A 56,315-nucleotide genomic window follows, 5' to 3' on the forward strand; every position below is an offset into this window, starting at 1 on the left:
ATATAGAAGTGATGCTTAAATGCAGATAAAAATCAGGATAATTTTTAAAAACCCATAAAGAAATTTTGAAGTCCAACTTTTCCATTAAATATAATATCTTTTTTGCTTGGATCATATTTAAATTCGCTTATTACTTTTTTATCCTCTTCCTTAAAATATCCAGCAGATATCAAAGTAGGCTCAACAAAAGCTACTTCTGGTACTAATGTATCAAAAAAATTCGTCAGACTTTCATCGACGCTTATTTTTCCACTAAGAGATAATTTATCAAAAATTTCTGACTGGTTTGTTCCCTTTTTAAAGCCATTTACTGCTGCATCCAAATTTAGCTTTAAAGTCTTATCTCCTTTTTTAAAGCTTAATGTATCTATTTTTATACTTGGATTTTTTTCTAATATTTGATCTATTGTCTCATCAAAATTTAATCCAGCTAAAACATTATAATTTTCTTCATTATTTAAATTATTAAGCTTGTCCAATACATTATTTAACGCAGGCACATTGATGTTTGAGATTTTGCTATCAAAGATAAAATCTGTATATTTTATTTTATCAACTGCCACTATACCTATTTTTATAACATCGTCTGATCTTCCAAGATCATTTGAGATTTCAAATTTTGAGTCATACTTAAAGTCATCTATCAAAATATTACTTATATCGTTAGACGCGAAAGACACCTTTTTAAATTTAACTTTTGCTAAATAAGGTACAAGCTGACTCTCTAAAATTTTTGAAATCTTAACTGGCTCTTTATAACTTGAGTCAATATAAAATCCTTCGATATTTAGATCAACTTTGTTGTACTCACTAAAATCTTTCAAAACAATCTTATCTGCTTCAACTTTTAAGCTGTTTATACTATCTTTTGAATCAAGCGTCATACCAATCTTTATATCTTTTGTATTAACGGCAGTTTTTTGCTTATCATTAAATTCAATATTGCTAAATTTAATATCCACATTTTTATCGCCAGTTAGGCTAACTTTTGTTTTAGTTGTTGCAATAACATTTGATCCCATAAATGTTGCGATAATGTTTTTAATCATATCGTTTTGGATAGAAATTTTTGAGTCTATTTCAAAGCCATCTATAAAAGCAAGCACTGTATGAGAAATTTCATTTTCTACTTTAAAAACCAAATCCTCATTTACATTTTTACCAAATATATTTTCCAAAAGATCTTTTGAAACACTAAAATCAAATGATCCTTTTGAGCCAAAAAAACCTTTTTTGTAATTGTTATTAGAAATTTTAAAGCCCTTAATATTGTTTAGATCATTCACTATCCTTTGATAGTTTTTCTCCACCTCATTTGAAGCAAAATAAACCGCTCCAATGGCCACCACGATAACTACGATTAAAGCAGATATAACCTTTTTCATGCTTTTCTCCTTTTTGTAATATGTTGTAAAAAAAACCAAATTCCAAGCAACAAACAAACCATAGCAAGAGGCATAATATATCCATGCTCGCCAAGATAGTCGCTTGCACCTACAAAATAATCACCCGCTTTAAAGCTGGCAAATCCGATAATGATCGCCCAAAGTACTGACGAGATCAAATTTATAATGCTAAATTTATAAAATGAATACTTCGTAAGTCCAAGCGCGATAGGAACCAAAGTTTTAACTCCGTAAATAAATTTTTTGATAAATATTATCTTATCACCGTGTTTTTTGGCCAAAATTCCTGCATAAGCAAGCTTTCTTTTATGGTTTTTGATATAAGGCATAAGTGAGTTTTTATTAAATCTTGCGACATAAAAAATTAGCGTGTCGCCGATTGTATTTGCCACAGCAGCGACAATTATACTAAGAGTAATATCCATCTTGCCAGCAAAACTTAAAATTCCAGCAGCGATTAATGCAACCATACCGCCACCAAGGCTATAAAAAAACAATACAATATAGCCGTATGTTGAAACTGAGTTTATGATATCTTGCATTAATCTCCTAAAAGTTTAGATGCAGAGGCTATTAGCTGTTCGTATGCATAGCCACTTTGCTTTAAAATTTCTTCTCTTGCGCTGATGACTGCTCCACCAAAGCTAGCTCCCGCAAAGAAACCATCATTTGCAGCATAAGCATAGATATCACTTGAAAATTTAAAATCGCTTACTTTACTGTAATTGCGTCCAATGTCACCAAAAGCTACTGATAGCTTTGCATCAAGCGTGATCTTGGCATCTTTAATATCGTGGATAATACTATCTTTAAATATAAAAAGTACAAGTGAACTATCTTCATAACCAAGCTGTATACCGATGCTACCGCCACTTATGCTAACTGGTAAAATTTCACTTGGCGAGTTAATGTTACCAACAACCATGATGCCATCTCCGCCCATGCCACCAACGACAAAACCAACCTTTTTAACACTTGGAAAGATGATCGTCGCTTTTGACTGCTCGATTAGCTCTTTTATAGGAGCGTTTCTAGCGCCTCTCATAGTTGTTATAAACGAGTTTGCCGAGTCCAGCACAAGCTCCTCGCTGGCAAAGCCAATTGAGAAAAATAATAAAATTGAAAAAAGAAATTTCATATTTTGCCGTTATTTTGCAAAATCAACAGCACGAGTCTCTCTGATGACGCTTACTTTTATCTCACCAGGATACTGCACCTTGCTCTCGATCTCTTGAGCTATCTCTTTTGCTACAAGCACTGCCTCGTCGTCATTTATGAGCTTAGCGTTTGCTATGACGCGAATCTCACGGCCAGCGTTGATTGCATAAGCTTGTTTGATACCGTCTTTACTTTTTGCGATATTTTCGATCTCTTCGACACGCTTTAAGAAGCTCTCAAGCACCTCACGCCTTGCACCTGGACGAGCTGCACTTAGTGCGTCAGCTGCGCAAACAGCCGCACTTTCTATGCTTGTTGCCTCTTCGTGGCCGTGGTGAGCGTAGATGGCATTAATGACAACTGGATGCTCTTTGTAGCGTTTGCAAATTTCAGCTCCAAGATCAACGTGGCTGCCCTCATACTCGTGAGTTAGCGCTTTACCAATATCGTGAAGTATACCAGCTCTTTTTGCAAGCTTCTCATCTCCGCCACACTCAGCTGCGATGATACCAGCAAGGTGAGCTACTTCAAGGCTGTGAGCCAAGGCATTTTGACCGTAGCTTGCTCTAAATTTAAGCTTGCCTATTAGTTTTACTATCTCTGGATGAATTTTATTTAGACCAAGATCCATGACGATGTTTTCGCCCTCTTCTTGTATACTTTGCTCAAATTCTTCAGTCACTTTTTTGTGAAGGTCTTCTATCCTCGCAGGTTGGATTCTTCCATCCTCCACCAAAAGCTCGATCACTCTTGTTGCGATCGCACGTCTGTAAAGGTTGAAGCTGCTTAAGATGATCGCATGCGGTGTATCGTCGATAATGATATCAACGCCAAGCACCATTTCAAGGGTCTTGATGTTACGTCCCTCTTTGCCAATGATCCTACCTTTTAGCTCATCATTTTTAATATTTACGACATTTATCAGACGCTCAGCCGCAAATTCTCCAGCAAATCTTGACGTAGCCTGCGCCAAGATGTAATTAACTCTCTTTTTAGCCTCTCTTTTAGCCTCTTCTTCATATTTTCTGACGATGTGAGCGATATCCGCACGTGACTTCTCTTCGACCTTTTTAAGCACGACCTCTTTTGCCTCTTCTTCTGTTAAGCCAGCAGCGTGCTCAAGTACTCTTATCGCTTCTTCTACCTTGTTTTGATAAGTCGCTTTTAAATTTAAACCCTCTTCGTAAGTTATCTTTGCGTCTTGCTTTTCTTTTTCAAAAAGCTCTTTACTTTCGTTTAAAAGCTCTTGCTCATTTAGCAAAATTTTCTCTTTTTTGGCTAGTTCATCAAATTTACTTGCATACTCTTTTTGAAGCTTTGTCGTCTTGTCATCGTATCTTTTTTTAGCCTCAAATTCAGCCTCTTGTACTGAAATTTTAGAATTTTTAAGCGTTAGCTCAGCTTCGTACTCGATAGCTTTTGCCTTTGCTTTTGCTTGTTCTAAGAAGATGTTGTAGTTTGCATCATTTATCTTTTTGGCGTATAGATACCCTGCTCCAACGCCAGCCACACCGGCTCCTAAGCCTATTAAAACCTCTATCATTTATTCCTCTTTTTATATAATTTTTATTTGGGGTTATATAAAAGTCTGCTACCGCGTCTTGTGTATTTGAAAGCACATCTTTGGTATAAAAGTCTTTTATCTCAAGAAAAACTATCCGTTTTGGCTTAATGGGCAAAGAGTCAAAAAATCTATCATAAAATCCTTTTCCGTGCCCTATCCTAGCCATAGCTCCATCAACCCCAATCGCTGGAACTACTGCCATATCAAGTCTAACATTATCCATTTTTTTGCCAGATGGCTGTCTGACGTTAAATTTATAAGTTATAAATGGCAGTCGCAATCTTACCATCTTTAAGCTAAGACCTACCATAAAAGGGGCAAAAATTTCACATTTATGTGATAAATTTCGCCTTATTTTAAGCACATCAACTTCGTAGCTAAGTGGCAAATAAAACAATACTTTCTTGGAATTTGTAAAATTTATCAAATTTAAAAGAGTTTTCGTAGCTTTATAGTGCGAGCATTTGGCCTTAAATTTAGTAAGTTTCATTAAATTTGCTCTTGCATTTTTTCTAAATTCATTTTTTTCTAAATTAACGCTCATTTTATGCTCTTTCTTGTATAATCCTGAAATCTTATTCAAAAGGAATTTTATGACATTAAAACGAGCAATTATAACATCACTTTGCATTTTTGCATTTTTTGGATGCGGCGACGAGAACAAGCAAAAAAAAGAGCAAAATACAAGCGAACAAACGCAGGGCAAAATTTTAGATAAAAATACTAGCAAAGACGAAAATTTAAGCAAAGATTCACTCACTCCAAAAATGAGTGAAAGTGCCCAAGAAAACGAGATAAAAGAGATAAATCTAAAGCTGCTAAGTGGCACAACCATGCAGATTACAAAAAGAAGCAATGGCTTTGATGTAAAAGATGGTAAAAAAGCAACGCTTTACGTATTTTTCGCCACTTGGTGCCCACCTTGCAAGGCCGAGATCCCACACTTAAATAACCTAAGCGAGAAATTTAAAAACGAACTAGATATCGTTGGTGTGCTACTTGAAGACAAAAGTGAAGATGAAGTAAAAGATTTTGCTCAAAAATATAAAATAAAATACGAAGTCGCGGTTGGCGAGGGAAATTTTTTATTTGAAAAAGCGATGGGCGGCATAAAAGGTTTGCCTGCGTCAGCACTTTTTAAAGCGAATGGTGACTACGTTCAAGGCTACATCGGTCTTGTGCCTGAAGAGATGCTTGAAAATGACATAAATAGGGCAACAAAATAATGCTTGATTTTCTAAAAAAAGGCTTTGAGAAGACTTTTGGAGCGATAAGCTCAGCTAAGAAGTCGAAAAAGATAGACAAAGAGAGCTTAGAAGAAATTTTACTTGAAGCTGACGTAGCCTATGAGATCGTGGAAGAAATTTTATACTACTTGCCGCCACAAGATGAAGTGAGCAGAGCTGATCTTAGGCGCGTTATGAGTAGCTATTTTATCTACGAAAATGAGCGTGTGATCGAGCCTGATAAGCCATTTGTCGATCTTATCCTCGGCGTAAATGGTGCTGGTAAGACGACAACCATCGCAAAGCTTGCAAATTTATATAAAAATAATGGTAAAAGCGTCATTTTAGGCGCTTGTGATACATTTAGAGCTGGAGCGATCGAGCAGCTACGCCAATGGTCAATCAGACTAAATGTGCCAATAGTCGCCACACAGCAAGGGCATGATCCTTCGGCTGTTGCTTACGATACGATTAGCTCAGCTCTTGCAAAAGGTATTGACCGAGTCATCCTTGACACAGCCGGCAGGCTTCAAAACCAGACAAATTTAGCAAATGAGCTAGAAAAGATCGTTCGTATTAGCAAAAAAGCTTACGAAAAAGCACCTCACCGAAAAATTTTGATTCTTGATGGAACGCAAGGTAACGCCGGAGTTGCGCAAGCAAAGGCATTTAACGATATCGTCTCGCTTGATGGCGTCATCATCACAAAGCTTGATGGCACTGCAAAGGGCGGAGCACTATTTGGCGTGGCAAGAGAGCTTGAGCTACCTATATTTTATATAGGCGTTGGCGAGAGCATGGATGATATCATCAAATTTAATCCAGACGAGTTTTTAGACGAGCTAATGGACGCCATTTTTGAGTAGCGTAAAATTTCTTAGTAAAATTTGCTTTTTCGCTGCTCTTTTGGCAATTGATTTTCTTGCATTTACTCCAAAATCTCCTACTATCATCGAAAATTCGTGGGACAAAGCAAATCATTTTTTAGCTTTTTGCGTCCTATACATCCTGCTTTATCTTGGCTATGAGTTTAAAATTTTTAAAAATTTAGCCCTACTTTTAGCCTTTGGCGTGCAAATAGAGCTCGTTCAAGCGTTTTTACCAAACAGGAGCTTTAGCCTGCTTGACATCGTGGCTGATATGATCGGAGCGACTTTTGGAGTGATAGTAGTTGAAATTTTAAAAAGGATAATTTATGGCAAAAGCAAAGCCAGTTTTTGAGTGTCAAGCCTGCGGAAACCAGCAGAGCAAATGGCTAGGTAAATGCCCGCAATGTGGAGCTTGGGATAGCTTTGTCGAGCTTAGCCAGCAAGAGATAAAGATAAGCAAAGAGATAGCAAAAAGTAGCGGCGCACCTAGCAAGGCCGTAAGCATCGACGAGGTAGAAATTCAAAATTTCACGAGATTTAGCACCAAAGATAGCGAACTCGACCTTGTTCTTGGTGGCGGTGTTGTGGAGGGGTCGCTAGTTTTAATAGGTGGTAGTCCGGGCATCGGCAAATCAACATTGCTTTTAAAAATAGGCTCGAATTTAGCAAAAGACGGTAAAAAAACGCTCTATGTAAGCGGTGAAGAGAGTCAAAGCCAGATAAAAATGAGAGCTGACAGGCTAAATGCGGTGGATAAAAATTTATACCTGCTAACTGAAATTTGCCTAGAAGATATCCTGCTAGAGGTGCAAAAGAGCGACTACAAGGTGCTAGTCATTGACTCCATTCAAACGCTTTATAGTCAAAATATAAGCTCTGCTCCAGGTTCGATCACACAGGTTCGCGAGATCACATTTGAGCTGATGAGACTTGCAAAGAGTCAAAATATCTGCGTTTTCATCATCGGCCATATCACAAAAGAAGGCTCGATTGCAGGGCCTAGAGTACTTGAGCACATGGTAGATGTGGTGCTTTATTTCGAGGGCGATGCGAGCAGAGAGTTAAGAATTTTGCGTGGATTTAAAAACCGCTTTGGCTCGACAAGTGAGGTTGGCATCTTTGAGATGAGCCAGCACGGACTAGTGAGCGCAAATGAAGTTTCAAGTAAATTTTTCACACGTGGTGGGGCAATGAGTGGCAGTGCGATAACTATCATAATGGAAGGCTCAAGGGCGCTTAGCATCGAAATTCAGGCACTTGTTTGCGAAAGTGCCTATCCAAAACGAAGCTCGACTGGCTTTGAGAGAAACCGCCTAGATATGCTGCTAGCACTTCTTGAGCGCAAGCTTGAAATTCCACTTGGGCACTACGACGTCTTCATAAACGTTTCAGGTGGCGTTAAGATAAGCGAGACTGCGGCCGATCTAGCCGTCATAGCAGCGATAATCAGTAGCTTCAAAAACCGCCCTATTAGCAAGGATAGCGTATTAATCGGTGAGCTAAGTCTAAACGGCGAGATAAGAGAAATTTTTAACCTCGATCAGCGACTAAAAGAGGCGAAAACGCAGAAATTTAAAAATGCTATCATCCCAAACAAACCGCTTGACACGCAAGGATTAAAGTGCTTTTACGCAAAAGATATCATGCAAGTGCTTGAGTGGATGTAAATTTATCTTGCTAGCGACTTAATATCAATACTTTGCTGGCTAAGCCATATTTTTTATCTTTTGCATAAGTCTTAGGATATCTATGCTTTTTTCTTTGAAATTTAAATTATAAAAATTCCATTCTTTGCTTATAAAATACCTATGCCTTCTTATCCACTTTAAGCTTTGCCACTTTTTCTAAAATTTCAAACATACTCTTGCCACTATCAAATTCACTCTTTATAAATTTATAAAGCTCTTTAAATCTCTCATCAGCTTCAAGCTTATAGGTTTGAGACTTTTTAGTAACTTGTATAGGTGTAAATTTCTTATCTTTAGCGTTGTCTTCTTTTTCAAGATTATCTATATTCTGAATACCTTTTTCGTTTAGCTCTTTTAATATATTAACAGCATTTTTAGCATCTTCACTGGATAAAGTTAAATTAAAACGCTCTTTTAACGCATATTTAGCCCACTCCTCTTTAAACTCATCGATGCTCATATCGCTATCAAGCAGATCAACAGTCCTTGAGTTTTTAGTAAATAGCAAATCGCTATTGCCGCGATATTCATTTAAAAATTCATTTACAGTGTATGGGGTATCTCTTAAAATTTTTGGCTTATCATTGTCTGGTTTTGCTTGCTGACCTTGTATATACTCTACAAACAAGCCCTTGCTTTCATTTATGAAATTTTTAAGATCTGATAACTGCTCACTTGTAAAATCAGGATCATAACCTCTAAGCTTTCCTATGATAGTGACTTTTGCTTCATCGCCCTTTGTAAAGCCAGATAGTGGATATATATGTCTATCATAAGACACAGCTTGAGCTTTTCTATCAAGCCTTGCGTATTTAGGAAAGCTCATACCATATCCCATATCGTTACTAAGTATCTCATTTATATCGTTAAATTTAAATCCCATCTCTCTTGCTATGTTTTCTCTTGAGAGATAGTTAGTAGTTGGGAGGTTATTAGAAATTTGCATTTTACTATCCTTAGTTTCTTTAGCTCCATTAAATCTTAATTAAAGATATCGTCTTTTCTTTAAAAAATTTTATAAAAATACGTTTTTTAAATTTATCAGAAGTAGCTAAAAGATATTAAAAAGCTTTGTAAAAATGTATAAATTTTAGACAATCATCACTGCAGCTACGGCAAATCCGCCATCGTGAGTTATGCTAAGGCTTGCTTCTTTGATATTAAAATTTGTATAAATTTTTGGGCTAAATTTTATCTTTGGTGCGTTTTTTGCGTCTTTGCTAAGCTCAATGTCCAAAAAGCCACACTCTTTGCTGATGCCCACACCAAGAGCTTTGCTAGCTGCTTCTTTGGCCGCCCAAAATCCAGCCAAAGTCGCATCATTTTTTACTAGCGCGATCTCGTCATCACTAAGAATTTTTTTTAAAAAAAGCTCGCCATAACGAGCTTTAAGTCTAGAAATCCTATCTATCTTAACGATATCAATGCCTATCATTGCACCACAAAATCAGTAAAAAATATGTTTTTAATGTAGCCATCATTTAGCACTTCATTTAGCTTGCCGACGATCTCGTCTTTTAGCCTATCTTTGCCTTTTGCAGTGCTTACTTCTTCGTAGGTTTTTGATGAAAGTGTTCTTATAATAATATCTCTTAAAAGTGCTTTTTTCTTATCAAGCTCAGGAGTTAGTAACTCATCGCTTTGCTCCATATCGATCTTAGTTTTAAGAAATCTTGAGCCATTTTCGCTAAGTAAATTTACAATGAACTGATCAAGCGGATATATCGGTCCCATATTTGAATAGTCGTTGCTACCGTGCTTTGCTTTATTTTGAGCTGGCATGGACTGCGTTTGAGTCTGAGCTGGTGCTTGCATCATGTTTGCCTCTTTTGGCTCGTCAGAACTAAGCATCAAAAACGCGACTAGCCCTCCAATAACTAGCAGCAAAACAAATATCGCAATGATAATTATCATTAATGCACCATTGCCACCTTTTTTTGCCTTTTTCTCTTCAACTTCTTCAGCCATCTTTCCTCCTTTAAGTTTTGGCTATAATTATACAAAAAATTCGCAAAAATGAGAAAAAATGATACATAAGACAAATGCTGCCAGAGCTTTAGATAAGCTAAAAATTAATTATGAAATTTTAGAGTATGAGGTCGATTTAAACGATCTTTCAGCCATTCACGTAGCAGCTAGCACCAAACAAAATATAAAGCAAATTTATAAGACTATCGTTTGCGAGTGTGAGCCTAAAAATTTCGTTGTTGCTTGCTTGCAGGGCGATTTGGAGCTTGATCTAAAAGCACTTGCTCACGCGTGTGGCGCCAAACGCTGCGAACTTATAAATTTAAAAGACTTAGAAAAGATCACTGGCTACATCAGGGGTGGCTGCTCACCGCTTGCTATGAAAAAGTACTTTGCCACATTCATCGATGAGCGAGCAAAAGAGCAAGAATACGTGTTAGTAAGCGCTGGAGTAAGAGGCAAACAGATAAAAATAGCTCCAAATGATCTTTTAAAGGCTTGCGAGGCAAGTTTTGTCAATATCGCTAGGCTAGCTCTTTAAAAACTCTATAAATTTAAACTTCTCGCCTAAAAACTCGGGTGAGAGTAGAATTTTTGCCTGTTTAGCTGCATTTTCATAGGCTTGCTTGCTACCATTTTCAAGCACTAAAGATAAAATTTCATCCACTCCAAGATCGCAAACTAAAGCTTCGTTTTGTTTTTTAAATTTAAGCATCTCAAAGCCAGCCTCGCAAAAAGCCTCTTTTACTTGCTTAAAGCAAAGGCTATATGTTAGATCTGAGCTTTTAAAGTATAACGCTAGGTTTGAAATTTCAAACAAAGAAAAAACTTGATGATCTTTAAAGACTCTTAAACTAAACTCATTTTTTGGCTCAAATTCGCCGTAGTCAAAGCTTAAAAATCTAACCTTTTTTGCTGCATTTGCAAGCTGGAGCACAAATTTAGCGTAGCTAGTTGATATCTCGCCCTTTTTTATATCAAATTTCTTTGCAAGTGCTAGTAAATTTTGATCTGCTTTTTGCCAGTGAAATTTTAGATCATCATCCACAAAAAGCATATTTTGTCCGTCTATAACTTCGCAACTAAATGCGTCAAATAGCTCATTTGAGATGGCAAAAATTTCATCAAACGAGCACTCGCCCAAATTTTCATAGTGCTTTATTTTTACTTCGCCACCAAAGCGTTTTGCAAAAGTCTCAAGCTGTTTTTTACGTAAAATTTCATGAGGTTCGATGATGATAAGCTCTAAATTTGACAAAATTTCTGGCTCAAGCGTAAAAATTCCTTGCACAAAGTCAGCTAGCATATCGCCTGAGTTTGTGCCGATCTCTACGACCTTACAAGAGCTAGAAATTTCGCCGTTTTTAAGCAGCTTTAAAAAGTAGTTTGCAAGGCAGGCGCCAAAGAGATAGCCAACGCTTACATTTGTGTAAAAATCGCCCTTTTTGCCGATATCTACGCCAAATTTATAGTAGTTTTCATTGACCCAGATATCAAAAAACTCGCTAAATTTCATAGATCAGGTAGCTTCCAGCCTCTGTAAAACGCAAACATCCTAACTGTAATGCCAGCAGCAAGCAAGAGCATAGTAAAAAATATGTTGGTAAGACCTAGATGATATAGCACAAAGTAAGCAAGCCCCACACCAAGGCTTATCGTGCCGTAAAGTCCGGTGCGTAAAAACCATGGAATTTCATTTAGCAATATATCTCTTAAGATACCGCCACCAACGCCGTTAAAAAAGGCGATCATCATGACGCCAAAGACGTTGTAACTATACTCGATGGCAACCATTGCTCCAACGATCGAAAAACAAATAACATCGATCGCATCGGCGAAGATAAATACAAATTTTCGCTCCAAACCTTCCCTTTTTATATGTAAATTTGCCACTCTTGAAACAATCAACATAAAAATAACAACGCTTACTGGCATATAGTGCGTAAATGAATAAACCGCCCTACCAACGAGCATATCACGCATGATACCGCCACCAAGTGCGGTCAAAAATGCAGACAAAAAGACTCCAAGCCAGTCGCACTCCTTTTTTACTGCAAATAAAAACCCGCTAAGTGCAGCTGATGCGATACCGACGTATTCGACAAAAAGTATTAAACTCATATTTTTCCCTTAAAAGGTCGCATTTTATAATGAACTCTCATAAAAAATCATTAATAATATTTTTACCATTAGTTTATTTTAGGCTATAATAACGAAAAATTTAAGGAAGGAATTTTAATGAAAAGACTATTAATCATATTTCTTGCTGGTTTATTTTTCACGCCATACTTAAATGCTGATGTGATCCAAAATCAAAAGCTAAAAAATGCAATAAATATTTTAAACGCTTTTGGTACAAGAAATTTAAAGCCAAACACTAAATTTGAAGGCATAAAAGCGATTGCCATAATCCCTGATGTGACAAAAGCTGGCACTATCGTTACTGGCTCAACAGGTAAAGGCGTATTTATCGCTAAAAACGATGACGGTGAATGGTCAAGCCCATTTTTTGTAAATTACACATCTGGTAGCATAGGCTTACAGCTTGGTTACAGCTCAGCTGATATGATCATTTTATTTAAAAATTCAGAAGCTTATGCAAATTTATTTAATGCAAAAGATACGATCAGTCTAAAAGCAGAAGCAACTGGCGGCGTTGGTAATGAAGTAGCGATCACAAGTGATTTGCCTGAAATTTCAGCATTTGCTGAGGAGCGTGGCAAGACAAGTGGTGCTTTTGTAGGCGTTAGCCTAGATGTGGCAAGGCTTAAAATAAATATACAAGATACAAATGATTACTATGAGCGAATGTATGATTTTGAAAATATCTACAACAATAGCCCAAAAGCTAGTAAATACACTCTAAAATTTAAAGAAATAATCTCAAAATACTTCTTATAGCTCAAATTTCTTGGCTCATTAAGTGAGTCAAGAGCTCTTTTTATTTTTAATTTTATAGAAGTTATGGCTTAGCTTTTTGCTAAACCATAAATAGTGAAACAAAGCGTTTTTTAGGGATTGGAGAAAATTGAGTCATATACTCAAACGCTTCTTCGTAATCGCCATCTGTATATTGTGCAACTTGTTCGATGAGCTCATAAAGCTCCTCATCGTCCATAGAATCAAAACTGCCTCTATTTTCTAAAACCTCTAACAAAACGGCGTCTAATTCAAGCTCGTCGTAAGTCATTTTATTCCTTAATTTTGATTTAAAAAATGCGACACTATACCAAAACAATCTTATAAAATACTTTACTTGAAATTCGTAAGAAATTTTATGCTTTTTTTATAAGTAAAGTTGTAAAATCCTTATATTCATTATCATTTTAGTTAGGTTTTTGTGGATAATTTTGAACTATTTTATAAGCATTTTAAAGAGTTTTTGGAAGCCTTTGGGCAAAAAAGCTCAGAGTTAAAAGAACAAATTTTGCATGTACTTTTCATTAGCAACTCTCATCTAAGTGCTCAAGAAATTTCTTCAGAAATTTACAAAATACACAAGAATGAAATTTCAATGACATCAATTTATTCTTTTTTAAATTTTCTCGAAATGCATCATCTTGCAAACTGCTTTGAAGAAAATGGAGTAAAGAAATTTGAGCTAAATTTAAAATCCTCGCACGATCATTTGATATGTGAAATTTGTGAAAAGATAGTTGATTTTGAAGATGAGATGATAGAGCAAAGGCAAGAGCAAATTTGCAAAGAAAAAAATTTTAGCGAGCAGTCGCATACGATGATACTTTATGGTATTTGCAGTGATTGCCAAGAGAAAAATGGAAATTAAATTTTATCATTTCATTTTACTTTTTGATAATGAAAAACAAAAAAATTTCAGATTTATTTAAGCTGTGAAATAGATAATACGCAATTAAAAAAGGATGAAAATGGATATAAAAACACAAACTTTAGCACAAGTTGCAAGCTATTTTTCAATGATTGCTCACACAAACGGTAGACTAAGAGTAAGAGTTAGCCCAAAGATAAAAGAGCTAAGTAGTAGCGTAAATTTAGCTAGCCTAGATGATGTGATAGCTCAGATAAATGGTATAAAAAATGTAAAATTTAACAAGCTAATCGGCTCTGTAACGATCGAATATGATCATGAAATTTTTCCAAAAAACCTTTGGGAAGATCTTTTAAAAGGGCAAAATTTAGAAGAGATCTCAACTAGGGTAAATGAAGTTGCAAAAGAAGTGAAATATGCTTAATGAACTTTTAAATGCATCATATACCAGCGAAAAAAACGCACTTAGCTTATATGAAAATTTAGCTTCATTTGGTGATGTTTTTAACGAGATCGCAAATATCAGAAAAAATGCGATCATCTTGATAGAAAAATTTGCGAGTACACATGATTACGAGCTTGCTTGCGAAAATGAAGCTATATTTTTGCCAGCAAAAAATAAAGAAGATGCGCTGATACAAGCTTTAAACTATGAGTTAGAGCTAAATAAAATGTATGAAAAATTTTGTGAAAGCTTAGATGATGAAGAGCTGAAAGATCTATTTTTTAGACTTTGGGCTACTTCAAATAATGAATATGTCACCTCTTTAAAACAACGCTTAAAAGAAATTTATAGTGGCTGCGAAATAAAAAATGAGCTAAATTTAAATGAAATTTCACAAAATTTTGAGCAAAATGGCATAACAAATATTTTAGAAAACTATCAAAACGACTTTAATGAGATAACTAAAAGCTTGCAAAATATCGCAAGTGGCAAAACTGATAAAAGCGAGTTAGCAAAGATAACTAATAATCCAAATTTCTCGTTTTTTAGCGGACTTGCACTTGGGGCATTAGGCATTTCAGTAGTTAGCAAAAATTTTAATAAGGATGAAGAAAATGAATAATTTACAAAATCAAACAAAGAAAGGATTTAAAATGGCATTACCATTTTTAGCAGGTTTAGCAGTAGGCGGTTTAGCAATAGCTGCTTGGAATAAAAGAGATAAGATCAAAGAGTACGCCCAAGAAGGCTTAGATAAAGGCAAAGAGGCTGCAAAAGATCTTTACAAAAAAGGTAAAAGTGTTGCAAAAGATGCAAAAGACTTTATAGTAAAAGAAGAGAAAAAGGCAAAACGCGGTGCTAAAAAAGTAGAAAAAGAGGCTGAAAAAGTGGTAAAGAAAACAAGAAAACCACGCGCTAAAAAGCCAGCTGCTCCAAAAGCTATCACACCAAACGATATAGCTTAAGGATAGAGAATGCAAGAAAATAGTCTTTTTACACTTTCAAGCACAAGACTTCCATTTGATCACTTCATCAGCGGAGCTTTAATCGCTGGCATGGGTGCAGCTGCACTTGGCTTTAGCGACTATCTAAATAATAGAGCAACTAAAAAAGATATCGCTAAAAAGATAGCGAAATACGCTGTAACAGGTGGTTTTGTAGGTGCTGTTGGCATTCATGCTTCAAATTTAATAGCACAAAAAAAATATCTAAATGCAGCAGCTTTTACAGCAGCTGGTATCGGCGGTCTTTTGATAGCAGAAAAACTAATAAAATTGGAGAGTAAATAATGAATAACCCTTACATCAACGAAGAAAACGTAGCAAGTGAAACTGCGGCTAACAATGCAGCAGCTACTCAGCCAAGCGCAATTGATAACGCAATAAATAATGCAGCTCAAAATTTACCATTTGTACCTGAAAATTTTAATGCTGCTGGCTTTGTAAAAGGTCTAGTTCTAGGTGGTATCGCAGCTTATGTACTGACTAATCCAAAAGCACAAGAGTGCGTATTTAAAGCGATTATCAAAGGTGGCGAGCTTATAAATGCTGGCATAGAAGAACTAAAAGAGCGTTTTGAAGATGTCAAAGCAGAACTTGACTCACAAAAATAAGATCACTCTAGCTCATAAGAGTAAAAATAGAGCCAGGTTTATTTGCGAGAGCTTAAACGCTAGAAGCGACGTCAGCGCTATCGAGGCTGCGATCTCAGAGCGAACTGATGCACTAAGTGTTCGTGTAAATAAATACGCAAAAAGTATTATCGTTGAATACAATAAAAACTACGATAAAATTTTAAACTTTATAAAGAGCTATGAATTTCCAACAAAGGCAAAAGATCCAAATTTGCCAAGCAAGGCAAATATCTATAAGGCTGCTGCCGCACTTGGTATAACGCCATTTATGAGCAATAAAACTCTAAAATCAGCCGTGACTCTTTACGCCACAGCACCAAATTTAATAGAAGGTGCAAAAGAGCTAAGGCATGAGGGCGTTACTTCAAAAGTGCTTGAAGCAACAGCTATTGGCACTAGCCTAGCAATGGGCGATCATTTAGCAGCAAATAGCACAAATTTGATGATAAATATCGGCGAATATATGGAAGAAAGTGCTAGTCACAAAAGCGATGATCTCATCAAAGAGCTAGCCAAACCAAATATCGAAGAAGTCTGGGTCGAGAGAAATTTAAATGGTGAAAAGACGCTTGAAAAAGTAAAAACCGAAAATTTAAAAAAGGGCGACATCGTAGTAGTCGGAGCTGGTGAGACGATAGGCGTTGATGGTTATATCGTTGAAGGTAACGCCGATGTAAATCAAGTCTCAATGACCGGAGAGGCTGAGCCTATACCAAAAGCTAGAGGCGACCGTGTTATAAGCGGTACCGTGGTTGATGAGGGTAGGATAAAAATTTGGGCTGAAAATGTAGGTAGCGACACAGCGACAGCTAGGATCAAAGAGTACATACAAACTTCACTCAATGAAAAATCAGCTATTGGTGTAAAAGCGTTAAAACTAGCTGATAAACTTGTGCCTGTTACACTCTCGCTTGCTGGACTTTCATACATTATAAATAAAAATATGAATAGTGTTGCTAGCGTACTTCAAGCGGACTATTCTTGCGCATTAAAGCTTGCTACACCAGTTGCTTTTAAATCGAGTATCTCAAAAGCAGGCAGAAACGGCATTCTTGTAAAAGGTGCAAAGGCGATCGAAGCTTTAAGCTCAGTTGATACTTTTGTATTTGATAAGACTGGCACTCTGACACATGGACGCCTAAGCGTAGTTGAAATTTATTCATTTAAAGAGGGCTTTTCTCAAAATGATATATTAAATTTAACTGCAAGTGCCGAGGAGCACTACTTTCATCCAGTGGCCGAAGCAATAGTTGAAGCTGCTAACAAGCGTGGTTTCCACCATATTCATCACGATGAAGTTGAATTTATCGTAGCTCATGGCGTAAAAACTGCGATGCACGGTAAAGAGGTGGTTATAGGCAGTAGACACTTCTTAGAAGATGACGAGATGATAAGTTTTAAAGCTCATGAAGCTTTAATAAGCAAAGCATTAAATAGCGGACTAACCTTACTCTATGTAGGATATGATAAAGAGCTAGTCGGCGTCATCGCTATGAAAGATGATATGAGAGAAAACGCAAAAGATATGGTTAAAAAGCTAAGAAGCCTTGGCGTAAAAGAGGTCGTCATGCTAAGTGGTGACATCAAAAGCAAGGCTGAAGAGGTAGCACGCGAGCTTGGACTTGATAGAGTCTATGCGGAGTGCTTACCAACAGATAAAGCAGCTATCATCGAAGAGCTAAAGAGTGAGGGCAAAAAAGTAGCCTTTGTGGGAGATGGTATAAATGATGCTCCAAGCCTAACTAAGGCAAATGTGGGCATAAGTATGCACAAAGGTGCTGATATAGCTAAAGCGACGGCTGATATAAGTCTTTTAAAAGACGATATCATGAGCGTAGCTCTTGTAAAAGAGCTAGCAAATAAAACAATGGATTTAATTAGCTCAAATTTCCGCTCAACCGTTGGCGTAAACACAGCTATACTAAGTGCTGCGACACTTGGCATGTTAAATCCAATAGCAACTGCCATGCTTCATAATGGCACAACGATTTGGCTTTTATTAAATTCAATGAAGGGCGTAAAATTCAAATCAAAATAAATTTGAAAGGGTAGATGGTGCTTGATAGTTTTTTAAATTTTTTAAACGGCAAAATGGACGTAGCCAACGACTTTTTATATGGATATTTTTTAGTCATTATTCTTGTGGCTACGGGAATTTATTTTAGTTATTTGACTCGTTTTGTGCAGTTTAGGATGTTTTTTGAGGCTTGCAGAGTCTTAGTGGAAAAAAAAGACAAGTACAATAAGCACCATTTAACGCCGTTTCAAGCACTTATGATCTCGACTGCTTCGCGCGTTGGCATAGGCAATATCGCTGGAATTTCAGCTGCCATCGTCGCGGGTGGTCCTGGTGCTCTTTTTTGGATGTGTTTGATGGCATTTTTAGGATCAGCTTCAGCTTTTATAGAGAGTACGTTAGCGCAAATTTATAAGACAAAAGACGTTTTTGGATTTAAAGGCGGTCCAGCTTATTACATCAAAAATGGCCTTGGCATAAAGTGGCTAGCTTCGCTTTTTGCGGTTATTCTCATCATCACCTACGCATACGGCTTTAACGGACTTCAAAGCTATACCATGACATCAGCCTTTGAAATTTACTATGACAAAGCTGGTAGCAACGTTAGCTTTGCACAAAGCGGCCTACCTGTTGGCATCGGCCTTATTCTTACGGCATTTGCGGCGGTTATGTTTTTTAGCAAAAGCCACATCATCGGTAAAGTAAGCTCATACATCGTGCCTTTCATGGCACTTGCCTACATCTCGCTAGCACTTATTGCTATCGTTTTAAATTTCAAAGAAATTCCTGATGTTGTTAAGATGATTTTAGAAAATGCCTTTGATTTTAAAGCGATATTTGGCGGATTTGCCGGCAGCGTGATCGTAATAGGCATCAAAAGAGGCCTTTTCTCAAACGAAGCTGGTATGGGTTCAGCTCCAAACGCAGCAGCCGCAGCACATACTAGCCACCCAGTAAAACAAGGCCTAGTTCAAGCGATGGCAGTCTTTATAGACATGACAATATGTATCGCCTCTGGTATGATCGTGCTATTTTCGCAGGCATATCTTACGAAGCAAACTGGCTCAAGTGGCGAGGTGCTAACCGCCCTTCCTCTAGTTCAAGCTGCAATGAAAGAGTATTTTGGTGAATTTGGAGTTCATTTTACCACTCTTGCGGTCGTACTTTTTGCCATCACTTCGCTTATTGGCAACTACTACTACGCTCAGGCAAATATGAAATTTTTAACCAAAAACCACAAGCTTACATTGCTATTTAAGATAACGGCCGTCGTTATGATATTTATTGGTGCTCAAATGAATTTAAAGCTCGCTTGGAATATCGCGGATATCACAATGGCTGCAATGGCAACTATTAACATCATCGCTATATTCTTACTTTCAAAAGTAGTGATAATAGCAGTCAAAGACTACGAAGCTCAAAGAAAGGCTGGGCTAAATCCAGAATTTGAGCCAGAAAGCCTTGGCATCAAAAATACAAGTTGCTGGAACAAAAACTAAATGGAGAAGAATTTGAAAAACGATACAAAAATAAGTGGCAAACTACTTGATATACACACTCATAGACAAGTATCAAAAGTTGGTATGGGCATCACTTTAGCCTCAGTTTGCTTAAGCGCCCTTTTTATGAAAAGAAATAAAAGCGTTAAGAAATTTCACGTTGCTTCAGGCATTGCATTTACTTGCTTTGCTCTTTATCATGCTGGACTTTATGACAATGGAATCTTTAAAAAAATGATAATAAAAGCAAAAAATGAGGTAAAAAAGGCATAAAATGATACTTAGCGACGCAGAAATTCTAAGCTATATAAATGAAGATATACCTTACTTTGATCTTACTACGTCGCTTCAAAATATCGATAAAAATGCCTCACTTGAAATTTATTCACGTGATGAAATTTGCGTTAGCTGCGTTGATGTGGCCGCAAGTGTTGCGAGGCTACTTGGGTGTGAGAGTAAAATTTTTGCAAAAAATTCTCAAATTTGCAAGGCTGGCGATGTAATCATAAAAATTTATGGCAGCTACGAAGATGTGCATAAAGCTTGGAAACTAGCTCAAGTCGCACTAGAATATGCCAGTGCCATCGCAACTTATACAAACAAAATGGCAAATACTGCAAAGAGTGTCAATAAAAAATGTGAAATTTTAGCAACTAGAAAGAGCTTCCCATTTGCTAAGAAATTTTGCGTAAAAGCCGTACTTGAAGGCGGTGGTGGCATCCATAGGCTTGGGCTTAGCGATAGCATTTTATTTTTTAAAAACCACATGAAAGCCTACGGTAGCTTTGATAAATTTTTATTGCATTTGCCAGAGTTTAAAGCAAAAATGGCTGAGCGAAAGATCTGCGTAGAGGCTGAAAATTTAGACGAAGCAAGCAAGCTTTTAAAAGCAAATTGCGACGTTGTGCAGTGTGATAAATTTAGCCCTGAGCTTATCAAAAACGTACTCTCTTTAAGAGATGAAATTTCGCCAAATACAATGATCATAGCAGCTGGCGGCATAAATTTAGCAAATGTAAAAGATTACGCAAATGCCGATGCGATAGTAACATCAGCGATGTATTCAAAAGGCGTTGCTGATATCAGCACCAGACTTGAGATTTTATAAATTTTTACAATGACCGATACAGCAAAACATCTATCAAAGTTAAAATTTACAAAAAATGCATTTTGGCTCTGGAATTTGAACGATACGCAACAAAGAAAATTTAGCATTTTTTATTTCAAATTTATCTCATAGCTACAAGCAAAAATATAAACTAATAAAGTTAAATTTTCTAATTTGTTTTCTCTAAAAAATAAGGACACTTATATCTTGCTTTACACCACGTGTATAAAACACAATTAAATTTTAAAATTTATAAACAAGCATATTATGCTTTCAAATTCAGTAACAAACGATAACGAGTGAGTAAGATTTACAATTTGCCTAGAAATTTTCAAATTCCAGGCAAATTTCAGTCAAGTCTACCTTCTAACGACATGCAAGAACTGCATGTGTTTGCGGTATTGCTCGATGACGTCGTTTATCAGCGTAGCCTCGCTCCAACCAAGCACGTCGTAGTCTTGACCGCCCTCTTTTAGGTATACCTCGGCTCTGTAATAAAGATCGTCGCCCTCAAGCTCTCTGGTGTAGTCCGGGCTCTGGCTTTTGGTGAGATATACGCCGTATCTAAAATCCATCTCGTCGCCAAGTCCGACGTTTAAATTTACGAAATTTTCAGCTTTTGTTACATTTGCCTCAAGGCCGTTTTTGGCAAATTCCTCTTTTAGCTCGTTAAAGGCTTTTAGCACGACTTCGTTTAGAAATTTACTGCCGTCTTTTTTGCTAGGTAGAGTGATGATAGCGCTTAGTCTCTCTTGCCAAGGCTTTGAAAGATCGCTAAGAGGCATGTTGTTAAAGTTATTTGTCTCTTTTTTGGTCACATCGACGCGCAAGGCTTTAAATAGCCCGTAAATGGCGCCAAGTAGCACGATCGCAAACGGCAACGCCGTAGTTATCGTAAGTGCTTGAAGCGAGCCAAGTCCGCCAGCTAGCATCAAAAATGCCGCCACGACGCCCACCGTAACGCCCCAAAAGACCTTTTGCCAAACCGGCGTATCATCCTTGCCGTTTGAGCAAAGCATGTTCATCACGATCGCCGCTGAGTCGGCCGAAGTGACGAAAAATATGACGATCATAAAGACCGCGATCGTGCTTAGCACGCCTGAAAAGCTAAATTTCTCCAAAAACATAAAGAGCGCCGAAGCCGAGTCAGAATTTACGGTCGTTGCTAGCTGGCTAAAGCCATTTTGCACGAGCGAGATCGCTGAGTTACCAAAGAAGCTCATCCAAGCAAAAGTAAAGCCAGTTGGCACTAAAAGCACGCCTATAACGAATTCTCTTATCGTTCTGCCTTTTGAAATTTTAGCGATAAAAAGCCCCACAAACGGCGACCAAGAGAGCCACCAAGACCAGTATAGCAGCGTCCAGCCGCCAAGCCAGCTATCATTTTGCTTCTCGTAGGCGTAGAGGTTAAATGTGTTTGAAATGAGCGTAGAGACGTAGTCGCCGCTATTTTGCACAAACGACTTTAAAAGCTGCGTCGTATCGCCTAAAAATAGTATCAAAAACATAAAACATATAGCTAGCGCGATATTTGAGTTTGATAAAATTTTAATCCCCTTATCCACGCCGCTTGCCGCTGAGATGGTCGCTGCAAAACAAAGCACGATAAGAAGCGTGATATGCATAGTCGGCAGCCCAAAAACGTGCGTAAGGCCCGCATTTACCTGAAGTACACCGTATCCTAGCGATGTCGCCACGCCAAATAGCGTCGCCACGACGGCAAATGTGTCGATGGCGCTACCTATCTTGCCGTAAATTTTATCTCCGATGATCGGATAAAATGCCGATCTAAGCGTGAGCGGCAAGCCGTGTCTATACGAGAAAAAGGCGAGAATTAACGCCACTATAGCATAGACCGACCATGCGCCCATACCCCAGTGAAAGAAGGTGATGTTCATAGCAAGCTTTTGCGCTGCGATAGTTTGCGCGTCGCCAACCGGCGGGTTTAGATAGTGCATGAGCGGCTCAGCCACGCCAAAAAATACAAGCCCGATGCCCATGCCGGCGGCAAAAAGCATAGAAAACCACGAGATATTTTTGTGCTCCGGCTTTACGTGATCGGCTCCCAGTTTGATCTCGCCAAGCTTGCTAAAGCCAAGGATGATGATGCTTAGAAGTATGACGGCGACGGCCAGGATGTAAAACCAGCCAAATTTGACCGCGATGTAGTTTTGCATACCTTTAAAAAACTCATTTGAGAAATTTGGAAATATCGCTGCAAATGCCGTTATTAAAAATATGACAACAAGCGATGGGATAAATACCGAGTTGTTAAATTTTGACCTTTGAAATTTGATCATTTTTCTCCTTTTTATAAAATTTAGCTTCCCTTTAAAATAACAAAAAAGAGTAAATAGGTCAAATTTTCTCTTTAAATTTTTTATGAAATTTTAAGCTCTAGCCACCAAAAATAGCCACTTTGAAATTTATCTCAAGTCTCTTTTATCTCTCTTTGGTTTTGCAAGAGTTGTTAGCACTATGACGACAAAAGCAATGCCAAATGTGATATACAAAATGATCTTTGGCGAGTCATACTCTATCCTAGATCTTGCGACCTCTTCGCCGCTTGCCTCCACTAACTCGCCGCGCTTTATCATACCGCTGATATCTTTTGCGCTAAGCTCTTTAGACGCTCTTGTTAAAATTTCTATGACGCTAGGACCCGCCACCTCATAAACGCTATGCTTTATGCCGTAAAATGGCTTTATGTTGCTAAAAAAATAGACCTTCTCGCCGTTTGCATAAACTGCGCCATACTCGCCATCTTTTACCAGCCCTATCTCGCGCCAAGATGAGCTTGGGGCAAATTTATATAAAGAGACGGTTTGTGCCACTAAATGCCTGCCGTGCTTTGAGCGCTGCCACTCTTCGCCTTGCTGTAAAAAATAGGCTGAGCTCTCATCTACAAAAACGTCAGCATAGAGCCTTTTTAGCTTGCCTTTTAGCTGATAGTCTGAAATTTTAGTTTGTTCGTTTTTACTGCCATCCCAAAAGTAAATTCCATCTTTGCTGGCAAAAAGTGGCCAAAAAGAGTGCACGTTATCCACGCTATAAATGGCGCTATAAGGCATATTTTGAGCGCTAAATTTATGCTCATTTGCAAACACAGCCCCGCTTTTTGGCTCAAAAAGATATTCTATATCGTGTTTTGGGTCATAACATATCCGGCGCGTCTCATCTGAATAGCTTGCATCAAGCCTATAAAAGCCCATAAACAAGCTTTTACCATCTGTGTAATATCCACTAGCAGCGCCGCTTTCTGTCGTGATGTATCTTAGCTCGCTAGGATCAGCGTCAAGCTTTTCGCCCTTGTAGTAAAGCGTAGCGCCGTCTCTTGCAAAACCAGCGTCAAAGATAGGTTCTAAATTTGTGCTTTCGACCCTTTTTGTCCTGTAAAAATAAGGGCTATCATCGTAGCTTTTGATAAAGGTGTGAGCAAGGTTTTTCATAATGGCGCTAAATTCGCTAAATCCCGCCTCTTTCTCGCTTCTAGTGCCACAATAATAGCTTATCTTGCCATCACTTATATAGCCATTGCCAAGCACTTTGGCACTTTTTGGATCAAGTCCTGGCAAAATTTCTCTAGTGCAATAGACATGATTTTTATCAGCCGCCACATTTGAGTAGTCGTATGCGTGTTTTAGCTTTAAGACCCTAAAACTAGCCTCATCAACGCCTTTTAGCTCATACTTGCCACTACCTGAAATTTGAACGTAAATTTTACCCTCAGGCGAGCGGTAAAACTCGCTATTATCAATGTTTGCAAAGCTTCTTTGATACTCGCCCTCATGCCATAGATAAAGCATCGCCAAAACAAAAAATAGCGTCAAGATGACTAAAAAATAAACAAACCTAATAGTAATTTTTCTCATTATCTATAATCATCCACCCTTTTTTTAAGCTCGCTTTTTTGCTTTTTGTTTTTAAAAATAGCGCCAACTACCGAGACTATAAATGCGATGGCTAAAAATATCCAGTAAGCATATTTTTGCGAGTAATCATCAAAGTCGCTTATCGCATCGATCACCACCTCGCCCTCAGCTGGCACCATAGCGCCTTGATCTACCATTTTTACTATCTCATCAAGTTTTAAATTCTTAACATTTGAGCCATAAGGACGAGTGAGAATTTCAACCACACCAAGGTCGTTTATATCATAAACGCTGCTGTTAAAATGCCAGCCGTAGCCGACGTTATCAAAATAATAGGTCTTATCGCCGTTTGCATAGACCGCTCCGTAGCTATCGTTTCTTACAAAGCCGATCTTTCGCCACTGCTCTTTTGTATCAAGCATTACGATGCAAGTGTGGCGTGAGCTTAGGCTGTGGTTATTTTTTGTGTTGTGCCAAATTTCATAGGTTTTTAAAAAATATGTCTTGCCATCACTTATCACCACGTCGCCATATAGCGGCGTTATCTCGCCTTTAAATGGATCATCTCCGTCCCTTACAAACTCGCCTTCATCTATGCTGTTATACCACTGCCACTTTCGCTCCCAGTGATATATACCGCCTTTACCACGAAAGAGCGCATGATAGGAGTGCTCATCTTTTAGGTTAAAAAGTGGCTCGTATGGGGCAAATTTTGGGTCAAATTCATGATCATTTGCATAGACCATGCCAGAATTTGGCTCATAAAGATAGCGAATGCGCCATATCTCGCCAATATCACGCATTTGTGGGCTAAATTTGATCCCTAGCTTTGAGCTATCATAATAGACATTTTCCCCATCAGTCGTAAAATGCACGCTCTTTCTGCCAGATATCTGCTCGATATAACGCATTTTGCTGGCATTTGCGCCCTCTAGCTCTTTGCCCTCATGATAGACTTTTACTCCGTCGCTTGCGTAGCCAAAGCCCAAGATCGCTGCTAAATTTGCGTTATCAACCTGCCTAAATTTATAGATATGAGTTTGCGCTTTTGGGGTGTTAAACATTTTGTGTGAGACGATGTCCCAAAACTCTTTAAGTGCGGAAATTTCGAGGTTTGTCTCGCTTACGCTATCGCAAAAATATGTAATCTTGCCGTCACCAAAATAGCCATTGCCAAGCGCTATAACGCCATTTGGATCAAGCCCACTCATCACGAGGTTACCGCAATATACAGCCTCATCGCTAGCGCCAACGTTTCTGTTGTCGTATTTGCCGGTGTCAATGTATCTAAATTTACTGGCCCTCACGCCTATTAGCTCAAATTTACCGCCGCTTGGTACCATGGCATAGACCTTGTCATATTCGGTGGTATAAAACACACTGCCTCTTATATCTTTAAATTTTTCTCTATCTTCATCTATATAGCCAGCGGAAATAAACATAAATATATAAATACCAAGCAAGATAAAAGCAAAAAGTAGCACTATGACAATTATTGGGTATTTTTTTATCATTTTAAACCTGCAAATGACTTCATCTTGCGATACTTTATCTTCCCTACTCCAGTGCCTCGGCGATCTCAAGCACTTCAAAGTACTCATTTTCTAGGCACTCAAGCTCAGTTTTTGCCTTTTCAAGTTCTTCATAAAGCTTAGTTAGCCCCACTTCTTGATAAATTTTTGGATCGCTTAAACCTTCATTTAGCTCAGAAATTTTTGCTTCAAGGGCCGAAATTTTATCTGGATATGTATTTAAAATTTGCGTTTGTTTGTAGCTTAGCTTTATGCCGGTTTTGCTCTTTTGCTTGGCTTCATTTTGGTTATTTGCAAGCTCTTTTTCAAATTTATCAAGCTCTTTTAGCTCATCTTCAAGCTCCAAATAGACGCTATACTCTTCATACAAGACATTTATCTTTGTGCCCTCAAACGCCCAAAGCTTATTTGCCATCTTATCGACAAAATACCTATCGTGGCTAACTAGCAAGATCGCTCCCTCAAAGCTTTGCAAATAATCCTCTAAAATGTTAATAGTTGCGATATCAAGGTCGTTTGTTGGCTCGTCGAGCACCAGCACGTCGTAGGTTTTTATAAAAAGAAGTGCAAGTGCCACGCGGTTTTTTTCACCGCCACTTAAAACACCTATCTTTTTATCTAAAAATTCTTTTGGGAAAAGGAAATTTTTAAGATAGCCATAAACGTGCATATTTCGCCCACGAACTAGCACGTGGTCGCCACCGTTTGGGCAAAATGTCTCGATCAGGCTCTTATCGTCATCAAGGACATTTCTAGCCTGATCAAAATAGCCGATACTCACCTCGCCTCTTTTTATCTCGCCGCTACTTGGTTTTTCAAGTCCTAGCAAAATTTTAAGTAGCGTGCTTTTGCCGCTACCATTTCGCCCGACTATGGCGATCCTCTCGCCTTGCAAAACTCTTGCGTCAAATTTTTCAAAAAGCACCTTACCATCTATGCTTTTGCTTAAATTTTTAAACTCAAAGAGCATTTTTTTGCGGTTTTGACTCTGCGTTTGGTTGAAATTTTTACTCGCACGCTCCAGCTCAAGCCTCACACGCCTTATCACGCCTGGGTTTTTCTTAGCCTCCTCGCGCATAGCAAGCACCCGCTCTTTTCTACCCTCGTTTCGCTTTAGCCTAGCTTTCACGCCGCGTCTTAACCACTCCTCTTCAGCCTTTAGCTGTTTTAGCAGCGTCTCATGCGACTTTGCAAGACTTGCTAAAATTTCCTCTTTTTTGGTTAGATAGTTTGCATATCCGCCCTCGAAATTTTTTAAGCTTGCATCCTCGACTTCAACGCACCTAGTTGCTAGCGTATCGATAAAATACCTATCGTGGCTTATAAAAACTATGCTTTGATTTGAGCTTTTAAGCATATCTTCAAGAAATTTGACCATATAGACATCAAGGTGGTTTGTAGGCTCATCAAGCAGCAGCACATCTGACTTTTTAAGGATGAGCGCGCCTAGTGCCACGCGCCTGATCTCGCCACCACTTAGCGAGCAAATGGGTCTATTTTCATACTCTTTTAGCTTAAATTCTTGCAAAATTCGCTCGATCTTATGCTCGATATTCCAGCCGTCTTTTGCCTCTATAAATTTTAAAAGCCTCTCTTGCTCTTTTAAAATTTCTTTGTTCTCTGGGTCGTTTGCTAGCAAAACGCCGCTCTTTTCATATTCGCTTATCGCGTCAAATATCTCTTTTAGCTCGTTATTTAACGCCTGCCTTACGGTAAAAGTTGCGTTAAAATTTGGAGTTTGAGCTAGCATCTCGACGCTTATTAAGCTCTGCACTATGCGTCTACCACTATCAGCTGCCACCTCGCCAGAGATGATCTTCATAAGCGTACTTTTACCGCTACCATTTTTACCGATGATCGCTATTTTCTCATTTTCATTTACACTAAAATTTACAGCGTTTAAAATCTCATTTGCGCCAAATTTTTTACTTACGTCTATCAGGTCGATTAATGCCATTTTTCTCTCATTTTTTAAATTTCTCGCGATTATATCAAAAGGGAGCTAAAACCTAATTTTGGCTATAATCGCCAAAATTTTTAAAATAATTAAGGAAAATTTAATGAACTTATCTATGAGAAAACTCGTAGTTCCGATATTTTTAGATATGTTTTTACACTTCATTACACTCATCATCAACACCTACATGGTTACAAAAGTGAGTGTGCATCTAGTTGGTGCAATGGGTGCTGGCAATCAAGTGATGGATCTTTTTATGACCATTTTTAACTTCCTAAGCATTGGCTGTTCAGTCGTCGTCGCCCAAGCGCTGGGAGCTAAAAAGAACGATCTTGCCTCAAACGTTATACACGCAAGTATCACGTCAAATACGCTCTTTGGTATCTTCTCAGCTATCATTATCTACGTCTTTGGCTACAACATCTTAAATTTACTAAACGTGCCAAAAGAGCTTATAAATGATAGCTTCTCATATCTTCACATCCTTGGCTTTGCCCTACTTTTTGATGGCATCGGTATGGTGCTAGCTGCAGTACTTCGTGTTTATAACCTGGCAACTGCTGTAATGCTAACCTCGGTTTTAATGAACATCATCACCATTTTTGGCAACGCTATCTCCCTTTTTGGCTGGTTTGATCTGCCAAATTTAGGTCTGCAAGGTGTAGCTATCTCGACACTTGTTGGCAGACTGGTAGGCATTTTTGTGCTAGCTTATATGCTAAGTCAAAAGGCAAAAGTTAAAATTTATTTTAAAAAGCTACTTGTCGTACCATTTGAAATTTTAAAGAAAATTCTCTCAATCGGCCTTCCAAGCGCAGGCGAAAATTTACTATGGATGGCGCAATACATGGTCGCTTTTGGCTTTGTGGCAAGCATGGGCGAGGCTAGCCTTAGCGTGCAGACCATTTACTTTCAGATCACGCTTCTTATCTTGCTTTGTGGAGCAAGCATCAGCGTGGCCAACGAGGTCATTGTAGGACATTTAGTTGGAGCAAGTGAGTTTAACGAGGCCTATACAAGGACATTTAGAGCGTTAAGACTTGGAGTTTTTATCACACTCGTAGTCGTGCTTATAGCTTATGCACTAAAGTATCAAATCATGGACGCACTAAATTTAAATGAAAATTTACGTGCGATCATGCTACCGCTTTTTACACTTTCGATATTTCTTGAAGCGGGTAGAACCTTTAACATAGTCATCGTAAATGCCCTTCGTGCAAGCGGTGATGCAAAATTTCCTCTTGCGACTGGCCTTATCTTCATGTGGGGGCTTTCACTGCCACTTGGATATTTTTTAGGTATCTATCTTGGTTGGGGAATTATCGGCGTTTGGATAGGGTTTTGTGCTGATGAATGGCTAAGAGGCCTTGCAAATACGTGGCGTTGGAGAAGCAAAAAATGGCAAGAAAAACGCCTAGTTTAAAGCAAAAGAGCATAAATTTAGACTTTTATGGGCTAAACGTTTTAATAAATTTTAAAACAAATGTAAAATCCATGCGTTTAAGAGTTGGCAAGGACGCTAAGATCACGCTATCTATGCCATTTTACAGCACACACAAGATGGCTCTTAGTTTTCTTGAGATGCACAGAATTTGGCTTGAAAATACTTACAAAAAAGCTCTTTTGAATTTACCAAAAGATGATGAGATGAAATTTCTTGGGCAAGTTTATAAGATAAAATTTGATGAAAATTTTAAAGAGCCATTTTTTGATGGCGAGTTTGTCTTTACGCCAAATTTAAAAAGCCTTGAGCGTTTTAAAAAAACAAGAGCAAAAGAGCTATTTTTAGAGCTTGTAAGCCATTTTCAGCCTTTTATAAATAAGCCAATCAAGCGTATAGTCATACGAAATAGCAAAACTCGCTGGGGTAGTTGCAACCACAAAAAAAGCTACATAAACCTAAGCCTAAGACTCATAGAAAAGCCGCTCTCAGCCGTGCGCTACGTCGTTCTTCACGAGCTAACACACCTACTCTATCCGCATCATCAAAAAAGTTTTTACGATTTTATAGAAAAAATCATGCCTGATTATAGAAAGCAAGAGCAAATTTTAAAAGCGTAATTATTTTTCATCAAGTAAGTGTAAATTTAATATGATAAAATTGCGAGAAATTTTACAAAAGGAAATTTAAATGAAAAAAATGATTCTTGTTTCGCTTTTAGCTGCTTGTGCTTTCGCAGGCGATTTTGAAGATGGCTTAAAAGCATATGCTGGTTCAAATTTTAAAGAAGCTTTGGCTAAATTTGAAGCAGGATGTTTGGCAAATGATGTAAAATCTTGCGTAAAAGTTGGAGCGATTTACCAACTAGGAAAAACAGCTCTACCTAATCCAAGCAAGGCCTTAGAGTACTATAATAAAGCTTGCGAAGCTGGTGAGGTAGAAGGTTGCTCGGCAGCTGGTGGGCTTTATCTAAATACTGAACCGCAAAAAGCAAGAGAGCTTTTTAATAAAGCTTGTGAGAAGAATGATGGATATTCTTGCGAGATGGTAGGTTCTATCTTGATAGAAGCTAAAGAATTTAAAAAAGCTTATGAATTTTTAGTAAAAGGCTGCGAATTAGGCGATAAGATGTCTTGCGAATTTGCAGGCGATCTAAGACGCTCAAAACAACTATAATTTTTAGGCTTACGAGCCTAAAAATTTCTTATTTAAATTTATTACACCAATATCCTTAAACAAAAAATCCAAAAAAACACTTATTTTAAATAAAAATTACTCAAAGTATAAAGGTGGCTCTAAAAATCTACATTAGAAATTTAGGCAAGAGTGCTCTTGCCTAAGATTAGATTATTTTTATTTGATCAAGTGGTTTGTCTTTAATGCCCCATTGAGTCATAAAAACAAATCCATAAAGTACAGCAGCTACGATATAAGCAGTGTATTCGTTTGGTATAAGATTAAATTTCACACATATATTTGGTACAAGAGCTAGTGGCACAACAGGGATCAAAAGAATACGCTCCCAAATTCTAAGCTTTGTGACATAGTAGCCTTGAAGTAAGCTTGAAAATGCAAACATTCCTACGATCGCCATACCAAAGACAAGTAAAATTTCAAGCGGATTACTCATCCAGATTATTCCTTTTGAATCAAGCGGATCGCCCTCATTTACGCTTTCTATTAGCATAAGTTTGTTGTTAAAGAAAAAGGCAAATGGTAAGATCGCCGTTCTTAGATCGTAAAAGAATCCTTGAACGCCAACAGTTATAGGATTTGCTTTAGCGATACCGGCTGCTGCATAAGCTGCGATACCAACTGGTGGCGTATCATCAGCTAAAATCCCAAAGTAAAAGACAAAAAGATGCACAGCAATGGCTGGAATTAAAAAGCCATTTTTGTGCGCTAAAAATAAAATAACAGGTGCCACAAGACTTGAAACTACGATGTAGTTTGCCGTCGTTGGAAGACCCATTCCTAGTATTAGCGACATCATAGCAGTAAGAAGCAATATCATAACTATATTATCACCAGCAAGTAGCTCAACTAGATCTGAAAGTACTTGGCCAAGGCCAGTTAGAGAGATAGAGCCCACGATGATACCTGCAAGCGCGGTTGCTATAGCGATCGTTGTCATGCTTTTTGCGGCTGCAACCATCGCCCAAAATATATCTTCAAAGCCTATTAACACATCATTTATTCCAACTTTTTCGCCACTTGCTAGTTTTTTAACTGGCTCTTGAAAGATCATTATTAAAAATAAAAATCCAATCGCATTAAATGCTGCAGCGATGGCTGACTCTTTTGCGATTAATAGCGTATAAAGCAAAATCAAAATCGGAGTTATATAGTGAAGTCCGCTTACAAAAATTTTAAATCTTGAGTGAAACTCGCTTTGATTTATACCTTTTAAGCCAAGCTTCACGCTTTCTAAATGAACGATAAAAAATAGCGACAAATAACAAGCAAACGCTGGGATAACCGCCGCCATCATGACATTTGTATATGTCATGCCTAAAAACTCAGCGATGATAAAAGCAGCTGCGCCCATGATAGGTGGCATGAGCTGTCCATTTACGCCAGCTGCAACTTCGATGGCTCCAGCTTTTGTGCGTGAAAGACCAGCTTTTTTCATAAGTGGTATGGTAAATGTGCCAACGGTTACAACATTTGCAGTGGAGCTTCCTGAAACCATGCCAGTTAGACCACTTGCGATGACCGAGGCCTTAGCTGGACCGCCTCTATATTTTCCAAGAAGAGAGAAAGCTAAATTTATGAAATATTGCCCAGCACCTGCCCTCTCAAGTAATGAGCCAAAAAGTACAAAAAGATAGATAAAACTAACGCTAACTCCGATAGGCACACCAAAGATACCCTCTGTCGTTAAAAACATATGACCTGCGATCTTTTCAAAGCTGGCACCTTGATGAGCGATGATGTCTGGCATATAAGGACCAAAGTGATCATATATCAAAAATAATATACAAATAATTGGAAGTGCTGGTCCCATGACACGCCTGCCAGCCTCAAGCAACACAATGATCGCTAAAAATGATATGACGATATCTTGTGTGATGTAGTCCCCGGTCCTATCAGCTAGCTCATAAAAATAAACCGCCGGATAAAGCACAGTAACTACGCCTACCACGCAAAAGACTAGATCGTAAAATGGCAAACTAGAATGTGCCTTTTTATGAAAAGTGACTGGATAAAGCAAAAATACAAGCCCAACCGCAAAGGCTAAGTGTATTGAGCGTGAAATGTTAGTATTTAGCGGAAAATAAGCTATATAAAGCTGAAAAACTGACCAAGAAAAGCATACGATCGCAATGAAATAGTTGTAAAAATTGCTATTTATCTCCCTTGTTTTTACTTCGACAAATTGTTCTTCGTTGTCTTTGACTTCGTTCATCTCTCTCCTTTAAAATTTAAATATAAAAATTAAAAAATTTGCATATTTAAATTTTATCCAGAGGCAAAGCCCCTGGAAATGGATTATTTTAAGATGCCAGCCTCTTTAAATGCAGCCTCTGCAGCTGGGTGAAGCGGAGCTGAAAGACCTTGAACAAGATCTTCTTTATTTACTGATTTTAGTGCTGGGTGAAGAGTTTTGTACTCATCAAAGTTGTCTAAAATAGCTTTTATCACAGCTTTTACAGCCTCATCTTTTGTATCTTTATTAGTTACCAAAACAGCTTTTACACCTATAGTATTTACATCGTGATCAACGCCGTCATATGAGCCTTTTGGGATCACACCTTTTGCAAAGTATGGCTTCTCTTTAAGAAGATTATCAATCTCGCTACCTTCGATATTTAGGATATCGATCGGCAAAGATGTCGCAGCATCAGTGATGTTTGCAGTTGGGTGGCCGACGACAAAGCTATATCCGTCTATCTTTTTATCTTTTAGTGCATGTGGGCATTCGCCAACTGTTAAAACACCGCGGTATCCTAGTTTTGAAACGTCAAAGCCTTTTGCTTTAAAGACTTCAAGTGTACTCACTTCGTTGCCACTGCCTGGGTTTCCGACGTTATATTTTTTACCTGCAAATGAAGCAAGATCACTTGTTAGACCGCTATCTTTTGCTACAACAAATGCAAGAAGTTCTGGATAGATAGCAACTACTGAGCGTAAATTTTCATCTTTTGCTCCGTCAAATTTGCCAGTGCCGTTAAATTTATCATAGACAACGTCACTTTGAACGAAGCCAAATGTAAGCTCTTTTTTCAAAACGTTATTCACGTTATAGACTGAGCCGCCAGTTGATTGGACTGAGCATTTTACATTAGTATTTTTGTTTGCTAAACGGCAAATCGCTCCACCTATCGGATAATAAGTACCTGTCATGCCACCAGTACCGATACTGATAAATTCTTTTGCTGAAAGAGTTGTTGCTAAAAGCAAGCCAGCAAGTGCCAAAGAAGTAGTTTTCATCTAAGATCCTTTCAAGAAATTTAAGGCTATTTTATTCTATAAATTTAGCTTTTTACCTTATTTGATATGATATTTTCATGCCGTTTTAGTAAAGTTGCAACCATTCTACACAATCAAGACTTAAAAAAATATTTTATTAAGATTAAATTTATATTTCTTTATCAGCCAAAATAAATTTGATAAACCGGCTATTTAAATATCATTTTTTATTGTATAATCCACCGCAGTTCTAAGTTTTAGAAAAACTGTTGCAAATTTACAACTAATCAATAGCTTTTACAAATGTTAATAACAATCAAATTTTGGAGGTTTTTATGAAAAAATCACTTATGTTGGCCGCTTCAATGCTGCTTTTATCTTTAAATTTCGCTTCTGGTGCGGATGAAAAAACGCAAGTTAGCTTTAGTGGCTCATCTACTCTGGCTCCAGTCATTGCTAAAATTTCAACCGACTTTATTGAAAAGTACGAGACTTGGGACAAAGTTGATAGCTCTTTACCAAACAAAAATATCACCATCTTTGTCTCAGCTGGTGGATCAGGCGCTGGCGTGAAAGCCGTGCTTGATCATGTCGCTGACTTTGGCATGCTAGCTCGCGATATAAAAGATAGCGAAAAAGCAAAGATCAAAGATATTAAAGCCTATACGCTTGGCATAGACGCGCTTTGCGTGGCTGTAAACCCAGAAAATGAGGTGATAAAGCTAAAGGGCGGAAATTTAAGCAAAGACGAGATCGTTAAAATTTTCTCAGGCGAGTATAAAAAGTGGAGCGATCTTGACAAATCCCTACCAAATGACGAAATAGTCGTAGTTACAAGAGATCTTGGTGGCGGTGCTCACGAGGTATTTCAAAAAAAGATCATGAAAGATGTCAAAGTTAGTAAAAACGTCATCCAATCACCTTCCATGGGCGCGCTTGTCTCAAAAATAATCGAAAATAAAAACGCTATTGGCTACGCTTCTTTTGGTATCACAAACCAAAACAAAGGCAAGCTAATACCACTAAACGTTGACGGTGTGGAGCCAACTGTTAAAAACATAGTTGATGGTAAATACTACATCTCTCGTCCGCTCATTATCGTAAAAAGTGGCGATCTAAGCAAGAGTGAGCAAATTTTTGTTGACGTGCTAAATTCAGCCGAGGGTCAAAAGACTATCGAAAAAATGGGATTTATACCAGTAAAATAGTCTAATGACAGGGCAAATTTTTAAAGGCGCGATATATCTTTTCACACTTTTATCCGCCATGCTTTTGCTTTTACTCGTGGGGTTTTTACTGCTAAATTCCATGAGTTTCTTTGCAGAAGTAAGCCTTTTTGACTTCTTGCTAAATGGCGACTGGGACATTAGCACAGAGCCTTTTAGCTTTGGACTCTTTAATATCCTAGTCGCAAATTTCGCAGTTGCGTTTTTAGCTTGTATATTTTCATTTTTTATCTCGCTTGGCGTTACTATATTTATATGCTTTTTTGCGAGCGCCTGGCTTAAACACGTGCTAGACTGGATGATACGAATACTAGCTGGCATACCCTCTATCATATATGGATTTTTCGCACTTTACACAGTTGTAAAAATTTTAGAGTCAGGGCTAAAAATGTCCGCTGGCGAGTCAGTCTTGTCAGCTAGCCTCATCCTTAGCGTCATGATACTGCCATTTTTTACTTCGCACTTGCTCCAAAGTGTTGATCTGCTAAAGCAAAATTTCAAAACAAACTCAGACGCGCTTGGCGTAAGCACTGGATATTTTATAAGAAAAATCATTTTTAGAAAATCCATAAAAGCTAGCATTTCAGGCTTTATACTTGCATTTTCAAGGGCAGCTGGCGAGACGATGGCTGTGATGATGGTCATAGGCAACACCCCGCTTTTTCCACACCTGCTCTCAAAAGCTCAGACCATACCATCTCTAATAGCCCTTGAAATGGGCATGAGCGAGGCTGGTAGCTTGCACTATCACGCCCTAATAGCAAGCGGATTTGTCCTACTTGTTTTTATATTTTTGCTAAATATTTTTATCTTTAAATTTGAGAAAAACAATGAACGCTTTTAAAGATCATCTAGTCAAATTTTACGCTTATCTTTGCGTATTTATAGTGGTTGCGGTGATATTTTGGATATTTTATTTCATCTTTGCAAATGGCATCTCTCAGATAAATTTAGACTTTCTAACCAAAAATCCGCAAGGTTTAAATTTAGGTGAGAGTGGTGGCATAAGAGACGCTATCATAGGCTCATTTTTGCTAATGATACTATCCATGATATTTTCTGCGCTTCTTGGCGTTAGCTGCGCCATTTATAGGCAAATTTACTGCACTTCTAGCACAATCAAACTTGGGCTTAAATTTATCATCCAAACGATGGCCTCCATACCCTCTATATTGCTTGGGATGTTTGTTTATGGGCTTTTTATCGTTAGTCTTGATATCCCTAAAAGCCTGCTAACAGCTAGTATTACGCTTGCTTTGATGGTCTTTCCATTTGTGGAAGTTAGCACAGAAAAGGTGATCTCGCAGATAGATGAAAAGATGTTAAGAGATAGCTTCGCGCTTGGCGTTGATAAAAATTTCATGGCCAGAAAGCTTGTTTTGCCAACTATTAGAAAAAATATTATATCGATCTTGATACTAGCTGGCAGCTACGCCATAGGGGCAACTGCACCACTACTTTTAACAGGGGTCGTCTTCATGGCAAAGGCCGAAGGGCTACTCTCGCCGGTCATGGCACTGCCTTTTCATCTGCACATGCTACTAAGCCAGTCAGTCGCAACGCAAAATGCCTACGCCACGGCGCTCGTGCTCATTTTTATACTGATCATTTTGCACCTGCTTTCAGCCGTAGTTTTATTTGATATAGGAGAGAAAATTGCCAGATATTTTAAACATAAAAGATCTTAGTATCTTTTACCAAGATAATGAAATTTTAAAAGATCTAAATTTAAGCGTCGCCGAAAACGAGATCATCTGCCTAATGGGTAGCTCAGGATGTGGTAAATCGACATTTCTTTCAGCGCTAAATGGCTTTTTGGAGCAAAAGGGTGGCAGATATAGCGGAGAGATACTATTTAAAGGCGAAAATATCAAAAATAAGGGCGAAATTTGGCTAAGACGAAAGCTAGCTATACTCTTTCAAGACGCCACGCTCTTTCCTTTTAGTGTAGAAAGAAATTTGACCTATGCGATGGAATTTTACGAGGGCAGCATAAAAGATAAGCAAAAAAGAGTAGAAGAGCTCTTAAAAAGCGTAAATTTACTGGGTGAAATAAGCGATCTAGATATGCCAGCTAGCAAGCTCTCTGGCGGTCAAAAGCAAAGACTTTGCATCGCAAGAATGCTAACTACAAAACCTGAAGTGCTCATGCTTGATGAGCCTTGCTCATCGCTTGATATGAAAAATGTCTTGATCGTAGAGGAGCTTTTAAAAAGCTTGTCGCAAAGATACACCATCATCATCACCACGCACAATGAAGAGCAGGCAAAAAGGCTTGGCGGCAGGATAGTTCGAATCGTAGATAAGAAATTTACATTTTAAGAGAGCTAGAAATTCTAGCTCTAAATTTAGTCGATAAATCTTTTTGTGATATTTGCGTAGGCATCGATCCTGCGGTCTCTTAAAAATGGCCAAATTCTGCGCACTTCTTCGCTTCTTTTCATATCTATCTCAACGATCTTGCAAAGCTCATCTGTGCTATTTGCACGGAAAAGCTGCTCGCCTTGTGGCCCAAAAACAAAGCTATTTCCCCAAAATTTTATACCATCCATCACACCACTATCATCTTTTTCAAAGCCCACACGATTTACCGCAACAACCGGCAGGCCATTTGCCACGCTGTGACCTCTTTGAACTGCCACCCACGCTTCAAGCTGTCTTGATTTTTCATCATCACTATCGCCCTCAAACCAGCCAATAGCCGTTGGATAGATGAGAATTTTTGCTCCTTTTAGCGCCATCAGCCTAGCTGCTTCTGGATACCACTGATCCCAGCAGACCAAAACGCCAAGCTTGCCAAGGCTGGTTTCAATAGGCTCAAAGCCAATATCGCCAGGTGTGAAGTAAAATTTCTCGTAAAATCCAGGGTCATCAGGGATGTGCATTTTTCGGTACTTGCCAGCCACGCTGCCGTCACGCTCGAAGACAAAGGCGGTGTTATGATAAAGTCCGTCAGCCCTCTTTTCAAAGAGTGAAGTGACTAAAACAACGCCATTTTCTTTTACTACTCTGCCCCAAAAAGCGACATCTTCTTGCCAGTCGTTTGCATGATCAAAGAAATTTGTATCCTCGCTTTGGCAAAAGTATTGCGTCTGGTGCAGCTCTTGGCAAACAACTAGATCAGCGCCACCTTTTTTTGCCTCGGCGATTAGCTCAAGCGTCTTTGCGATAGTCGCCTCTTTTGTGCCTTTAAATTCTTGTTGAAGTAGTGCTACTTTCATCTCATTTCCCTTCTTTATCGTTGTATGGGTCTAAATGCGTGGTTATCTGCCACGAAAATTCCTTAAATTTCTCTCTTATCTCAGCTTCAAGCGAGTCGGCCACCTCGTGCGCATCGTAAAGCGAGATATCTTTGTCAAAAACTAAATGCAGCGTTAAAAATATGGTATTTGCGCTCTGTCTAGTGTTTAGGTAGTGAAAGTCTGAAATCCTCTGCTTTGCCTTTATCATCTTGATGATCCCCTCTGTGACCTCAGGACTTGCTGCATGATCTAACAAGATACCAAAGGCGTCTTTACCTAAATTTATAGCGCTTTGAGCGATGTAGCCGCTTATCACGATACCAAAGATCGCATCTATCATCACAAATCCACTAAATTTAATGATAAGAAGAGAAATAATGACAGCAAGGTTGCTAAAAAGGTCGATCTTATAGTGCAGCGCGTCTGCTTTTATGATAAGGTTGCCACTTTTTTTAGAAATTTGGTTTAAAAATAGCACCAAACATAGCGTCACTATGACCGAAAATACCATCACACCGAGGCTTAAACCAAGGTCTATCTCTAAATTTGGCTCGCTAAATTTCTTAACGCTCTCATAAAAAATATATCCAGCAGCCACGACGATGATGATGCACTCAAATAGCGCCGCTAACGCCTCCAGCTTTGTGTAGCCAAAGTTAAATCTCTCATCAGCTTGCTTTCTTGACTTTCTAAGCGCAAATAAATTTAAAAGCGAAACGATAAAATCAAGCATCGAGTCAATCGCCGAGCCAAGCACAGCGACCGAGCCGCTAAAAAGCCCTGCTGTAAATTTCACAAGTGCGAGCAAAAAGGCGCAAGCTCCAGCTGCGATAACTGCCTTATTTTCGCTCTGCGTGCACTCTTGCTTGTTTATGCGGTTAAACTCATAATCAAACGGACTTGACAAGGCTAAGCCCTTTTGTATCTATTTTGGCTTGAGCAGTGAAGCGAGCCATTTTGACGGACAAAAACTAGCGAATTTACACCGATGATCTTTCTATCTGGAAGCGCATGAGCTAGTAAATTTAACACCTTTTCATCGTTTTCGTCGTTATATGTTGGCACGATCAAGGCACCATTTATAAAGATGAAATTTGCATAGGTGCAGCCAAGCCTTTTGCCCTCATAAAATTTAGGCTTAGGAAGCGGCAGAGCAAGTAGCTTAAAGCCAGTTTTTTTAAGCTCATCCTCCATCTTTTTAAGCTCATCAAAGTGCTCATCACTCTCATCTTCGCAAGATGCGTAAGCGATAGTATCAGGCGTGATAAAACGCGCTAAAGTGTCGATGTGACTATCTGTGTCATCGCCTTTTATAAAGCCATTTTCAAGCCAGATGATACGCTTTAAGCCAAATAAATTTTTTAGTTTTTCTTCGATCTGCTCTTTGCTAAGTGCTTTGTTTCTATTTTCATTTAGTAAGCATTTTGAGGTGGTTAAAAGCACGCCATCTCCGTTAAATTCAACACTCCCACCCTCTAGTATCATATCAACTGGCTCAAGCTTAGTCTTGTAAATTTTAGCTAGCTCCAAATTTATCGCATCATCTTTTGAGCTCTTAAATTTACCGCCCCAAGCATTAAATTTAAAGTCGTAGCTCTTTACGCCATCTTCAGCATAAACGTCAATCATGCCGTAGTCTCTGATCCAGGTATCGTCGGTGTCAAGCTTTACAAACTCAACATTTTTAAATTTCTTAAACCTAGTAAAATTTGCCTCATCAGGGCAGATGAGCACCACCTTTTCAAAGGGCGTAACAGCAGCCACAAGCTCCTCATAGCCCGCCAAAATCTCCTCTAAATAAGGCTCCCAGTCGCTCTTACTATGTGGCAGCGATAAAAACAAAAGCTCCTGCTCTTCCCACTCTGCATACGCTCTCACGCTCTTTCCTTGTAAATTTTATAAATTCCATAAATCGTAATGATTATCCAAAAGACCTCTATCAAAAATGAACCGAGGTTAAAGTGCACAAAAAGCGAGATGATAAGTAGCACCGCACCTGCTAAATTTATTATCTGATAGGCTAGATCGCGGCTATTTAGGCGGCCGATCTGAAGTAAAAAATAGCCCATCACGATACAAATCATCCCCAAAAAGCCGATGATCTGAAAAAGATCGATCAAATTTTATCCTTTTTGTAAGCTCAAATTTAAAGCAAGATCATATCTAATTAGTTTTAAATTTATGATTATAAGATAAAATAACTCCATTTTTCAGATTGGATTAAAGTTTTATGGATTTTGAGTTTATTGAGAAATTTTATCCGCTTTATGTTAAAGCCGGAGTGCTTACCTGTGAGATCGCCTTTTTAGGGATCATTTTTTCTATTTTAATCGGTATTTTTTGTATGGCCATGAAATTTTACAAGCTAAAATTTCTATCAAAAGTGATTGACTGCTACGTCGAGCTCTCAAGAAATACACCACTTCTTATACAGCTTTTCTTTTTATATTATGGCTTGCCAAAGCTTGGAGTGTCGATGAGCGGCTTTGCCTGTGCGGTCGCTGGTCTTAGCTTTCTTGGAGGCAGCTATATGAGCGAGAGTTTTAGGCTTGGCTTTGAGGCGGTTAGAAAGTCGCAGATAGAAGCAGGACTAAGCATCGCACTTAGCAAAAATCAGCTCTTAAGATATGTTATCTTGCCTCAAGCATTTAGCGTAGCGGTGCCAAGCATTAGTGCAAATATTATCTTTTTACTAAAAGAAACAAGCATCGTTAGTATCGTAGCTCTTGCTGATCTAGTTTACGTCGCAAAGGATCTCATTGGGCTTTATTACAAAACAGACGAAGCGCTTTTTATGCTGGTTATTAGCTATCTCATCATCATTTTGCCAGTCTCGCTGGTGCTTAGCTATGTCGAAAAAAGGGTGAGAAATGCAAGGAGTTAGTATTTTATTTGACACGCAAAATTTACTAAGGCTCTTTGAAGGTCTAGTCGTTAGCACAGAAATTTCATTTATCTCTATTTTTATCTCTATAATCGGTGGTTTAGTGTTTGGCGTACTTATGAGCATGAAAAATAAATTTATCTATTTTATTTTAAAAATTTGCCTAGAAATCGTCCGTATAATGCCTCAGATCGTTTGGCTATTTTTATTTTATTTTGGTGTCAGCAAGGCGTTTGATATCCACATTTCAGCATTTACGGCCTCACTCATCGTCTTTAGCCTTTGGGGCATTTTTGAGATGATGGACATCGTGCGTGGCGCAATAACATCAATACCAAAACATCAATTTGAATCAGCCGCATCACTTGGGCTTAGTAAATTTCAAATTTACTCTCACGTCATCATCCCGCTTGCCACAAGAAGGCTAGTGCCTGGGGCTGTAAATTTACTAAGCCGTATGATAAAAACGACCTCTATCGTCGTGCTAATCGGCGTTGTAGAGGTAGTCAAAGTCGGTCAGCAGATCATCGAGCGAAATGTATTTACAAATCCTATGGCACCATTTTGGATATACACGCTCATATTCTTTTTATATTTTGTGATCTGCTATCCGGTCTCAAAACTATCAAAAAAACTAGAAGAAAAATGGAGCTAAAATGAGCGAAAACATATTAGAACTTAAAAAAATAAACAAATTTTATGGAGAGCTTCACGCCTTAAAGGATATAAATTTAGAGGTTAAAAGCGGCGAAGTGGTCGTGCTTCTTGGACCATCGGGATGTGGCAAAAGCACAACTCTTAGATGTATAAATGGCCTTGAGAGTATCGCAAGCGGCGAGATAATAATCGACGGTGAAGTAATTGATGCTAAATTTAATGATTGGCAAAGGATCCGCCAAAAAGTCGGCATGGTCTTTCAAAGCTACGAGCTCTTTGATCACATGAACGTCATAGACAACGTCCTTCTTGGGCCTTTAAAGGTGCAAAAAAGAGATAGGACCGAAGCCGAAAAGACTGCTGATATGTGGCTAAGCAAGGTTGGACTGCTTGATAAGAAATTTGCCTATCCAAAGGAGCTAAGTGGTGGCCAAAAGCAACGCATAGCAATAGTAAGAAGCCTTTGTTTAAACCCTGAAATTATGCTATTTGACGAGGTTACGGCTGCGCTTGATCCAGAGATCGTTAGAGAAGTGCTTGATGTTATACTAAATTTAGCCAAAGATGGAATGACGATGCTAATAGTCACCCATGAGATGAGCTTTGCAAGGGCGGTTGCAAACAAGATCGTATTTATGGATGCTGGGGCGATCGTGGAGATCAGCGAACCAGAGGAATTTTTTACCAAACCAAAGAGCGATCGCGCGAAGAAATTTCTAAATTTATTCTCGTTTTAGAAAAAATAAGAGATAATTTGCCGTTTTTTCAAAATGCGTTTAGAGCGAAAATTTAACGCTCTTATTTATTTAACTTTTTACAAGGAGAAAGAGTGAGAAAATTTAAATTTTTCTTATTAGCATTAATCGCTACCGTCTTTCTAACGGGTTGTGGTAATGACAAAGGTGCCGATACGGCAAAAGCTGCTTCAAACGAAGCTGATGCGATCGCAAAGATCAAAGAGCGTGGATTTGTAAGAATTGGCGTTTTCAGCGACAAACCACCATTTGGCTATGTCGATAAAGATGGCAAAAACCAAGGCTATGATATTTACTTTGCAAAACGTATCGCAAAAGACCTACTAGGCGATGAGAGCAAGGTAAAATTTGAGCTAGTCGAGGCTGCTGGTAGAGTTGAAGTTTTAGTAGCTGATAAAGTAGATATCACGCTTGCAAATTTCACAAAAACACCTGAGCGCGCACAAGTTGTTGATTTTGCGCTTCCATACATGAAGGTTTCGCTTGGCATAGTAAGCCCTGAAGGTGCAGTGATAAAGAGCATCGATGAGCTAAAAGATAAAACCCTAATCGTAAATAAAGGCACAACCGCAGACGCGTTTTTTACAAAAAATTATCCTGACATTAAGCTTGCAAAATACGACCAAAATACTGAAACATTTGCAGCTTTGGTTGATAAAAGAGGTGCTGCACTAGCACATGATAACGCACTACTTTTTGCCTGGGCGAAAGAGACTCCAGGCTTTGTTGTAGGCGTTGAGGCACTTGGTGATGTGGACGTGATAGCACCAGCTGTTAAAAAAGGTAACAAAGTTTTACTTGACTGGCTAAACAATGAGATCATTGAGCTCGGAAAAGAAAATTTCTTCCACAAAGACTATGATGCTACACTAAAACCAATCTATGGTGATAGCGTAAATCCAGAATCACTTGTCGTTGAAGGTGGCAAACTCTAAAATTTAATGGCGTAAATTTTTACGCCATCTCTCTTTTTTTTTAAATTTAACAATATGCTTGTGACTTTTTTCAGAAGGTAACACTACATAAATTCCATAGAAGACGGATATCTTACATACCTGAACAGCAAGCTAGTAGATGAACCCTTGTAACAATAAACTGAACGCCGATATTAGATAGACTACTTTTGGATTTAAATTGCATTATCCACATGAAGGTTCAAAAAAGCTAAGATGCATGTTTTTGATAAATTTAAATTACAGATAGTATGTATGCAGAGAAAAATCCGCGAAAGCTAGGCAAGAAAGATAAATCTTAGTTTTTTGAATGTTTAAATAAAATTTTAAAAAGCATTTTGGGGTAAATTTAGCCCAAAATGCCTTTGCAAGCTACATTAAGCTCTTTAGTAGATTTGTTACTTTTTGCTCGATCTCTTCTAAAAATTCCTTGCTCTTTGCCTCAAATCTAGTAACAATAACTGGCGTTGTATTTGACGCGCGTACTAGCGCCCAGCCATTTTCAAACTGAATCCTTATACCATCAATATCAATGATATTTTTTATCTTTGGCAGGTCGCAACTCTCATTTTTCACACAATCTTTTAGCTTGGCAACTATCTTAAATTTAGCCTCATCAGTCGTCTTTACCTTGATCTCATCGGTGCTAAAGACAAGTGGCATCTTATCAAGCTCGCCATCAAGGTCAAAGCCCTTATGAACTAGTTCGAGCACTCTCATCATCGCATAAAGCGCATCATCAAAGCCAAAGTATCGCTCTTTAAAGAAGATATGACCGCTCACTTCAGCTGCAAGATCTACGTTTAGCTCTTTCATCATCTTTTTAATGTTGCTGTGTCCTGTTTTTCCCATAAAAACTTCGCCGATCTTAGCGATCTCATCGTACATATTTTGTGAGCATTTTACCTCGCCAAGCACCTTTGGATGCTTCATATTTAGTGCATAAAGATATGCTAGCTCATCGCCTTTTATATCTCTTTTTGGCGTTATAACCGCGATCCTGTCGCCGTCTCCGTCAAAGCCAAATCCAAGGTCAAATTCTTTCTTTTCGATGAGTGAAAATAGCTCTTTTAAATTCTCTTTTTCGCTTGGGTCTGGGTGGTGATTTGGGAAATTTCCATCTGGCTCTTCATACAAAATTTTTGCATTTAGCCCGAGTGCCTTGACAATCGGTACCAAGCTCACGCCAACAGCGCCATTTGCGCAGTCGATAACAAAAGGCTTTTTAAAATTTTTAAGCTCACTAAATTCTTTTACAAAAAACTCGACATATTTTTCTAGGATATTAAATTTCTCACAGCTCTCATCGTCTGCGATCTCTAAATTTGAGGCGATTATCTCATTAACTTTATCTTTTAAAATTTGCAGATCTTTGCCAAAAAAACTATCTTTTTTGATAGTAATCTTAAAGCCGTTGTACTCTTTTGGGTTGTGAGAGCCCGTGATCATGATATTTGCGTCGAAATAATCAGCATAAACACTAAAGTAGCCAACGGGAGTTGGAAGTAAGCCGATGTTGTAAATTTTAAAGCCACCAGCCTTGTTTAGGCCACTTAGCAGGTACCTAAAAAGCGTTCTAGCACTTAGTCTTGCGTCAAAGCCAACACTTAAGGTTTTTACGCCAAATTCGTTAAATTTCTTACCCAAAGCAAGCCCTATAGCCTTGACGCTATCTTCTGTCAAGTCTTTTTCAAAAATGCCACGGATGTCGTATTCTCTAAAAATTTCATCATATTTCATTGTAAATTCTCCCTAAAAGAAAGCAAAATGATACAAGAATAAATTTAAAAAGGAGTAAATAATTTTATAAATTTAGTGAGTCTAAAGTTTAAGTATAAATTCGAGCTAGAAAGCTCTAGCTCGAAAAGGGCTGCTACATCATGCCGCCCATACCACCCATTCCGCCCATGTCAGGCATTGCAGGCATTGCTTTTTCTTCTTTTATCTCGCTGATAGTTGCCTCAGTTGTTAGTAGCAAGCTAGCCACGCTAACAGCGTTTTGAAGCGCGACTCTCTCAACTTTAACTGGGTCGATAATACCGGCTTCAAACATATTTACATATTCGCCAGTTGCAGCGTTAAAGCCAAAATTTGCATCTTTGCTTGTCTCAACTGCGTTTGCTACTACGCCTGCGTCAAAGCCAGCGTTCTCAGCGATTTGGCGAAGTGGAGCACGAAGCGCTCTTCTAACGATCTCAGCGCCAATTGCCTCATCACCTTGTAAATTTAGATTTACACTCTTTGAAGCAAGGATAAGAGCTGAACCGCCACCTACTACGATACCCTCTTCAACAGCTGCACGAGTAGCGCTTAGAGCATCATCAACGCGGTCTTTTTTCTCTTTCATCTCAGTCTCAGTCGCAGCACCTACTTTGATAACTGCCACACCGCCGCTTAGTTTTGCAAGGCGCTCTTGAAGTTTTTCTTTGTCATAGTCGCTTGTAGTCTCAGCGATTTGAGCTTTTATTTGAGTTATTCTAGCGTCGATCGCTGACTTCTCGCCTGCACCATTTACGATAGTTGTGTTGTCTTTGTCGATAACTACGCTTGAAGCTTGTCCAAGATCGTTTATAGTGGCACTCTCAAGCGTTCTGCCTAGCTCTTCACTGATAACTTCACCACCTGTTAAAATAGCGATATCTTCAAGCATCGCTTTTCTTCTATCACCAAAGCCAGGAGCTTTTACAGCTGAGATGTTTAGCACACCACGAAGTTTATTTACAACAAGTGTTGCAAGTGCCTCGCCCTCGATATCTTCAGCGATGATTAGTAGCGGTTTGCCACTCTTTTGTACTTGCTCAAGCACAGGGAGTAGATCTTTTAAATTTGTAATCTTCTTGTCAAATAGCAATATAAATGGGTTACTTAGCTCAACTTGCATCTTTTCAGGGTTTGTGATGAAGTATGGGCTTAGGTATCCGCGGTCAAACTGCATACCCTCAACAACGCTTAGCTCGTCTTGGATAGATTTTGCCTCTTCTACTGTTATGACGCCATCTTTGCCAACTTTTTCCATCGCATCAGCGATTAGTTTGCCGATGCTCTCATCTGAGTTAGCAGAGATAGTAGCGATCTGAGCGATCTCTTTTGAACCTGATACTTTTTTAGAGATATTTTTTAGTGCATCTATAAGAGCTGCTACTTCTTTATCCATACCGCGTTTTACTTCGATAGGATTTGCGCCAGCAGTTACGTTTCTAAGACCCTCTTTAAATATAGCGTGAGCTAGCACGGTTGCTGTTGTCGTGCCGTCACCTGCTTGGTCGTTTGTCTTACTTGCTACTTCTCTAACTAAACTTGCACCCATGTTTTCGATAGTATCTTTTAGCTCAACCTCTTTAGCCACACTAACGCCGTCTTTTGTGATGTTTGGCGCGCCAAAGCTCTTTTGGATAAGGACATTTCTGCCTCTTGGTCCCATTGTCACTTTTACAGCGTCATTTAGTTTTTTTACGCCCTCGTATAGGCGATTTCTTGCATCATCAGAGTAAAAAATTTCTTTTGCCATTGTTTTTCCTTTTGGTTTTAATTTATTTTAAAAAATCAGCCTTATTTATCATTGACAAAGGCATATTAATATCAAAAATTTTGCCGCGAATATTTGAATAGCCGTTTTTAGCCAGTCTTTCGCTATGCATTTTCAGATACTTTTCCGCATTCTCCTTATTGTCAAAAAGATAAATTCCGCCGGCTTCTTTTGTTTGTTTATTCTCAGTCCAAATTTTCCATATCATACCGGGTTCTTGGTTGATGCTTTTGGCCAAATCCTCAAAAGCTTTTGACATCTCGTCTCCAAAAAGACCTTCTTGCGGAAAATCAACATACATAATCGCAGCCATCTGCAGCCTTATTTTAAAACACCTAAAACATCATCAATATTTAAAACAAGATATGTTTTATCATCTAAATTTATCTCAGTGCCACCGTATTTTGCAAATACAACTTTATCACCAACTTTTACGCCCTCTACTTCAGCCCCGACTGCTTTTACCTCACCGCTTAAAGGTTTTTCTTTTGCGTTATCAGGTATAATAATGCCCGAAGCTGTGGTCTTTGTCTCCTCTACGCGTTCGACTAGAACACGCTTGCCTAATGGTTGAAAGTTCATTGTTCATCCTTTTGGTTTAATTGTCTTTTTTAGCACTCTTTATTTTTGAGTGATGAAATCCTAGCACTTTTTTCTAAAAAAGTCAATAATTTATAGTTAAATTTTATTAAAACTTTAGTCACTTACACTAAAGTTTTATGATATGTAAAACTAATATAAAGGAAATTTATGAAAAAAATAGCCTATTTAGTAGTGGCTTTGGGGCTGATAATCCTTTGCCTTTTTGGCTTTATCTTTAGCTCTTTTGGCAATAAATTTATAGCCAGCGAAATAGAAAAAGAGGCACTTGCTCGCGGTATCGATGTGAAATTTAAAGATTTTAATTTAGGATTTAGCACGCTAAATTTAGAAGCGACCGTGATGAACGCCATAAATTTAAAGGCAAATGGTGAGCTTTCACTGCTTGCTCAAAGTATGAACTTAAACATAGATATAGACGCCGACAAGTCGAAGGCTAGCAAGCTTGGATTAAAAAAAGATGTCGCACTTAAAGCAAACGTGGCTGGTAAATTTAGCGACTTCAAGCTAACAGCAACTGGCACGGCGCTTGGCTCAAACATAAATTTAAACGCAAATTTAAAAGACTACCTACCAAAAGCCCTAAATATTAACGCTAAAAACATCGAGCTTTCTGAGATCTCAGCTCTAGTAAAAAAGCCAAATTTAGTTAGCGGGAAGCTTGATCTAACGAGCAACATACAAGGGGTTGATGAGAAAAATGAGCCCATCATTAACGCTCAAATTTTAGCAAGCGATGCAGCTATAAACAAAGAAATTCTTAAAAATGAATTTGGGCTAAATTTAACAAAAGATATAAACTTTAAAGGTGGTGTAAATGCTAAATTTGCAAATGAAAAAGTGAGCGCAAAAACCCTTATCATTGCACCTGAAGCCACTTTAAAAGCAAACGAGACGACTTATGATTTAGCTAGTAAAAATTTAAAGAGCGACTTTTCGCTAAACGTGCCTGATCTTGCCCTTTTTGGCAAGCTCTTCGGCGAGCAGCTAAGTGGCGTAGTGGACGCAAACGGCGAAATTACAATGCAAGAAAATGCCCTTAAAAACCTAAAAGCAGACATCAACGGCCTTGGCGGCAAGATAAATGTAAATTTTGATAGTAAAAATTTAGCCCTAAGCGCAGCAAATATCAAGCTAAAAGAGCTTTTAGCGCTTGCTTTGCAGCCTAACTACGCAGATGGAGAGATAAATTTAAATGCAAATTTTAGCGGCTTTGACGAGCTAAAAAAGCTTGCTGGAGAGGCTAAATTTGATATAAAAAATGGCCTTATAAATAATGGTCTTGCAAAGCTTAAAAATGCGGCGAAATTTGAGCTAAAAGGTGGCGCTGTCGCAAAGGGAGAGCTTGTAAATTTTGACGCAAATGTGCTTAGCGACCTTGGCGAGCTAAAAGATGTAAAGGGCGTTTATGACCTAAAAAATAGCCAAATTTTTAGCAAATTTGCCCTGCTCATTAGCGACCCTGAGAAATTTAAAGCGGTTAGCGGCTTTGAGGTGAGCTCAAAAATGGCGCTTGTGGGCGATGCGAAGGTCAAAGAGAGCAAGATAGATGAGTTAAATTTAGGCGGCGATGCCTTTGCTGGCAAGCTAAACGCCACCATAAAAAATGAAAATTTAGACCTTAGCCTAAAAGAGGCACAGCTTGGAGAGATCTTAGCACTTAGCGGTAGCGGCAGGCTGGCAAACGCTAAGGCAAATGTCCGGGCAAAGGGGCAAAATATCTTTAGCAAAAGCCCAAGCATCGCAGCAACGATCGCTTTAAACGATGGCAAATTTAATGCCACTGCACTTAGCAAAATGCTAGATAAAAAATTCCCAGAAAATGAGAAATTTAGCTCAAATTTGAGCCTAGACTACAAGGGCAACGTAGCGAAATTTAGTGGAGACTTTCTTAGCTCGCTAGCTGATATAAAAGGCATAGATGGAAGCTTTGACTTGGGCAAAAGCACACTAAGCTTAAAGCTTCAAGCGGTGGTTTCAGAGCTAAACAAGCTTGCATTTTTAGCCGGCCGCGAGCTTCACGGCAAATTTGCAGCCCTCGTAACGGCAGAGGGCAAAGTGGATGATCTAAGCGTAAAAGCCACTTCAGATGATCTATTTAAGGGCAAACTAGAGGCTAACTACAAAGCTGGCGCGCTTGATGCGGTGCTAAAAAATTTTGAAGTCAAAGGGCTAACGCAGACTTTGGGGCTGGATCATCTATATGACGGCAACGGCGATGCTAAATTTGACTACAAAACAAAGCAAAAGCTCGGCAAATTTGACATCTTGCTAAAAGAGGGTCACCTAGCCAGCACAAATCTCACAAACAATATAAAAACCTTCACCGGCAAGGATATCACAAAAGAGATTTACAAAGACGGCAAAATTTACGGCGATATAAATGGCGATAATGTAGTTTTTAACGTAAATTTAAGCTCACCAAAAAGCGATATAAAGGTTGCAGGCGGCACTTATAATACCGCGACAAAAATGCTTAACACACCGCTTGTTTGCAGGCTCGAAAAGACCGATCTAAACGTGAAAATTTCAGGCACGACAGACAAGCTAAAATACGACGTCAGATCGCAGTATCTTGAAAATAAGGTCAAAAAAGAGATAGGTAGATTTTTAGACAAAAAGCTTGGCAAAGATGATGACGCAAGCGGCGAAAAACAAAATTTAAAGGGGCTTTTAAAAGGGCTATTTTAGATGAAAAAGGCGGAAAATTTAAAGTATCTAATAGGACTTAGGCACTTTTTGTAACAACATAAACCAAAGTGCGCTTGGTGCGATGCTACCCTTTTTCATCGCGAGCTACCACTATGACTACGCAACAGCCGCTTCGCTCGTGACCGCTACAAATTTAGCAAGCTCGCTCATCCAACCACTTATCGGCCGTCTAAGCGACAAAAAAGAGCTACCCTACGTCATCCCGCTTGGGCTACTGCTTGCTGGCGGGGGCATGAGCCTCACTGGCTTTGTGACAAACTACTACATCATCTTGGTTTGCGTGATGATAAGCGGTATCGGCGCTGCGCTCTTTCACCCAAGCGCCACAAGGATCGTAAACTACGCCTAAAACGCCAAAAATAGAGCCAAAAGTATAAGTATATTTTCTTTTGGAGGCAACGTGGGCTTTGCAGTTGGGCCCATTTTAGTCGCCGTTTTTGTGGGGAATTTTGGCCTAAAAGGGACGCTAGTCTTTATAATCCCTCAAATTTTTCTAACACTTTTATACCTCAAAAAGGGCAAATTTATAAAAGCGCTAGAAGGCAATCACAAAAAGCAAATTTCACAAAAAACAAGCGCTTTAAAAGACGATTTAGGCGCATTTTTGAGGCTTTGTCTATGTATATTTTCACGCTCGATCGTCACATTTGGCTTTTCGACATTTTTTAGCATCTATCTCATTAAAATTTTTGGCCTCAGCAAAGAGGCTACAAATGTAAATTTAAGTCTATTTTTTGCTGTAGGTGCGATAGCTACGCTATTTGGCAGAGTGCTAGCGGATAGATACGGCCTAGTTAGACTCATCAAAATAAGCCTAAGCATCGCCGCACCACTAGTCGTGCTGATGCTCTTTATTGGCAGCTATGCGCTATTTCTCGCAGCCTCCATATGCGTGAGCGCCTGCATCAGACTATCTTTTAGCCCTTCAATCGCCCTTACACAGCTTTATTTGCCAAATCAGATCAGCTTATAGGCTTAGTCAAGCGTAACGCTTGGCCTTAGTATCACGATCGGCGACGTATTCGCAACGGTCATCGGCAAGATCGCTGACATCTTTAGCCTTATACACTCATTTTACTTTGTCGTAGCAGTATCGCTTATATGCGCGGTTTCTAGCTACTTTTTAAGGCCAGTCACGAGATAAATAAATACCAAATTAAAATAAATTAACCTGATTTAAAATATTTAAATATTTTTTAGACTAATTACAATAAAATAACTAATTTAATTTAAGGAGTAAATTTGGAACCGTTACAACAAGAAAAAAAATATATGTTAAAAAGTGCCAGAGAGTTGGGGATTATATCTTGTATTGTGGCGATATTTAAGTATCTAGTTTTCGTTTCAGGGCTTTACAAAACCCTTGATCGTGATTTCAGTCTTATCCTCAAAGCATGCTGCGACTCTATCAGTTGGCTACTTTTATTTTTTGCCATTTCATTGATATGTTCTGTTTATAATTCCTCAAAACTAAGAACATATTTTAAAATTTTTACTATTTTCATTTTGATATATGTGATTTTAACTCTTTTGACTTTTAAAATTGTTATGTATCTAGGAGAAAGAAATTTTAACAATGATGATTTTATCTTTACGATATTGAATCATTTTTATAGCGACGAAGAGATCATGTATAATCATGACCTATTTAAACAGCTATTTATTTATCGTAGCTATTTATTGAGAGTATTATTCGTAACAGCATCACTATTTTTATTTATATCTATCGCAAAATTAGGAAAAATAACAAAAGAAAAAATGTTTTGGGCTTATGCGTTATTTGGCGCATCTCACATAGCAAGCTACTTTATTAAAATTGATCACAAAATTTATAATTATATTGATATTGGAGCTTTCTTTCTTGCTTTAATCGCATGGTGGCGACTAAAGATACAAACAAGTAGTGACGAAATCCAAGCAACTAGCAAAGATGGGATTTTAAACGTGACTACTATCAAATCTCCAAGCCAATTAGCCGCGAAAGCCTGCTTAGTTGGCCTTATCGCAACATTTTTTTACTATATATTTTTTGAATATTTGTTAGCACATCAAGAAAGAATGTCGCTTCGACCAATAATATTTATAAAGCCTCTTGTTTATGCGGTAGTATTAGCGGTTATTTGCTCTGCCGTTAAGCAGATAGTACATACGTTAAATGAGATAAGACTACATACAAATTTCTTATTTTTCTCTATCCTTTTTGTGATATTTACAATAGCAAAAGCAACAACTGACTACATGTATATATATGCTTACGATTATAATTTTTTAAATATCTTTGGTACGCACAATGCCTCAATTAAATCTTTAGTTTCTAGTGCCAATACAATCCTCTATATTGGAGTATTTGCTCATTTGTTAGCTACAGTATTTTTATTTTTATTTACAACAAGATTAGTGAGCGCAACTAAAAGTAGGCTATTTTGGATAAATTTTATATTGTTTGTGGTAAGTTCAGTCATACTTTTAGCACTACTATTTCCGGGTAAGCCAGACTTTATAGGCCTTTTAACCAAAAACATAGATCTTTTTAATATGGCAGAGTTTTTCTTTTTATTAATTGCTTGGTATAGCGTAAAAAAAGATACAAGAGAACAGGATAGATCGTAAAACAGCATTTGGCGATAAATTTATAGTTTAAACAGCTAAAGACAAGATAATTTTTGTCTTTGGCTTCGCCATGAGGAGACGAGGCGAAATTTTGCGATACGAATGGGCTCAAAAGCAGTAGTATTTTGTGATAGATTTAAATGTTGCGCGGTTTAAAATTTGCGCAGACTAGACATATAGTCTGCGCAAATTTTAGCAAGTTCATTTAAAGATACACAAAAGACAACGCTTATATTTTTCTCATCTTTGCTATTTCATCTCTTAGCGCCGCCGCCTTCTCAAACTCCAGCTGCGCCGCCGCTTCAAGCATCTGCTTTCTTAGCTCTTTTACTATCGCGGCTCGCTCGCTTGCTGGCATCTTTTCTAAATTCTTGCCACGTTTATAAATTTCACCATCATCTTCGATATGCAAGCTCTCTTCGATATTTCTACTTGCAGAGTGCGGCGTGATGCCGTGAGCTTTGTTGTATTCATCTTGAAATTTACGCCTAGCTGTCGTCGTATCGATCGCCTCTTTCATCGAGTGCGTGATCTTTTTGGCAAACATTAGCACCTTGCCATTTACATTTCTAGCCGCACGCCCCATCGTCTGTATAAGGCTCGTTGTCGAGCGCAAAAAGCCCTCTTTATCGGCATCCATTATGGCTATCAGGCTCACTTCTGGCAGGTCAAGCCCCTCACGGAGTAAATTTATGCCTATTAGCATGTCAAATTCGCCGCTTCTAAGCCCTCTAATGATCTCATTTCGCTCGATCGCGTCGATGTCTGAGTGCATATACTTGACTTTTATGCCAAGCTCGATGTAGTAGCGGCTTAGCTCCTCGGCCATCTTTTTAGTTAGCACCGTAACTAGCACACGCTCATTTCTAGCGATGACAGCCTTTGCCTCGTCAAATAGCGCCTCAACCTGGTTGTCGCTATCTTTTATCTCGATAAGCGGATCAAGCAGCCCCGTAGGACGCAAAATTTGCTCGTATACGTGCCCCTGACTGATACCAAGCTCGTACTCGTTTGGTGTGGCTGAGACAAAGAGAAATTTTGCCTTTTTGCTTATAAACTCGTCAAATTTAAGCGGCCTGTTATCAAGCGCTGAAGGCAAGCGAAATCCATACTCCACAAGCACCTCTTTACGGCTCCTATCGCCCGCGTACATGCCCCTAAACTGCGGCAAACTCACGTGGCTCTCATCGACGATAACCAGATAGTCTTTGCCGCTTATCTCAAAGTAGTCAAACATCGAGTATGGCGTCTCTCCGGGCTTTTGACCAGTTAGGTGGCGTGCGTAGTTTTCGATGCCTTTGCACATACCCGTACTTGCCATCATCTCAAGGTCAAACTCCACCCTTTGCTTTAGCCTCTGCGCCTCTACTAGCTTGCCCTGCTCGTTAAACTCTTTTAAACGAATATCAAGCTCCTCTTCGATCTCTTTCATCGCGATCTTTAGCCTATCAGCGCCCACGATGAACTGGCTTGTCGCATAAAGCGTAAATTTAGAGATATCCTTTAGGCGTTTATTATCAAGCACATCAAAATGATACATCGCATCGATCTCATCGCCAAAAAACTCAACCCTTAGAGCTTCGTCGTTATAGTAAGCTGGATAAATATCCACCACATCGCCATTTACACGAAAATCCCCTCTGTCAAAGTAGTTGTCATTGCGCTTATAGCCCATATCTACAAGCTGCTCTAAAAGCTTTCTTTGGCTTATCTTCTCACCCACGCTAAGATATGCCACCATCCCTTTATACTCACTTGGATTACCAAGGCCGTAGTTTGCAGAGACTGAGGCAACACAGACTACGTCGTCAAAGCTTAGCAAGCTAGCCGTCGCAGAGAGGCGCAGGCGCTCAAGCTCCTCATTTACCGAGCTATCCTTTTCTATATATAGGTCGCTTCTTGGGATGTAGGCCTCTGGCTGGTAGTAGTCGTAGTAGCTTATGAAGTACTCGACGTGATTTTTTGGGAAAAAGCCCTTAAATTCGCTGTAAAGCTGCGCGGCAAGGGATTTGTTATGCGTCATTATCAGAGTTGGCATATTTAGCTCACGTATGACATTTGCCATAGTAAAGGTCTTGCCAGATCCTGTCACGCCTAGAAGTGTTTGGTATTTGTTGCCTGATTTTATACTTTTTACTATCTCTTTTATCGCTCTTGCTTGGTCGCTGCTTGGGCTAAATTTAGATGAAATTTCAAATTTACTCATTAACTACCTTTAAATTTGGGCGAATTTTATAGCAAAGATAGTGCTTTGTCAAATGAGAATTTTAAAAAGAATTTAGCCTCTGCGTGTTAGAATACGGCATTAATTATTATTTTAAAGGAACCTTTATGTTTGAAGATAATGCGATCTTAACCACACTAAGCGATAAAGTAAATGACCTGATCACAAAATATGACGAACTTTGCAAAACGAACGAAGAGTTGCGTAATGAGATCGTAACTTTAAAAGCACAAAATGAGGCAAAAAGCAATCAAATCATGCGTTTAGAAGAGGATCTTGACAAGAAAAATACCGAAGCTGACGATGTAATGAGAAAAATCGAAGCTGTCCTTGGCAGATAAGCTTGGCTAAAATATGAAAAAAATTACGCTCACTATATCATCTCGCGACTACACGATCACGCTTGATGATGATTTTGCTAAATTCTTTGAAGATGACTGGCAAAATTTAATGGGCGGACGCCAATTTATCGAGCCAAAAGAGCTTTTAAACGCCTTTATAGAAAAATGTTATGAAAACTACGCCGTGATAAAGGCAGTAAAAAATTTAACTGGCAATGTTGATGAGATATTAAAGCGAGAAGAGAGATGAAAAGACGAGCTTACACCTTGCTTGAGCTAATATTTATAGTAGTTATTCTAGGTATTTTAAGCACAGTCGCTATACCTAGGCTATTTTTTTCTAGAAGTGATGCTACCATCTCAAATGCAAAAACTCAACTTGCAGCTATAAGAAGCGGAATTTCACTAAAATACAATGACAATATCTTGCAAGCAAAGCCAGAATTTCCACAAAAACTAGACGATGGCGATCCAAGCAAACTCTTTAAAAATGTTATAAATATACCGATAAAAGATAGCGGCAGCAAAAATGGCTGGCACAGAATAAGCGATGACAAATACGCATTTAGGCTAGATGGCAAAGTAGCAAATTTCAAATACGACAAAAATACTGGTGATTTTGGTTGCAGTGATGAAAATGAAATTTGCAAATCACTTCAGTAATGCATTATTACATACTCGCATTTTATGGGCTAAATTTAGCCCCACTCACTTATGAAAGCGATCAAAAACTAGAAAAATTTCAAGGCGTAAAGGCTTCTTTAAGAGGAAAAATTCTTACTGCTTTTATCGTAAAAGAGACTGGCAAACCAGAGTTTAAAACAAGCAAAATTTTAGAAATTCTACCGATTAATCTAACTTCAATGCAAAGCAAATTAGCAATATTTATCTCAAAATATTACACATGCGAGCTTGGCGTCAGCCTAAATTTATTTGAACCAAATGACACTATTGCAGCAGATAAATTTTATGAAAATCAAAATTTTAATGTAGCACCAAAAC

59 protein-coding genes and 1 pseudogene (1 of these 60 running past the window's edge) are annotated in these 56,315 nt (G+C 38.5%); 34 read left to right on the plus strand and 26 right to left on the minus strand.

The window, feature by feature from the left end; genetic code table 11:
- Positions 1-44 precede the first annotated feature (44 nt).
- The 5 genes from F3G69_RS00005 to F3G69_RS00025 are packed head-to-tail and all read right to left on the minus strand — an operon-like array spanning position 45 to position 4,672.
- Entirely contained in the window at positions 45-1,385 is a 1,341-nt protein-coding gene (locus F3G69_RS00005) for a DUF945 family protein (RefSeq protein ID WP_149714079.1), read from the minus strand.
- Positions 1,382-1,948 (minus strand): DedA family protein, encoded by a 567-nt coding sequence (locus F3G69_RS00010; RefSeq protein WP_103600086.1) that lies wholly within the window; start codon positions 1,946-1,948, stop codon positions 1,382-1,384. The genes F3G69_RS00005 and F3G69_RS00010 overlap by 4 nt, the downstream gene beginning before the upstream one ends.
- On the minus strand, positions 1,948-2,544 hold the full coding sequence (locus tag F3G69_RS00015; RefSeq protein ID WP_149714080.1) for a lipid-binding SYLF domain-containing protein: 597 nt from the start codon (positions 2,542-2,544) through the stop codon (positions 1,948-1,950). The genes F3G69_RS00010 and F3G69_RS00015 overlap by 1 nt, the downstream gene beginning before the upstream one ends.
- A gap of 9 nt (positions 2,545-2,553) precedes the next feature.
- Complete coding sequence (gene rny / locus F3G69_RS00020) at positions 2,554-4,107, minus strand: ribonuclease Y (RefSeq protein ID WP_103600085.1); 1,554 nt, start codon at positions 4,105-4,107, stop codon at positions 2,554-2,556.
- Positions 4,028-4,672: a 5-formyltetrahydrofolate cyclo-ligase gene (locus F3G69_RS00025; RefSeq protein WP_149714081.1), complete on the minus strand. Its 645-nt coding sequence runs from the start codon at positions 4,670-4,672 to the stop codon at positions 4,028-4,030. Before F3G69_RS00025 ends, rny begins: the two co-directional genes overlap by 80 nt.
- Before the next feature lie 49 nt (positions 4,673-4,721).
- Here F3G69_RS00025 and F3G69_RS00030 point away from each other — a divergent pair, with 49 nt between their 5' ends.
- From F3G69_RS00030 to radA, 4 genes are read left to right on the plus strand one after another with little or no spacing between them, the layout of a single operon-like run.
- Complete coding sequence (locus F3G69_RS00030) at positions 4,722-5,354, plus strand: TlpA family protein disulfide reductase (protein ID WP_149714082.1); 633 nt, start codon at positions 4,722-4,724, stop codon at positions 5,352-5,354.
- The gene (gene ftsY / locus F3G69_RS00035; protein ID WP_072594347.1) at positions 5,354-6,220 is read left to right on the plus strand and encodes a signal recognition particle-docking protein FtsY; all 867 of its coding nucleotides are present in this window, start codon (positions 5,354-5,356) and stop codon (positions 6,218-6,220) included. The genes F3G69_RS00030 and ftsY overlap by 1 nt, the downstream gene beginning before the upstream one ends.
- Positions 6,213-6,575: a VanZ family protein gene (locus F3G69_RS00040; RefSeq protein ID WP_103600082.1), complete on the plus strand. Its 363-nt coding sequence runs from the start codon at positions 6,213-6,215 to the stop codon at positions 6,573-6,575. Before ftsY ends, F3G69_RS00040 begins: the two co-directional genes overlap by 8 nt.
- Positions 6,550-7,890: a DNA repair protein RadA gene (radA, locus tag F3G69_RS00045; protein WP_149714083.1), complete on the plus strand. Its 1,341-nt coding sequence runs from the start codon at positions 6,550-6,552 to the stop codon at positions 7,888-7,890. The genes F3G69_RS00040 and radA overlap by 26 nt, the downstream gene beginning before the upstream one ends.
- Positions 7,891-8,029: 139 nt before the next feature.
- Here the strand turns inward: radA and F3G69_RS09385 are convergent, their stop codons facing one another.
- The 3 genes from F3G69_RS09385 to fliL form a co-directional block, all read right to left on the minus strand.
- The gene (locus F3G69_RS09385; RefSeq protein ID WP_103600080.1) at positions 8,030-8,857 is read right to left on the minus strand and encodes a Cj0814-related protein; all 828 of its coding nucleotides are present in this window, start codon (positions 8,855-8,857) and stop codon (positions 8,030-8,032) included.
- A 144-nt stretch (positions 8,858-9,001) separates the two neighbouring features.
- Complete coding sequence (gene acpS / locus F3G69_RS00055) at positions 9,002-9,346, minus strand: holo-ACP synthase (protein ID WP_103600079.1); 345 nt, start codon at positions 9,344-9,346, stop codon at positions 9,002-9,004.
- Positions 9,343-9,879 (minus strand): flagellar basal body-associated protein FliL, encoded by a 537-nt coding sequence (fliL, locus tag F3G69_RS00060; RefSeq protein ID WP_084042196.1) that lies wholly within the window; start codon positions 9,877-9,879, stop codon positions 9,343-9,345. Before fliL ends, acpS begins: the two co-directional genes overlap by 4 nt.
- Before the next feature lie 58 nt (positions 9,880-9,937).
- Between fliL and ybaK the strand changes: the two genes are divergently transcribed.
- Positions 9,938-10,420: a Cys-tRNA(Pro) deacylase gene (gene ybaK, locus F3G69_RS00065; protein ID WP_149714084.1), complete on the plus strand. Its 483-nt coding sequence runs from the start codon at positions 9,938-9,940 to the stop codon at positions 10,418-10,420.
- Here the strand turns inward: ybaK and F3G69_RS00070 are convergent.
- Both F3G69_RS00070 and F3G69_RS00075 read right to left on the minus strand, forming a co-directional pair.
- Positions 10,409-11,395, minus strand: a complete 987-nt coding sequence (locus F3G69_RS00070) for an SAM-dependent methyltransferase (protein WP_149714085.1) — start codon at positions 11,393-11,395, stop codon at positions 10,409-10,411. The two genes, ybaK and F3G69_RS00070, sit on opposite strands and share 12 nt — an antisense overlap.
- Entirely contained in the window at positions 11,392-12,000 is a 609-nt protein-coding gene (locus F3G69_RS00075) for a trimeric intracellular cation channel family protein (RefSeq protein ID WP_103600076.1), read from the minus strand. Before F3G69_RS00075 ends, F3G69_RS00070 begins: the two co-directional genes overlap by 4 nt.
- Positions 12,001-12,117: 117 nt before the next feature.
- On the opposite strand from F3G69_RS00075, the gene F3G69_RS00080 reads away from it, so the two are divergent.
- Positions 12,118-12,780, plus strand: coding sequence for a lipid-binding SYLF domain-containing protein (locus tag F3G69_RS00080; RefSeq protein WP_149714086.1), 663 nt, complete (start codon positions 12,118-12,120; stop codon positions 12,778-12,780).
- Between the two features lie 79 nt (positions 12,781-12,859).
- Here the strand turns inward: F3G69_RS00080 and F3G69_RS00085 are convergent, their stop codons facing one another.
- The gene (locus F3G69_RS00085) at positions 12,860-13,069 is read right to left on the minus strand and encodes a hypothetical protein (protein ID WP_002942234.1); all 210 of its coding nucleotides are present in this window, start codon (positions 13,067-13,069) and stop codon (positions 12,860-12,862) included.
- 150 nt (positions 13,070-13,219) lie between these two features.
- Between F3G69_RS00085 and F3G69_RS00090 the strand changes: the two genes are divergently transcribed.
- The 10 genes from F3G69_RS00090 to modD all read left to right on the plus strand — a co-directional run bounded on the left by F3G69_RS00090 (position 13,220) and on the right by modD (position 20,368).
- Positions 13,220-13,666 (plus strand): Fur family transcriptional regulator, encoded by a 447-nt coding sequence (locus F3G69_RS00090; RefSeq protein WP_054196789.1) that lies wholly within the window; start codon positions 13,220-13,222, stop codon positions 13,664-13,666.
- 100 nt (positions 13,667-13,766) lie between these two features.
- Positions 13,767-14,090 (plus strand): HMA2 domain-containing protein, encoded by a 324-nt coding sequence (locus F3G69_RS00095; protein WP_021091233.1) that lies wholly within the window; start codon positions 13,767-13,769, stop codon positions 14,088-14,090.
- A complete protein-coding gene (locus F3G69_RS00100; RefSeq protein ID WP_103600391.1) occupies positions 14,083-14,733 on the plus strand; it encodes a ferritin-like domain-containing protein in 651 nt (216 codons plus the stop codon). Before F3G69_RS00095 ends, F3G69_RS00100 begins: the two co-directional genes overlap by 8 nt.
- Positions 14,734-14,764: 31 nt before the next feature.
- Complete coding sequence (locus F3G69_RS00105; RefSeq protein ID WP_223155525.1) at positions 14,765-15,076, plus strand: hypothetical protein; 312 nt, start codon at positions 14,765-14,767, stop codon at positions 15,074-15,076.
- 9 nt (positions 15,077-15,085) lie between these two features.
- Positions 15,086-15,400, plus strand: coding sequence for a magnetosome protein MamC family protein (locus F3G69_RS00110; RefSeq protein ID WP_103589312.1), 315 nt, complete (start codon positions 15,086-15,088; stop codon positions 15,398-15,400).
- Positions 15,400-15,723 (plus strand): oxidoreductase, encoded by a 324-nt coding sequence (locus F3G69_RS00115; protein WP_087577962.1) that lies wholly within the window; start codon positions 15,400-15,402, stop codon positions 15,721-15,723. The genes F3G69_RS00110 and F3G69_RS00115 overlap by 1 nt, the downstream gene beginning before the upstream one ends.
- A complete protein-coding gene (locus F3G69_RS00120) occupies positions 15,692-17,782 on the plus strand; it encodes a heavy metal translocating P-type ATPase (protein ID WP_410470291.1) in 2,091 nt (696 codons plus the stop codon). Before F3G69_RS00115 ends, F3G69_RS00120 begins: the two co-directional genes overlap by 32 nt.
- 14 nt (positions 17,783-17,796) lie before the next feature.
- A complete protein-coding gene (locus F3G69_RS00125) occupies positions 17,797-19,260 on the plus strand; it encodes an alanine/glycine:cation symporter family protein (RefSeq protein ID WP_223155843.1) in 1,464 nt (487 codons plus the stop codon).
- 12 nt (positions 19,261-19,272) lie between these two features.
- Positions 19,273-19,533 carry a helicase gene (locus F3G69_RS00130; protein WP_149714088.1) on the plus strand — a complete coding sequence of 87 codons (261 nt, stop codon included), beginning with the start codon at positions 19,273-19,275 and terminating at the stop codon, positions 19,531-19,533.
- 1 nt (position 19,534) lies between these two features.
- The gene (gene modD / locus F3G69_RS00135; RefSeq protein ID WP_149714089.1) at positions 19,535-20,368 is read left to right on the plus strand and encodes a ModD protein; all 834 of its coding nucleotides are present in this window, start codon (positions 19,535-19,537) and stop codon (positions 20,366-20,368) included.
- A gap of 359 nt (positions 20,369-20,727) precedes the next feature.
- Here the strand turns inward: modD and F3G69_RS00140 are convergent, their stop codons facing one another.
- The 4 genes from F3G69_RS00140 to abc-f form a co-directional block, all read right to left on the minus strand.
- A complete protein-coding gene (locus tag F3G69_RS00140; protein ID WP_149714090.1) occupies positions 20,728-22,668 on the minus strand; it encodes a BCCT family transporter in 1,941 nt (646 codons plus the stop codon).
- Positions 22,669-22,794: 126 nt separating this feature from the next.
- On the minus strand, positions 22,795-24,240 hold the full coding sequence (locus F3G69_RS00145; protein ID WP_149714091.1) for a DKNYY domain-containing protein: 1,446 nt from the start codon (positions 24,238-24,240) through the stop codon (positions 22,795-22,797).
- The gene (locus F3G69_RS00150; RefSeq protein ID WP_149714092.1) at positions 24,240-25,754 is read right to left on the minus strand and encodes a DKNYY domain-containing protein; all 1,515 of its coding nucleotides are present in this window, start codon (positions 25,752-25,754) and stop codon (positions 24,240-24,242) included. The genes F3G69_RS00145 and F3G69_RS00150 overlap by 1 nt, the downstream gene beginning before the upstream one ends.
- A 43-nt stretch (positions 25,755-25,797) precedes the next feature.
- Entirely contained in the window at positions 25,798-27,729 is a 1,932-nt protein-coding gene (gene abc-f / locus F3G69_RS00155; protein WP_149714093.1) for a ribosomal protection-like ABC-F family protein, read from the minus strand.
- Positions 27,730-27,832: 103 nt separating this feature from the next.
- Between abc-f and F3G69_RS00160 the strand changes: the two genes are divergently transcribed.
- From F3G69_RS00160 to F3G69_RS00170, 3 genes are all read left to right on the plus strand, one after another.
- The gene (locus F3G69_RS00160) at positions 27,833-29,152 is read left to right on the plus strand and encodes an MATE family efflux transporter (protein WP_149714094.1); all 1,320 of its coding nucleotides are present in this window, start codon (positions 27,833-27,835) and stop codon (positions 29,150-29,152) included.
- Positions 29,128-29,790 (plus strand): M48 family metallopeptidase, encoded by a 663-nt coding sequence (locus tag F3G69_RS00165; protein ID WP_180997294.1) that lies wholly within the window; start codon positions 29,128-29,130, stop codon positions 29,788-29,790. The genes F3G69_RS00160 and F3G69_RS00165 overlap by 25 nt, the downstream gene beginning before the upstream one ends.
- 70 nt (positions 29,791-29,860) lie before the next feature.
- Positions 29,861-30,346 carry a tetratricopeptide repeat protein gene (locus tag F3G69_RS00170; protein WP_103600401.1) on the plus strand — a complete coding sequence of 162 codons (486 nt, stop codon included), beginning with the start codon at positions 29,861-29,863 and terminating at the stop codon, positions 30,344-30,346.
- Between the two features lie 166 nt (positions 30,347-30,512).
- Here F3G69_RS00170 and F3G69_RS00175 read toward each other — a convergent pair whose 3' ends face one another.
- Both F3G69_RS00175 and F3G69_RS00180 read right to left on the minus strand, forming a co-directional pair.
- Entirely contained in the window at positions 30,513-32,579 is a 2,067-nt protein-coding gene (locus F3G69_RS00175; RefSeq protein ID WP_084042176.1) for a TRAP transporter permease, read from the minus strand.
- 83 nt (positions 32,580-32,662) lie between these two features.
- Positions 32,663-33,604, minus strand: coding sequence for a TAXI family TRAP transporter solute-binding subunit (locus F3G69_RS00180; protein ID WP_072594373.1), 942 nt, complete (start codon positions 33,602-33,604; stop codon positions 32,663-32,665).
- 314 nt (positions 33,605-33,918) lie between these two features.
- Here F3G69_RS00180 and F3G69_RS00185 point away from each other — a divergent pair, with 314 nt between their 5' ends.
- Genes F3G69_RS00185 through F3G69_RS00200 form a run of 4 tightly spaced genes read left to right on the plus strand, consistent with a single transcriptional unit; the run spans position 33,919 to position 37,131 of the window.
- Positions 33,919-34,791, plus strand: a complete 873-nt coding sequence (locus F3G69_RS00185) for a phosphate ABC transporter substrate-binding protein (RefSeq protein WP_149714095.1) — start codon at positions 33,919-33,921, stop codon at positions 34,789-34,791.
- A gap of 4 nt (positions 34,792-34,795) precedes the next feature.
- Positions 34,796-35,653 carry a phosphate ABC transporter permease subunit PstC gene (gene pstC, locus F3G69_RS00190; protein ID WP_103600403.1) on the plus strand — a complete coding sequence of 286 codons (858 nt, stop codon included), beginning with the start codon at positions 34,796-34,798 and terminating at the stop codon, positions 35,651-35,653.
- Positions 35,640-36,497 carry a PstA family ABC transporter permease gene (locus tag F3G69_RS00195; RefSeq protein ID WP_103600404.1) on the plus strand — a complete coding sequence of 286 codons (858 nt, stop codon included), beginning with the start codon at positions 35,640-35,642 and terminating at the stop codon, positions 36,495-36,497. The genes pstC and F3G69_RS00195 overlap by 14 nt, the downstream gene beginning before the upstream one ends.
- Entirely contained in the window at positions 36,466-37,131 is a 666-nt protein-coding gene (locus F3G69_RS00200; RefSeq protein ID WP_103600405.1) for a phosphate ABC transporter ATP-binding protein, read from the plus strand. Before F3G69_RS00195 ends, F3G69_RS00200 begins: the two co-directional genes overlap by 32 nt.
- A gap of 26 nt (positions 37,132-37,157) precedes the next feature.
- Here the strand turns inward: F3G69_RS00200 and F3G69_RS00205 are convergent, their stop codons facing one another.
- From F3G69_RS00205 to F3G69_RS00220, 4 genes are read right to left on the minus strand one after another with little or no spacing between them, the layout of a single operon-like run.
- Positions 37,158-38,030 (minus strand): carbon-nitrogen hydrolase, encoded by an 873-nt coding sequence (locus F3G69_RS00205; RefSeq protein WP_103600406.1) that lies wholly within the window; start codon positions 38,028-38,030, stop codon positions 37,158-37,160.
- 1 nt (position 38,031) lies between these two features.
- On the minus strand, positions 38,032-38,958 hold the full coding sequence (locus F3G69_RS00210) for a cation diffusion facilitator family transporter (RefSeq protein ID WP_149714096.1): 927 nt from the start codon (positions 38,956-38,958) through the stop codon (positions 38,032-38,034).
- Positions 38,959-38,960: 2 nt separating this feature from the next.
- Positions 38,961-39,929 (minus strand): agmatine deiminase family protein, encoded by a 969-nt coding sequence (locus tag F3G69_RS00215; RefSeq protein WP_149714097.1) that lies wholly within the window; start codon positions 39,927-39,929, stop codon positions 38,961-38,963.
- The gene (locus F3G69_RS00220) at positions 39,926-40,171 is read right to left on the minus strand and encodes a CBU_0592 family membrane protein (protein WP_021089339.1); all 246 of its coding nucleotides are present in this window, start codon (positions 40,169-40,171) and stop codon (positions 39,926-39,928) included. Before F3G69_RS00220 ends, F3G69_RS00215 begins: the two co-directional genes overlap by 4 nt.
- Before the next feature lie 110 nt (positions 40,172-40,281).
- Between F3G69_RS00220 and F3G69_RS00225 the strand changes: the two genes are divergently transcribed.
- The 4 genes from F3G69_RS00225 to F3G69_RS00240 all read left to right on the plus strand — a co-directional run bounded on the left by F3G69_RS00225 (position 40,282) and on the right by F3G69_RS00240 (position 43,282).
- Positions 40,282-40,935, plus strand: coding sequence for an amino acid ABC transporter permease (locus F3G69_RS00225; protein WP_087586623.1), 654 nt, complete (start codon positions 40,282-40,284; stop codon positions 40,933-40,935).
- Positions 40,922-41,590, plus strand: coding sequence for an amino acid ABC transporter permease (locus tag F3G69_RS00230; RefSeq protein WP_103600410.1), 669 nt, complete (start codon positions 40,922-40,924; stop codon positions 41,588-41,590). Before F3G69_RS00225 ends, F3G69_RS00230 begins: the two co-directional genes overlap by 14 nt.
- Before the next feature lies 1 nt (position 41,591).
- Entirely contained in the window at positions 41,592-42,329 is a 738-nt protein-coding gene (locus F3G69_RS00235) for an amino acid ABC transporter ATP-binding protein (protein ID WP_103600411.1), read from the plus strand.
- A 92-nt stretch (positions 42,330-42,421) separates the two neighbouring features.
- A complete protein-coding gene (locus F3G69_RS00240) occupies positions 42,422-43,282 on the plus strand; it encodes a cysteine ABC transporter substrate-binding protein (RefSeq protein ID WP_072594383.1) in 861 nt (286 codons plus the stop codon).
- 390 nt (positions 43,283-43,672) lie between these two features.
- Here the strand turns inward: F3G69_RS00240 and F3G69_RS00245 are convergent, their stop codons facing one another.
- The 4 genes from F3G69_RS00245 to groES all read right to left on the minus strand — a co-directional run bounded on the left by F3G69_RS00245 (position 43,673) and on the right by groES (position 47,408).
- Positions 43,673-45,040, minus strand: coding sequence for a phosphomannomutase/phosphoglucomutase (locus F3G69_RS00245; RefSeq protein ID WP_084042165.1), 1,368 nt, complete (start codon positions 45,038-45,040; stop codon positions 43,673-43,675).
- 133 nt (positions 45,041-45,173) lie between these two features.
- Positions 45,174-46,808, minus strand: coding sequence for a chaperonin GroEL (groL, locus tag F3G69_RS00250; RefSeq protein ID WP_002940160.1), 1,635 nt, complete (start codon positions 46,806-46,808; stop codon positions 45,174-45,176).
- Between the two features lie 22 nt (positions 46,809-46,830).
- On the minus strand, positions 46,831-47,139 hold the full coding sequence (locus F3G69_RS00255) for a monooxygenase (RefSeq protein WP_084042163.1): 309 nt from the start codon (positions 47,137-47,139) through the stop codon (positions 46,831-46,833).
- 8 nt (positions 47,140-47,147) lie between these two features.
- Positions 47,148-47,408 (minus strand): co-chaperone GroES, encoded by a 261-nt coding sequence (gene groES / locus F3G69_RS00260; RefSeq protein WP_072594386.1) that lies wholly within the window; start codon positions 47,406-47,408, stop codon positions 47,148-47,150.
- Positions 47,409-47,576: 168 nt separating this feature from the next.
- On the opposite strand from groES, the gene F3G69_RS00265 reads away from it, so the two are divergent.
- The 3 genes and pseudogenes from F3G69_RS00265 (at position 47,577) to F3G69_RS00275 (ending at position 52,748) form a co-directional block, all read left to right on the plus strand.
- The gene (locus tag F3G69_RS00265) at positions 47,577-50,117 is read left to right on the plus strand and encodes a translocation/assembly module TamB domain-containing protein (RefSeq protein WP_149714098.1); all 2,541 of its coding nucleotides are present in this window, start codon (positions 47,577-47,579) and stop codon (positions 50,115-50,117) included.
- A gap of 49 nt (positions 50,118-50,166) precedes the next feature.
- Positions 50,167-51,111: pseudogene (locus tag F3G69_RS09390) on the plus strand (MFS transporter); the annotation flags it as partial.
- A 269-nt stretch (positions 51,112-51,380) separates the two neighbouring features.
- On the plus strand, positions 51,381-52,748 hold the full coding sequence (locus F3G69_RS00275; protein WP_149714099.1) for a hypothetical protein: 1,368 nt from the start codon (positions 51,381-51,383) through the stop codon (positions 52,746-52,748).
- Positions 52,749-52,977: 229 nt separating this feature from the next.
- Here F3G69_RS00275 and uvrB read toward each other — a convergent pair whose 3' ends face one another.
- Positions 52,978-54,954, minus strand: a complete 1,977-nt coding sequence (uvrB, locus tag F3G69_RS00280) for an excinuclease ABC subunit UvrB (RefSeq protein ID WP_149714100.1) — start codon at positions 54,952-54,954, stop codon at positions 52,978-52,980.
- Between the two features lie 125 nt (positions 54,955-55,079).
- Here uvrB and F3G69_RS00285 point away from each other — a divergent pair, with 125 nt between their 5' ends.
- The 4 genes in view from F3G69_RS00285 to F3G69_RS00300 are tightly spaced (at most 13 nt apart) and all read left to right on the plus strand, a layout consistent with a single transcriptional unit that may run on beyond the window.
- Positions 55,080-55,313, plus strand: coding sequence for a coiled-coil domain-containing protein (locus tag F3G69_RS00285; protein WP_021091279.1), 234 nt, complete (start codon positions 55,080-55,082; stop codon positions 55,311-55,313).
- Positions 55,314-55,326: 13 nt separating this feature from the next.
- Entirely contained in the window at positions 55,327-55,563 is a 237-nt protein-coding gene (locus tag F3G69_RS00290; RefSeq protein ID WP_054196819.1) for a hypothetical protein, read from the plus strand.
- A complete protein-coding gene (locus F3G69_RS00295) occupies positions 55,560-55,976 on the plus strand; it encodes a type II secretion system protein (RefSeq protein ID WP_149714101.1) in 417 nt (138 codons plus the stop codon). The genes F3G69_RS00290 and F3G69_RS00295 overlap by 4 nt, the downstream gene beginning before the upstream one ends.
- Positions 55,976-56,315 carry the 5' portion of a primosomal protein N' gene (locus F3G69_RS00300; RefSeq protein WP_149714111.1) on the plus strand. Its footprint extends 1,514 nt past the window's final position, so 340 of the gene's 1,854 nt are visible here — the first part of the coding sequence; the start codon lies at positions 55,976-55,978; its stop codon lies off the right edge, out of view. The genes F3G69_RS00295 and F3G69_RS00300 overlap by 1 nt, the downstream gene beginning before the upstream one ends.

It is taken from the genome of Campylobacter concisus (genome assembly GCF_902460625.1).
Lineage (GTDB): Bacteria > Campylobacterota > Campylobacteria > Campylobacterales > Campylobacteraceae > Campylobacter_A > Campylobacter_A concisus_AD.

What these genes read in the sequence shown, in the direction of transcription:
- F3G69_RS00175 (WP_084042176.1), bottom strand. Translation starts at nt 32,579, where the DNA reads ATGAACGAAGTCAAAGACAACGAAGAACAATTTGTCGAAGTAAAAACA.
- F3G69_RS00125 (WP_223155843.1), top strand. Translation starts at nt 17,797, where the DNA reads ATGGTGCTTGATAGTTTTTTAAATTTTTTAAACGGCAAAATGGACGTA.
- ftsY (WP_072594347.1), top strand. Translation starts at nt 5,354, where the DNA reads ATGCTTGATTTTCTAAAAAAAGGCTTTGAGAAGACTTTTGGAGCGATA.
- F3G69_RS00195 (WP_103600404.1), top strand. Translation starts at nt 35,640, where the DNA reads ATGAACGCTTTTAAAGATCATCTAGTCAAATTTTACGCTTATCTTTGC.
- F3G69_RS00285 (WP_021091279.1), top strand. Translation starts at nt 55,080, where the DNA reads ATGTTTGAAGATAATGCGATCTTAACCACACTAAGCGATAAAGTAAAT.
- F3G69_RS00230 (WP_103600410.1), top strand. Translation starts at nt 40,922, where the DNA reads ATGCAAGGAGTTAGTATTTTATTTGACACGCAAAATTTACTAAGGCTC.
- abc-f (WP_149714093.1), bottom strand. Translation starts at nt 27,729, where the DNA reads ATGGCATTAATCGACCTGATAGACGTAAGTAAAAAATTTGGCGCAAAT.
- ybaK (WP_149714084.1), top strand. Translation starts at nt 9,938, where the DNA reads ATGATACATAAGACAAATGCTGCCAGAGCTTTAGATAAGCTAAAAATT.
- F3G69_RS00160 (WP_149714094.1), top strand. Translation starts at nt 27,833, where the DNA reads ATGAACTTATCTATGAGAAAACTCGTAGTTCCGATATTTTTAGATATG.
- F3G69_RS00100 (WP_103600391.1), top strand. Translation starts at nt 14,083, where the DNA reads ATGCTTAATGAACTTTTAAATGCATCATATACCAGCGAAAAAAACGCA.
- F3G69_RS00150 (WP_149714092.1), bottom strand. Translation starts at nt 25,754, where the DNA reads ATGATAAAAAAATACCCAATAATTGTCATAGTGCTACTTTTTGCTTTT.
- F3G69_RS00140 (WP_149714090.1), bottom strand. Translation starts at nt 22,668, where the DNA reads ATGATCAAATTTCAAAGGTCAAAATTTAACAACTCGGTATTTATCCCA.
- groL (WP_002940160.1), bottom strand. Translation starts at nt 46,808, where the DNA reads ATGGCAAAAGAAATTTTTTACTCTGATGATGCAAGAAATCGCCTATAC.
- F3G69_RS00105 (WP_223155525.1), top strand. Translation starts at nt 14,765, where the DNA reads ATGGCATTACCATTTTTAGCAGGTTTAGCAGTAGGCGGTTTAGCAATA.
- F3G69_RS09385 (WP_103600080.1), bottom strand. Translation starts at nt 8,857, where the DNA reads ATGCAAATTTCTAATAACCTCCCAACTACTAACTATCTCTCAAGAGAA.
- F3G69_RS00290 (WP_054196819.1), top strand. Translation starts at nt 55,327, where the DNA reads ATGAAAAAAATTACGCTCACTATATCATCTCGCGACTACACGATCACG.
- F3G69_RS00205 (WP_103600406.1), bottom strand. Translation starts at nt 38,030, where the DNA reads ATGAAAGTAGCACTACTTCAACAAGAATTTAAAGGCACAAAAGAGGCG.
- F3G69_RS00120 (WP_410470291.1), top strand. Translation starts at nt 15,692, where the DNA reads ATGTCAAAGCAGAACTTGACTCACAAAAATAAGATCACTCTAGCTCAT.
- fliL (WP_084042196.1), bottom strand. Translation starts at nt 9,879, where the DNA reads ATGGCTGAAGAAGTTGAAGAGAAAAAGGCAAAAAAAGGTGGCAATGGT.
- F3G69_RS00075 (WP_103600076.1), bottom strand. Translation starts at nt 12,000, where the DNA reads ATGAGTTTAATACTTTTTGTCGAATACGTCGGTATCGCATCAGCTGCA.
- F3G69_RS00010 (WP_103600086.1), bottom strand. Translation starts at nt 1,948, where the DNA reads ATGCAAGATATCATAAACTCAGTTTCAACATACGGCTATATTGTATTG.
- F3G69_RS00235 (WP_103600411.1), top strand. Translation starts at nt 41,592, where the DNA reads ATGAGCGAAAACATATTAGAACTTAAAAAAATAAACAAATTTTATGGA.
- F3G69_RS00165 (WP_180997294.1), top strand. Translation starts at nt 29,128, where the DNA reads ATGGCAAGAAAAACGCCTAGTTTAAAGCAAAAGAGCATAAATTTAGAC.
- modD (WP_149714089.1), top strand. Translation starts at nt 19,535, where the DNA reads ATGATACTTAGCGACGCAGAAATTCTAAGCTATATAAATGAAGATATA.
- F3G69_RS00030 (WP_149714082.1), top strand. Translation starts at nt 4,722, where the DNA reads ATGACATTAAAACGAGCAATTATAACATCACTTTGCATTTTTGCATTT.
- F3G69_RS00225 (WP_087586623.1), top strand. Translation starts at nt 40,282, where the DNA reads ATGGATTTTGAGTTTATTGAGAAATTTTATCCGCTTTATGTTAAAGCC.
- F3G69_RS00025 (WP_149714081.1), bottom strand. Translation starts at nt 4,672, where the DNA reads ATGAGCGTTAATTTAGAAAAAAATGAATTTAGAAAAAATGCAAGAGCA.
- F3G69_RS00255 (WP_084042163.1), bottom strand. Translation starts at nt 47,139, where the DNA reads ATGGCTGCGATTATGTATGTTGATTTTCCGCAAGAAGGTCTTTTTGGA.
- F3G69_RS00080 (WP_149714086.1), top strand. Translation starts at nt 12,118, where the DNA reads ATGAAAAGACTATTAATCATATTTCTTGCTGGTTTATTTTTCACGCCA.
- F3G69_RS00095 (WP_021091233.1), top strand. Translation starts at nt 13,767, where the DNA reads ATGGATATAAAAACACAAACTTTAGCACAAGTTGCAAGCTATTTTTCA.
- pstC (WP_103600403.1), top strand. Translation starts at nt 34,796, where the DNA reads ATGACAGGGCAAATTTTTAAAGGCGCGATATATCTTTTCACACTTTTA.
- F3G69_RS00070 (WP_149714085.1), bottom strand. Translation starts at nt 11,395, where the DNA reads ATGAAATTTAGCGAGTTTTTTGATATCTGGGTCAATGAAAACTACTAT.
- F3G69_RS00295 (WP_149714101.1), top strand. Translation starts at nt 55,560, where the DNA reads ATGAAAAGACGAGCTTACACCTTGCTTGAGCTAATATTTATAGTAGTT.
- F3G69_RS00245 (WP_084042165.1), bottom strand. Translation starts at nt 45,040, where the DNA reads ATGAAATATGATGAAATTTTTAGAGAATACGACATCCGTGGCATTTTT.
- F3G69_RS00265 (WP_149714098.1), top strand. Translation starts at nt 47,577, where the DNA reads ATGAAAAAAATAGCCTATTTAGTAGTGGCTTTGGGGCTGATAATCCTT.
- F3G69_RS00180 (WP_072594373.1), bottom strand. Translation starts at nt 33,604, where the DNA reads ATGAAAACTACTTCTTTGGCACTTGCTGGCTTGCTTTTAGCAACAACT.
- radA (WP_149714083.1), top strand. Translation starts at nt 6,550, where the DNA reads ATGGCAAAAGCAAAGCCAGTTTTTGAGTGTCAAGCCTGCGGAAACCAG.
- groES (WP_072594386.1), bottom strand. Translation starts at nt 47,408, where the DNA reads ATGAACTTTCAACCATTAGGCAAGCGTGTTCTAGTCGAACGCGTAGAG.
- uvrB (WP_149714100.1), bottom strand. Translation starts at nt 54,954, where the DNA reads ATGAGTAAATTTGAAATTTCATCTAAATTTAGCCCAAGCAGCGACCAA.
- F3G69_RS00110 (WP_103589312.1), top strand. Translation starts at nt 15,086, where the DNA reads ATGCAAGAAAATAGTCTTTTTACACTTTCAAGCACAAGACTTCCATTT.
- F3G69_RS00185 (WP_149714095.1), top strand. Translation starts at nt 33,919, where the DNA reads ATGAAAAAATCACTTATGTTGGCCGCTTCAATGCTGCTTTTATCTTTA.
- F3G69_RS00145 (WP_149714091.1), bottom strand. Translation starts at nt 24,240, where the DNA reads ATGAGAAAAATTACTATTAGGTTTGTTTATTTTTTAGTCATCTTGACG.
- F3G69_RS00015 (WP_149714080.1), bottom strand. Translation starts at nt 2,544, where the DNA reads ATGAAATTTCTTTTTTCAATTTTATTATTTTTCTCAATTGGCTTTGCC.
- F3G69_RS00005 (WP_149714079.1), bottom strand. Translation starts at nt 1,385, where the DNA reads ATGAAAAAGGTTATATCTGCTTTAATCGTAGTTATCGTGGTGGCCATT.
- F3G69_RS00085 (WP_002942234.1), bottom strand. Translation starts at nt 13,069, where the DNA reads ATGACTTACGACGAGCTTGAATTAGACGCCGTTTTGTTAGAGGTTTTA.
- acpS (WP_103600079.1), bottom strand. Translation starts at nt 9,346, where the DNA reads ATGATAGGCATTGATATCGTTAAGATAGATAGGATTTCTAGACTTAAA.
- F3G69_RS00115 (WP_087577962.1), top strand. Translation starts at nt 15,400, where the DNA reads ATGAATAACCCTTACATCAACGAAGAAAACGTAGCAAGTGAAACTGCG.
- F3G69_RS00170 (WP_103600401.1), top strand. Translation starts at nt 29,861, where the DNA reads ATGAAAAAAATGATTCTTGTTTCGCTTTTAGCTGCTTGTGCTTTCGCA.
- rny (WP_103600085.1), bottom strand. Translation starts at nt 4,107, where the DNA reads ATGATAGAGGTTTTAATAGGCTTAGGAGCCGGTGTGGCTGGCGTTGGA.